32 protein-coding genes, 1 tRNA gene and 3 pseudogenes (1 of these 36 only partly in view) are annotated in these 45,957 nt (G+C 67.5%); 22 read left to right on the top strand and 14 right to left on the bottom strand.

Features of this window, described 5'->3' with window-relative positions; all coding sequences use genetic code 11:
* Window positions 1-282 precede the first annotated feature (282 nt).
* Window positions 283-2,376: a M23 family metallopeptidase gene (locus ASF60_RS12835; protein ID WP_056185210.1), complete on the top strand. Its 2,094-nt coding sequence runs from the start codon at window positions 283-285 to the stop codon at window positions 2,374-2,376.
* Window positions 2,377-2,429: 53 nt separating this feature from the next.
* Here ASF60_RS12835 and gluQRS read toward each other — a convergent pair whose 3' ends face one another.
* From gluQRS to ASF60_RS12820, 3 genes are all read right to left on the bottom strand, one after another.
* Complete coding sequence (gene gluQRS / locus ASF60_RS12830; protein ID WP_056185167.1) at window positions 2,430-3,365, bottom strand: tRNA glutamyl-Q(34) synthetase GluQRS; 936 nt, start codon at window positions 3,363-3,365, stop codon at window positions 2,430-2,432.
* Between the two features lie 104 nt (window positions 3,366-3,469).
* A complete protein-coding gene (locus ASF60_RS12825) occupies window positions 3,470-3,811 on the bottom strand; it encodes a hypothetical protein (protein ID WP_056185164.1) in 342 nt (113 codons plus the stop codon).
* Between the two features lie 152 nt (window positions 3,812-3,963).
* The gene (locus ASF60_RS12820) at window positions 3,964-6,162 is read right to left on the bottom strand and encodes an ATP-binding protein (RefSeq protein WP_244478411.1); all 2,199 of its coding nucleotides are present in this window, start codon (window positions 6,160-6,162) and stop codon (window positions 3,964-3,966) included.
* Between the two features lie 227 nt (window positions 6,163-6,389).
* Here ASF60_RS12820 and trpA point away from each other — a divergent pair, with 227 nt between their 5' ends.
* The 5 genes and pseudogenes from trpA to ASF60_RS24475 form a co-directional block, all read left to right on the top strand.
* On the top strand, window positions 6,390-7,241 hold the full coding sequence (gene trpA / locus ASF60_RS12815) for a tryptophan synthase subunit alpha (protein ID WP_056185203.1): 852 nt from the start codon (window positions 6,390-6,392) through the stop codon (window positions 7,239-7,241).
* A gap of 62 nt (window positions 7,242-7,303) precedes the next feature.
* Window positions 7,304-8,212, top strand: coding sequence for an acetyl-CoA carboxylase, carboxyltransferase subunit beta (accD, locus tag ASF60_RS12810; protein ID WP_056185200.1), 909 nt, complete (start codon window positions 7,304-7,306; stop codon window positions 8,210-8,212).
* Window positions 8,213-8,288: 76 nt separating this feature from the next.
* On the top strand, window positions 8,289-9,614 hold the full coding sequence (locus ASF60_RS12805; protein ID WP_056185161.1) for a bifunctional folylpolyglutamate synthase/dihydrofolate synthase: 1,326 nt from the start codon (window positions 8,289-8,291) through the stop codon (window positions 9,612-9,614).
* Window positions 9,615-9,743: 129 nt separating this feature from the next.
* Window positions 9,744-10,509: pseudogene (locus tag ASF60_RS25325) on the top strand (outer membrane protein); the annotation flags it as partial.
* A 1-nt stretch (window position 10,510) separates the two neighbouring features.
* Window positions 10,511-10,726, top strand: a pseudogene (locus tag ASF60_RS24475) (porin family protein); the annotation flags it as partial.
* Between the two features lie 174 nt (window positions 10,727-10,900).
* On the opposite strand, the gene trxA reads toward ASF60_RS24475, so the two are convergent.
* Complete coding sequence (gene trxA, locus ASF60_RS12795; RefSeq protein WP_056185158.1) at window positions 10,901-11,221, bottom strand: thioredoxin; 321 nt, start codon at window positions 11,219-11,221, stop codon at window positions 10,901-10,903.
* Window positions 11,222-11,614: 393 nt separating this feature from the next.
* Here trxA and ASF60_RS12790 point away from each other — a divergent pair, with 393 nt between their 5' ends.
* Window positions 11,615-12,898: a PQQ-dependent sugar dehydrogenase gene (locus ASF60_RS12790; RefSeq protein ID WP_056185155.1), complete on the top strand. Its 1,284-nt coding sequence runs from the start codon at window positions 11,615-11,617 to the stop codon at window positions 12,896-12,898.
* A 330-nt stretch (window positions 12,899-13,228) separates the two neighbouring features.
* Here ASF60_RS12790 and ASF60_RS12785 read toward each other — a convergent pair whose 3' ends face one another.
* The 4 genes from ASF60_RS12785 to rpmB form a co-directional block, all read right to left on the bottom strand.
* On the bottom strand, window positions 13,229-13,825 hold the full coding sequence (locus ASF60_RS12785; protein ID WP_056185152.1) for a TetR/AcrR family transcriptional regulator: 597 nt from the start codon (window positions 13,823-13,825) through the stop codon (window positions 13,229-13,231).
* 19 nt (window positions 13,826-13,844) lie between these two features.
* Window positions 13,845-14,333 (bottom strand): nuclear transport factor 2 family protein, encoded by a 489-nt coding sequence (locus ASF60_RS12780; RefSeq protein WP_056185149.1) that lies wholly within the window; start codon window positions 14,331-14,333, stop codon window positions 13,845-13,847.
* Between the two features lie 112 nt (window positions 14,334-14,445).
* Window positions 14,446-15,375, bottom strand: coding sequence for an AEC family transporter (locus ASF60_RS12775; RefSeq protein ID WP_056185146.1), 930 nt, complete (start codon window positions 15,373-15,375; stop codon window positions 14,446-14,448).
* A gap of 129 nt (window positions 15,376-15,504) precedes the next feature.
* Window positions 15,505-15,810 (bottom strand): 50S ribosomal protein L28, encoded by a 306-nt coding sequence (rpmB, locus tag ASF60_RS12770; RefSeq protein ID WP_056185141.1) that lies wholly within the window; start codon window positions 15,808-15,810, stop codon window positions 15,505-15,507.
* Between the two features lie 315 nt (window positions 15,811-16,125).
* Between rpmB and ASF60_RS12765 the strand changes: the two genes are divergently transcribed.
* From ASF60_RS12765 to ASF60_RS12725, 9 genes are all read left to right on the top strand, one after another.
* On the top strand, window positions 16,126-17,085 hold the full coding sequence (locus ASF60_RS12765; protein WP_082507936.1) for a DUF3108 domain-containing protein: 960 nt from the start codon (window positions 16,126-16,128) through the stop codon (window positions 17,083-17,085).
* Window positions 17,082-17,444 (top strand): hypothetical protein, encoded by a 363-nt coding sequence (locus ASF60_RS12760; protein ID WP_056185138.1) that lies wholly within the window; start codon window positions 17,082-17,084, stop codon window positions 17,442-17,444. Before ASF60_RS12765 ends, ASF60_RS12760 begins: the two co-directional genes overlap by 4 nt.
* 65 nt (window positions 17,445-17,509) lie before the next feature.
* Window positions 17,510-21,010 carry a helicase-related protein gene (locus tag ASF60_RS12755; protein ID WP_056185135.1) on the top strand — a complete coding sequence of 1,167 codons (3,501 nt, stop codon included), beginning with the start codon at window positions 17,510-17,512 and terminating at the stop codon, window positions 21,008-21,010.
* A gap of 166 nt (window positions 21,011-21,176) precedes the next feature.
* Window positions 21,177-21,467 (top strand): RNA-binding S4 domain-containing protein, encoded by a 291-nt coding sequence (locus tag ASF60_RS12750; protein WP_056185132.1) that lies wholly within the window; start codon window positions 21,177-21,179, stop codon window positions 21,465-21,467.
* Window positions 21,468-21,740: 273 nt separating this feature from the next.
* The gene (gene fdxA / locus ASF60_RS12745; RefSeq protein WP_056185129.1) at window positions 21,741-22,079 is read left to right on the top strand and encodes a ferredoxin FdxA; all 339 of its coding nucleotides are present in this window, start codon (window positions 21,741-21,743) and stop codon (window positions 22,077-22,079) included.
* A gap of 460 nt (window positions 22,080-22,539) precedes the next feature.
* On the top strand, window positions 22,540-23,130 hold the full coding sequence (locus tag ASF60_RS12740; RefSeq protein WP_056185126.1) for a CarD family transcriptional regulator: 591 nt from the start codon (window positions 22,540-22,542) through the stop codon (window positions 23,128-23,130).
* Window positions 23,131-23,436: 306 nt separating this feature from the next.
* Window positions 23,437-24,309, top strand: a complete 873-nt coding sequence (locus ASF60_RS12735) for an RNA polymerase factor sigma-32 (protein ID WP_056185192.1) — start codon at window positions 23,437-23,439, stop codon at window positions 24,307-24,309.
* Window positions 24,310-24,556: 247 nt separating this feature from the next.
* Window positions 24,557-25,285, top strand: a complete 729-nt coding sequence (locus ASF60_RS12730) for a 4'-phosphopantetheinyl transferase family protein (protein WP_082507935.1) — start codon at window positions 24,557-24,559, stop codon at window positions 25,283-25,285.
* Between the two features lie 81 nt (window positions 25,286-25,366).
* A tRNA-Pro gene (locus ASF60_RS12725) sits at window positions 25,367-25,443 on the top strand.
* Between the two features lie 556 nt (window positions 25,444-25,999).
* Here ASF60_RS12725 and katG read toward each other — a convergent pair.
* Window positions 26,000-28,321 (bottom strand): catalase/peroxidase HPI, encoded by a 2,322-nt coding sequence (gene katG / locus ASF60_RS12720; protein ID WP_056185189.1) that lies wholly within the window; start codon window positions 28,319-28,321, stop codon window positions 26,000-26,002.
* Window positions 28,322-29,375: 1,054 nt separating this feature from the next.
* Between katG and ASF60_RS12715 the strand changes: the two genes are divergently transcribed.
* The 3 genes from ASF60_RS12715 (at window position 29,376) to ASF60_RS12705 (ending at window position 31,378) form a co-directional block, all read left to right on the top strand.
* On the top strand, window positions 29,376-29,963 hold the full coding sequence (locus tag ASF60_RS12715) for a PAS domain-containing protein (protein ID WP_056185187.1): 588 nt from the start codon (window positions 29,376-29,378) through the stop codon (window positions 29,961-29,963).
* 954 nt (window positions 29,964-30,917) lie between these two features.
* Window positions 30,918-31,157: a hypothetical protein gene (locus tag ASF60_RS12710; RefSeq protein WP_056185121.1), complete on the top strand. Its 240-nt coding sequence runs from the start codon at window positions 30,918-30,920 to the stop codon at window positions 31,155-31,157.
* Window positions 31,154-31,378, top strand: a complete 225-nt coding sequence (locus ASF60_RS12705; protein WP_056185104.1) for a hypothetical protein — start codon at window positions 31,154-31,156, stop codon at window positions 31,376-31,378. Before ASF60_RS12710 ends, ASF60_RS12705 begins: the two co-directional genes overlap by 4 nt.
* Before the next feature lie 86 nt (window positions 31,379-31,464).
* On the opposite strand, the gene ASF60_RS12700 is transcribed toward ASF60_RS12705, so the two are convergent.
* The 3 genes from ASF60_RS12700 to ASF60_RS24465 form a co-directional block, all read right to left on the bottom strand.
* Entirely contained in the window at window positions 31,465-32,019 is a 555-nt protein-coding gene (locus tag ASF60_RS12700) for a PAS domain-containing protein (RefSeq protein WP_056185102.1), read from the bottom strand.
* Between the two features lie 590 nt (window positions 32,020-32,609).
* Window positions 32,610-32,906 carry a hypothetical protein gene (locus tag ASF60_RS24470; protein ID WP_156376309.1) on the bottom strand — a complete coding sequence of 99 codons (297 nt, stop codon included), beginning with the start codon at window positions 32,904-32,906 and terminating at the stop codon, window positions 32,610-32,612.
* Window positions 32,907-33,041: 135 nt separating this feature from the next.
* Complete coding sequence (locus tag ASF60_RS24465) at window positions 33,042-33,254, bottom strand: hypothetical protein (RefSeq protein WP_156634076.1); 213 nt, start codon at window positions 33,252-33,254, stop codon at window positions 33,042-33,044.
* 20 nt (window positions 33,255-33,274) lie between these two features.
* Here ASF60_RS24465 and ASF60_RS12695 point away from each other — a divergent pair, with 20 nt between their 5' ends.
* Entirely contained in the window at window positions 33,275-36,325 is a 3,051-nt protein-coding gene (locus ASF60_RS12695) for a bifunctional diguanylate cyclase/phosphodiesterase (RefSeq protein WP_082507934.1), read from the top strand.
* Window positions 36,326-36,905: 580 nt separating this feature from the next.
* Window positions 36,906-37,295 carry a helix-turn-helix domain-containing protein gene (locus tag ASF60_RS12690; RefSeq protein WP_056185095.1) on the top strand — a complete coding sequence of 130 codons (390 nt, stop codon included), beginning with the start codon at window positions 36,906-36,908 and terminating at the stop codon, window positions 37,293-37,295.
* Window positions 37,296-37,412: 117 nt separating this feature from the next.
* On the opposite strand, the gene ASF60_RS12685 is transcribed toward ASF60_RS12690, so the two are convergent.
* Complete coding sequence (locus tag ASF60_RS12685) at window positions 37,413-38,768, bottom strand: HlyD family type I secretion periplasmic adaptor subunit (protein ID WP_156634080.1); 1,356 nt, start codon at window positions 38,766-38,768, stop codon at window positions 37,413-37,415.
* A gap of 11 nt (window positions 38,769-38,779) precedes the next feature.
* Window positions 38,780-40,546, bottom strand: a complete 1,767-nt coding sequence (locus ASF60_RS12680) for a type I secretion system permease/ATPase (protein ID WP_056185094.1) — start codon at window positions 40,544-40,546, stop codon at window positions 38,780-38,782.
* A gap of 333 nt (window positions 40,547-40,879) precedes the next feature.
* Between ASF60_RS12680 and ASF60_RS26190 the strand changes: the two are divergent.
* Window positions 40,880-45,957 (top strand): annotated as a pseudogene (locus tag ASF60_RS26190) (Ig-like domain-containing protein) (its annotated part continues 1,302 nt past the right edge of the window); the annotation flags it as partial.

The following is a 45,957-nucleotide window of genomic DNA, read 5'->3' as shown; positions in this document are numbered from 1 at the left end:
CCGCCCAGATCACCAGGCGACAACCCATCAACAGTCAGGAGATGCAAAAGCAAGCCGCCAATCGCCTTGGCCGCTCGCCGATGAATGGGGTATACCCATAGCCCATGAGCCTGTCAACAGCTTTTCGGGAACCATCGGCGGCGCCCGACCCAGGTCCCCGTCCGCAAGCGTGACGCCCGCCCGCAAACGTGCCTCAATCTCGACATGCTGGACCACGACATCGGTCGCGCGCCCGCATCCCGTCCCGGATGATCCGGGCCGCCAGTTTCGAGGACCATGGCGTTGCAGCGAGGCCGTCTGAAGATCGGGCACCCGGACGGTTCGGCGGAGGCGCGCGACGGTGCCGGCCAGCAGACGGGTCCCGGGCGCAACCGCGCCCGCGCGCAGACCGGCAGCCTCCCGGCCCTCGACCTTCTCGGCCCCGACGCACCACGGATCGATCGCCGCGACGTCAACCTGCGCTGGCTCTGCGCCAGTGCGCTCACCGGCCTGACCGGGGCCGGTTTGATCGGCGCCGCCATCCATGTCTCTCTCCAGAGCGACATCTCGTTCGCCGCCATCCCCGAGCGCGCCGCCCCTGCGGTCCGGCCGGCTCTGAGCGACGGCACCGCCAACGTGGCGCGCAAGAGCGACCGGCTGGTGCGCAACCTGATGATCGCCTCGGCCAAGCAGAGCTTCCGTTCGCCGGTGACGGTCCGCCTCGGGGATCGCGAGATCATCAAGGTCCGGCCCTTCCTGCGCGTCTCGACCGCCTTGTCGATGACCACCGGCGTCTTCGCCACCGAGATGCCCCGCTTCGACCCGATGAAGCTCAGCACCGACGAGCCGCTGGAGCGCGCGCCGGAGCCGGGGCTCGGCGACGCACCCGGGGCCGAGGTCTCGGTGATCAAGCGCGATCTCGTGGGGATGGAGGTCGAGGCCGGGGCGCCGGCCCTGTCCGACGACGAGGTCGCGGCGCAGATCGAGGAGGAGCGCCGCCTCTCGGCCGAGGCCGGCCGCCGGACCGCGATCCCGATCGCGCCGCAGATCATGCTGTCGCGGACCCTTCAGCAGGGCCTGGCCGCCAACAGCTTCGACGCCGCCGCGCGCCTTTCCGACGAGAGTTCGCCGTTCAAGTCCATCGACGTCCTCGTGGTGCCCGAGAACGTCACCAGCCTGAGCAAGACCGGGGCCGGCAGCGAGGCGCCCCTGGTGGAGGAGCGCGACCTCGCCCTCAAGCGCGGCGAGACCCTGGAGGCCGTGCTGAAGAGCGCGGCGCGGGCCACCGACGAGCAAGTCCGCGGCATCGTGGCGGCCCTCGGGGGGCGCACCCGCACCGCCGACCTCGCCGAGGGCCAGCAGTTCCGCGTGCAGATCGCGCCCGGGCCGAAGCCCGGCGACCCGCGCCAGGTGACGCGGGTGGTGTTGTACGGAGAGACCGGAATCGAGGGCATCGCCGCCATCAACGACCGGGGCGGTTTCGTCTCGGTGGCGCCGCCGACCGAGGACGCCCCGTCACGGACGGCGCCGGTCGCGGCCGACGCCACCGAGGACGGCGAAGAGGAAGGCGGCACCGGCCCACGCCTGTTCCAGAGCCTGTACGAGACGGCCGCCCGGCACGACCTCCCAAGGGGCGCGGTCGACGACCTGGTGAAGATCTTCGGCTACGACGTCGATTTCCAGCGCCGGATCTCGTCCGGCGACAGCCTCGACGTGTTCTATACCTTCGACGACGAGGGTCCGCAGGGCTCCCTCGAGCGGCCCGAACTGCTCTATGCCGCCCTCAACCTCGCCGGCGAGGCACGCAAGGTCTATCGCTTCCAGTCCCCGGACGACGGCACCATCGACTACCTCGACGAACAGGGCCGCTCGCTCAAGAAGTTCCTCATCCGCAAGCCCATCGCCGACGGCATCATGCGTTCGGGCTTCGGCTATCGGCGCCACCCGGTCCTCGGCTACGCCAAGCTCCATACCGGCGTCGACTGGGCGAACCCGATCGGCACCCCGATCGTGGCGGCCGGCAACGGAACCGTGCTGAAGGCGGATTGGGATTCGGGCTACGGCCGCCGCATCGAATTGCAGCACATCAACGGCTACGTCACGACCTACAACCACATGTCCCGCTTTGCCCGCGGCGTCACCCCCGGCGCCAAGGTGCGGCAGGGCCAAGTCATCGGCTATGTCGGATCCACCGGTCTGTCGACGGGCGCGCACCTCCATTACGAGGTGATCATCAACGGCCACTTCGTCGATCCGATGAAGATCCGCGTGCCCCGGGGGCGTGAGCTCGACGGCCGTATGCTCGCCGAATTCACCCGCCAACGCGAGCAGATCGAGGGCACCATGCAGAAGTCGCGCACGGCCTCCGCGATGGCGCAGCGGGACGCGATGCGCTGAGGCCGGCGCCGCCGGGCCGGCTCGCACGCGAGATCGAAACGCAGGGCTTCGCGTCAGGAAAAGCCGAGGCGGCGGCGGATTTCGGCCGCGCTCTCCCCAGCGGCGCGCAGGTCCGCCAGGGACGGCGAATGCCGGGACTTCGCCAGCTTCTCGCCGGAGGAATCCAGCACCAGAGCATGATGGTGATAGCGCGGCGACGGCACGCCGATCAGCGCCTGGACCAGCACGTGCAGGTCGGTGCTGGCGCGCAGGTCGGCGCCGCGCACGACGTGGGTGATGCCCTGGTCGGCATCGTCCATCACCACGGCGAGGTGATAGCTCGTCGGCACGTCGCGGCGGGCGATCACGGGATCGCCCCAGCGGGCGGGATCGGCGGTCTCGCGATGCTCCGGTCCGACGCGGTATCCAGGGCCCCTCCCCTCCCCCGCCGGCGCACCTTCGCCCGGAACGGTCTCGACCGCGACGTGGGTGATCGTGTGGGGACCGGGGGCGGCCGCCAGCGCACGCGCCATGTCGAGGCGCCAGGTATGCGGTTCGCCGGCCGCCCGCCGCGCCGCGGCCTCCCCGGGCGGCAAGTGGCGGCAGAGTCCCGGATAGAGCGGCGCTCCATCGGGGTCGCGGGGCGCCGGTTGTCCGCTCCGCGCGGTGTCCGCCGCGACTGCGGCCGCGATGGTGCCGCGCGAGCAGAAGCACGGATAGGCGAGGCCCCGAGCGGCGAACCCGTCGACCTGGCGCCGATAGGTTTCGAGATGGGCCGATTGCCGGCGCTCGGGCGGGGAGAAGCGAAGGCCGAGCCAGGCGAGATCGTCGCGAAGCGCCGCGATCAGCTCCGGCCGCGAGCGGACGGGATCGATGTCCTCGATCCGCAGGAGAAGTCGTCCCCCGGCGCTCTCGGCCAGCGCCGCGTTCAGGAGGGCCGAGCGGGCGTGACCGAGATGCAGGCGCCCGTTCGGGCTCGGAGCGAAGCGGAAGACCGGCGGGGCCTTCACGAGGCAGCCTCCCGCATCAGGCAAGATCCCTTCATGGCGGCCGATGCCAGGCCCGGTCGGTTATCGGACGTACCCGGCCGAGAACAGAGCCGACGAAAGCCCCGTCAGCCGCCGACGCGGCGCAGGCAGCTCTGCTCCGCCTTCGGAGTGCAGGCAATCCCCGGCAGCGAGCAGGCGATCCCGTCCTCGGCGCGCTGGCACACGCGGCAGCCGTCGCCCCATTCGGCGCAGGTCGCGTCCTGGCTCGGGTTGGCCACGACGGGGTGAGAAGCGGGGTGATGGACCGGCGCGGCCGTGAGGGCGCCGATCAGCACCGTCACGGCGGTGAGCGCGACGACGCTCCAGGCGACCCGGCGGTCGTGGCTGCGCGTCCCTGCATCCGGGGGCGCAGAATCATGAGAACGAAGATCCGGAGAACGAGAATCCGGGGAAAGGTGATCGGCCATGGCGCGGTGTTCGCGCGCCCCGCCCGGCGTGTCAACGCTCCGACGAGACCGGTGCCTCGGCGCTAAAGGATCGCTCCCGACCGTGACGTGATTGCGCGGCGCGGTCCTCGCTTAACGGTCGATCCGCCAACGATAAGCGAAAACCGTCGCGGTCAGGCAGCCGCCGCGCGGCGCTCCAGTAGGCCCGGCAGGGCGCGCAGGTCGAGGGGCTTGGCCAGGAACCCGTCGAAGCCCGCCGCGCGTGCGATGCGCTCGTCGTCCCGGCCTGCATTGGCGGTGAGGGCCACGAGGTGCAAGGCAGGCGCCCCCCCGGCGGCCTCGATCGCGCGGATCTGCCGGGCCGTCTCCAGGCCGTCGATCCCGGGCATCCGGATGTCCAAGAGGGCCAGATCGAAGGGGGTGTCGGGGGTCGCCTCGCGGATGCGGGCCAACGCTTCCTCCCCGTCATGGGCCAGCACCACCTGCGCGCCCAGGCGCTGGAGGGCTTTGGTCGCCAGCAGGGCGTTGATCGGGTTGTCCTCGGCGAGGAGCACGCGCGGTCCGGCGGTCGGGGGAGAGGATGCGACAGGACCGGATGCGCCAGGATTTGCCGGCACTTCGGGCGCGGTGGCGGGCAGACGCGCTGGAATCGCGGCGCCGGGTTCCTCCGATCCGCGCCGCGTCGCCGCGACGAACTCAGCCTGCGACGAGGCGGGCGCCAGCAGGCGATCGAACAGAGAGCGGGCGCGCACCGGCTTGACCAGATAGCTGTCGAAGCCGGCGGCGGCGGGGGTGCCGAACTCGCGGCGATCGAAGGGCGAGAGCAGGACGAGGCTGCAGCGCACGCCGCAGCGCCGGGCCTCGAGCGCCAGCGTGCGCACCGCCGCGTCGCCGAGGGTGCGATCGGCCAGAACCGCATCGAAGGCGGCGGCCGCGATCGCATCGAGACCGGCATCGAGGTTCGGCACCACGAGGGCGGACGCACCCGAGCGGCTGAGCCGCCGGGCCAGGAATGGCGCCTGGAAGGGCGAGGCCGCGACGATGAGGACCCGGCGCCCGCACAGGCTCGGAGGCCGTTCGCGATCCGCCGCCGCGACGGGGAGCGGCAACGTCACCGAGAAGGTGCTGCCCTGGCCGAGGCGCGAGGTGGCGTCGATGCGCCCGCCCATCCGGTTGACGAGGCGCCGGGTGATGGCGAGACCGAGGCCGGTGCCCTCGTGGCGGCGGCTGGCGCTGCTGTCACCCTGCTCGAATTCCTCGAACAGGATCGGGATGCGCTCGGACGGGATGCCCGGACCGGTATCCGAGATCGCGATGACGAGGTCGCCGGCCTCGCGGCGCAGCTCGACGCCGACTCCACCCGCATTGGTGAACTTGATCGCGTTCCCCGCGAGGTTGATCAGGATCTGGCGGACCCGGTCGGCGTCGCCGACCACCAGGCGCGGGATGTCGTCGGCGATGTCGACGGAGATCTCGATGCCCTTGTCCTGGGCCCGGGGCGCCAGCAGCTCCACCACGGCCTCGGCGATCTCGCCCGGATCGAACGGCTCGGCGGCGAGATCGAGGCGGCCCGCCTCGATCCGCGAGAAATCGAGGATGCCGTCGATGAGGCTGAGCAGAGCCTTTCCGGAGGTCCGGACGGCCTCGACATAGGTGCGCTGTTCCGGGTCGAGGCCGGTGTCGAGGACGAGATCGGCCATGCCCAGGATGCCGTTGAGCGGGGTACGGAACTCGTGGCTGACGGTGGCGAGGAAGCGGGACTTCGCCACGTTGGCGGCCTCGGCCCGGTTCAACGCCTCGTCCAGGGAGCGGGCGGCCTCGACCCGCTCGGTGATATCGGTGCCGGCGCGCAGCCACTGGGGCTCGCCCGAGCCCCCCGGCATCGGCATCTCGATGAAGGAGTACCAGCGCGGCGCGCCGGAGAAGGGGACCAGCCGCATCTCGACGCGGCGGATACCATCCGAGCTTCGCACGCCCTCGTTCGTCTCCAGGACCTCGGCGGTCCGTGTCGTACCGACCAGCGACAGCGGCTCGGCACCGACGAGGCGCCCGAAGCCGCCATTGGCGAAGGTGATCCGCCCCTGCGCGTCGCGCTGCACGATGATCTCGGTGCTGGCCTCGACCAGCGCCCGGTAGCGCTCCTCGCTCTCCGACAGGCGCCAGACCCGGTCCTCGAGCTGCTCGGTCCGGCTGCCGTCGCGGGCGAAGGCAGGGCGTTCGATGGAAACGGTTGGGCCGGGGGCACCCCGGCGCGCGCGGCCCCACCAGCCCGCCGCGAAGCCGAACCCGCCGGATGCGAGACCAAGGCCCACGGTCTGCCAGACCCAGGGCGGCATCGCGAAAATCTGCAGCGGGACATCCTGCAGCGTCATGGGACCGGCCTCCGGCAGGACCGACCCCTGCCGCGAGGGACCATGCCGGAGGAACTTGAAGGCGGGCTTTCGAAAGGCCGTTAAGAAACCGTTGCGGATCGGGATCGAATGCGATGCGATGCGGCGGTGCGCTTCACGGGCCGGTCCTGATGGTGTAGGCGCGGCGGCTTGATCCCGAGCCGCCCCCGCCGCGGCGCCGAGGACCGTTCGACGTGGGTGTCATGACGATGACGAGTTCGGTGAATCCCGGTCAGGCGCGCATCGCCGCGACCTTCGCGCGCTGCCGCGCCGAGAACCGCGCGGCTCTCGTCACCTACGTGATGGCGGGCGATCCCGATGCCGAGACCTCGCTGAAGGTGCTCGAAGCCCTGCCGGCCGCCGGAGCCGACATCGTCGAATTCGGCCTGCCCTTCACCGATCCGATGGCGGACGGCCCCGCGATCCAGGCGGCGGGCCTGCGTGCCCTGAAGGGCGGCCAGGGCGTGGCCCGGACCCTCGACCTCGTGCGGCGCTTCCGCCAGGGCAACACCGAGACGCCGGTGATCCTGATGGGGTATTTCAACCCGATCCACACCTACGGCGTCGAGCGCTTCCTCGACGATGCGCTCGACGCCGGGATCGACGGCCTGATCGTGGTCGACCTTCCGCCGGAGGAGGATGACGAACTCTGTCTGCCGGCGCTGGCCAAGGGGCTGGCCTTCATCCGCCTCGCGACGCCGACCACCGACGAGAAGCGGCTCCCCGCCGTCCTCGCGAACACCGCGGGCTTCGTCTACTACGTGTCGATCACCGGCATCACCGGAACCGCCACGCCGAACTTCGACCGGGTGGCCGCGGCGGTCGACCGAATCCGGCGCCACACCGACCTGCCGATCGTGGTGGGCTTCGGGGTTCGGACCGGAGCCGATGCCACGGCGATCGCTCGTGGGGCCGACGGGGTGGTGGTCGGCTCCGCCCTGGTCGACGCCATGCGGGCCACCCTCGACGCCGAGGGCGCTTCGAACGGCGGCACGGTCGCGGCCGTCAGCGCCCTGGTGCGCGAGTTGGCCGAGGGCGTGCGCTCCGCGCCCCGCGCCTGACGCAATTTCACGAGACCTTCCGGCTCGCTCGCTTCGAGCCCGCACAAGGACACCGTCGCATGATGGTTGAACCGATGAACTGGATCTCGGAGGTCGTTCGCCCCAAGATCAAGACCCTGTTCAAGCGCGAGACCCCGGAGAACCTGTGGGTCAAGTGCCCCGATACGGGCCAGATGGTCTTCCACAAGGAGGTGGAGAGCAATCACTGGGTCATCCCCGGCTCGGAGCATCACCTGAAGATGAGCGCCCAGGCGCGCCTCAAGATGATGTTCGACGAGGGCACCTGGATCGACGTGCCCCTGCCGGAGGTCGCCGCCGATCCGCTCAAGTTCCGCGATGAGAAGCGCTACATCGACCGGCTCAAGGATGCCCGGGCCAAGACCGGCATGACCGACGCCTTCAAGGTCGGCTTCGGCCGCGTCTCGGGCCTGCCGATGACCCTGGCGGTGCAGGACTTCGCCTTCATGGCCGGCTCCCTCGGCATGGCGGCCGGCGAAGCCTTCGTGCGCGGCGCGGAGACCGCCCTGGACAAGCGCACCCCCTACGTCCTGTTCTCCGCCTCGGGCGGCGCCCGCATGCAGGAAGGCATCCTCTCGCTGATGCAGATGCCCCGCACCACCGTGGCGGTGCGCCGGCTCAACGCGGCCAGGCTGCCCTACATCGTGGTGCTCACCAACCCGACCACCGGCGGCGTCACCGCCTCCTACGCGATGCTGGGCGACGTCCATCTGGCCGAGCCCGGCGCGCTGATCTGCTTTGCCGGCCCGCGCGTCATCGAGCAGACCATCCGCGAAAAGCTGCCCGACGGTTTCCAGCGGGCGGAATACCTGCGCGACCACGGCATGGTCGATCAGGTCGTCCACCGCCACGCCCTGAAGGACACGATCGCGACCCTGTGCGGCCTCCTGACCAACCAGGAGCCCGGGTCGCCGCCGGTCCGGGCGGCCGCCCCGGTTGCGGAACCCGCCTGAAGCGGCACACGCCGCGAGTCCGTCGCCACGATTCCTTCTCCGCGATCCCCTCCCCTCCGCCACACGACGTTCGATCATGGATTCCTCCGACGCGCTGATGGCGCGCTTCCTCGCCCTCCACCCGCGCACGATCGACCTGTCGCTCGGGCGGATCGAGCGGCTGCTGGCCCGTCTCGACCACCCGGAGCGCAAGCTGCCGCCGGTGATCCACGTGGCCGGCACCAACGGGAAGGGTTCGACCATCGCCTTCATGCGGGCGATCCTCGAGGCCGCCGGGTTGGCGGCCCATGTCTACACCTCGCCGCATCTGGTGCGCTTCCATGAGCGCATCCGTATCGGCGCCATCGGGGGCGGACACTTCGTCCCCGAGGATCAGCTGGCCGACGCCCTGGCCCGCTGCGAGGCCGCCAACGAGGGCGAGCCGATCACCGTGTTCGAGATCACCACCGCGGCCGCCCTGTTGCTGTTCTCCGAGCATCCGGCCGACGTGCTGTTGCTGGAAGTCGGGCTCGGCGGCCGGGTCGATGCCACCAACGTGATCGATCGGCCGGCGGCGGCCGTGGTGACGCCCATTGGGCGCGACCACGCCGAATATCTCGGCGACACCGTCGAGGCGGTCGCCACCGAGAAGGCCGGCATCTTCAAGAAGGGATGCCCGGCCATCATCGCCGCGCAGGATTACGCCGAGGCCGATTCGGTGCTGTGCCAGCTTGCCGAAGCGGTGGGGGCCACCCCGATCCGCGTCGGCAACCAGGATTTCTCGGTCCATGCCGAGCGCGGGCGCCTCGTCTACCAGGACGACACCGACCTGTTCGACCTGCCGAAGCCGCGCCTGAACGGCCGGCACCAGTTCACCAATGCCGGCACCGCCATCGCGGCTCTGCGGGCCGCCGGCTTCGGCGATATCGGCACCGCCGCGATCGAGGCCGGGCTCAACGCCGTCGAGTGGCCGGGGCGCCTGCAGCGGCTGAACCGCGGGCGCCTGTCGGATCTGGTGCCGCTCGGCGCCGAACTCTGGCTCGACGGCGGCCACAACATCGATGGCGGGCGCATCCTCGCCGCCGCAATGGCGGATCTCGGCGAGCGCTCCGACGTCCCGCTGGTGCTCATCGTCGGCCTGCTCGGGACCAAGGACGCGGAGGGGTTCCTGCGCAACTTCGTCGGTCTGGCCCGCGCCCTGGTGGCGGTCCCGATCGCCGGACAGATGGCGGCCCGGCCGGCGGAAGAGGTCGCCAGCATCGCCACGGATGTGGGCCTGAACGCGGCCGTGGCCTCAAGTGTCGAAGCCGCTCTCGAGAGTCTTTCCGACATCGCCTTCGAGCAACCGCCACGCATTCTGATCTGCGGTTCGCTCTACCTCGTCGGCGCCGTCCTGACTGCGAACGGAACGCCGCCGACCTGAATTCCCTAACCTTTTCCAGTCCCACCGGCGCTCACATCAACTCTGCGGTGTGACCGCGGCGCTACATCTTGGCTGTGGAAACTGAAGTAGGTTCTCCCTCGATCGGGCACTTCGCTGGGGATCAGAATAATGAAAAAGCTTCTTACGTCTTTCGCGGCCTTCACGGCCCTCACCGCAGCCGCTTCGGCCGCTGACCTGCCGCGCCGCGCCGCTCCGCCGGTGTTCGTGCCGGTGCCGGTGTTCACCTGGACCGGCTTCTACGCCGGTTTCAACGCGGGTTACGGCTTCGACGCCTCCGACCGTGGCACCAACGTCTACAACAACGTGTTCCCGAACCTCGTCGCTCCGCTCAACGGCGACGGGCGGCGGTCAGATCGGCTACAACTACCAGTTCACCCCGGGTTCGGGCGTGGTCGTCGGTATCGAAGCTGACGCCCAGTACGTCGACTTCGGCCGTAGCCGGAACAACTTCGTCCTGACCCCCGGCTTCGCTCCGATCGCCGGCGTCACCTTCGTCGATCCGCGCGGCACCGCCAGCCTCGACTACTTCGGCACCGTCCGCGGTCGCCTCGGCTACGCCTTCGACCGCGTCCTGTTCTACGGCACCGGTGGCTTCGCCTACGGCGCCGGCAGCAACGAGCGCAACTTCGGCGGCTTCCGCGGCAACGACGATTTCCGCACCGGCTACGCTGCTGGCGGCGGCATCGAGTACGCGCTCCCGACCGACTCGTTCCTGAACTTCTTCCGTTCGTCGGCCGTCACGCTCAAGGTCGAAGGCCTGTACGTGAACCTCGAGAACAACAACCGCAACGCCGGCGTCTACGCCTACGACACCAACAACGTCCTCTACCGCCAGCCCGGCTTCTCCAACCGCAACAGCGGCACCGAGTTCGCCNACCGACTCGTTCCTGAACTTCTTCCGTTCGTCGGCCGTCACGCTCAAGGTCGAAGGCCTGTACGTGAACCTCGAGAACAACAACCGCAACGCCGGCGTCTACGCCGTCGACACCAACAACGTTCTCTACCGTCAGCCCGGCTTCACCAACCGCAACAGCGGCGCCGAGTTCGCCGTCGTCCGCGCCGGCCTGAACTACAAGTTCGGCTCGTACTAAGCCGACATCTACGGTCTCGAAACGAGGGAGCCCGGCCGCAAGGCCGGGTTTCTTCGTTTGGGCCAGCATCGGCGTTCGGTCATCCGACGCCCCACAAAAAAGCCCGGCCTCGCGGCCGGGCTTTGTCCGTTCAGGCCGTGGGTCGCGGCGCCGGACCGGCCCCGCACGCCGCGCTCAGGCGCTCGCTTGAATCCAGCGGGACAGGTCGCCCTTCGGAGCAGCGCCGACCTTCTGGCTCGCGAGCTGGCCGTCCTTGAAGATCAGCAGCGTCGGGATCGAGCGGATGCCGTACTGGGCGGCAATGCCCGGGTTCTCGTCGACATTGACCTTGGCGATCTTGACCCGGCCCTGGAGATCGGCCGAGATCTCCTCGAGCGCCGGACCGATCTGACGGCACGGGCCGCACCACTCGGCCCAGAAATCCACTACGACCGGCTCCGCGGACTGGAGAACGTCCTGCTCGAAGCTCGCGTCGGTCACTTTCACCGTCGCCATGGGAAACTTCCTTTCCGGTTCCGCTCTTCGCGAAACGTCTCATCCGCCGTCCTCGCGTCGCGACATCGAGCCGCGAGACGGATCGTCGAAGGCCAGAGTTGGCGATGCGGCGGGGAACGGTCAAGGCGTCCCGTGGCCGATGCAGGGCTGCCCTCCCCTGGACTCTGCAGATTGTCCACCTGGTCTCTTCGTCGGGACCCTTCAGATGTCGAGCCCGATGAGGCCGGCCGGACCTGTTCCGCACCCCGCGACGGTGGCCCGAGGGGCCGCGACCCTCGCCAAAGCGTGTCCGTCGCCCCATGTCCCAGGCATCCCGACGGCGGCGGCCCGGCCGCTGCCCGAGGGGGCTCGACCCGGAGCCGGCCAACGTGCCGGCATGGAGGACCATCCGACGTGAAGCGCATCCCGCACAGCCTGCTCGCCACCGCAGCCCTTCTCAGCCTCGGCGCGGCCGTCCACGCGCAGGAGCCGGCGGGCGCCGAGCCCCGGCAGCCCCGGATCGGCGGCGACGCCTTCGCGGCGCCCACCAGTTCCGCCACCGGCAACAGCCCCGCCGAAACCGAGGCGCCGAATGCGCCCTACAAGCCGCTGCTGCCCAACCAGACCCGCGCCCCCAAGCCCGAGGTCGCCACGAAGGTGAAGACGGAGGTCGTCGCCAAGGGCCTCGACAGCCCTTGGGCGATGGAGTTCCTGCCGGACGGACGCATGCTGGTGACCGAGAAGGCCGGCAAGCTGCGCATCGTCGCCAAGGACGGAACCGCCGGGCCGTCGATTCCCGGCGTGCCGAAGGTCGATGCCCGCGGACAGGGCGGCCTGCTCGACGTGGCCTTGAGCCCGAGCTTCGTCGCCGACCGTCTGATCTATCTCAGCTACGCCGAGCCGCGCGACAAGGGCAACGGCACCAGCGTGCTGCGGGCCAAACTGGTCGAGGACAAGGGCGCCGCCCGCCTCGACGAGGTCAAGGTCATCTTCCGGCAGATGCCGAGCTATGACGGCGACAAGCATTTCGGCTCGCGGCTCGTCTTCGCCCCGGACGGCAAGCTCTTCGTCACCGTGGGCGAGCGCTCCGACAAGGTCACCCGCGTCCAGGCCCAGGACCTCACCAGCGGTCTCGGCAAGGTCTTCCGCATCGACACCGATGGCAATGCCGCGAAGGACAATCCCTTCACGGGCGGCGAGAAGGCCAAGCCCGAGATCTGGTCCTACGGCCACCGCAACGTGCAGGCCGCGGCCCTCGATCCGCAGGGGCGGCTCTGGACCGTGGAGCACGGGCCGCGCGGCGGCGACGAACTGAATCGCCCGCGTCCCGGCGTCAATTATGGTTGGCCCGAAGTCACCTACGGCCTCGAGTACAGCGGCGAGAAGATCGGCGAGGGCAAGACCCAGGCGGGCGGCACCGCCCAGCCGGTCTATTACTGGGACCCGGTGATCGGCCCCTCGGGCATGGCGCTCTACAACGGTGACGCCTTCCCGGCCTGGAAGGACGCCTTCCTGATCGGCGGCCTCGTCAGCCAGGGCCTCGTGGCGGTGAAGCTCGACGGCGACAAGGTCGTCAGCGAGGAGCGCATTCCCCTGGAGGACCGCATCCGCGATGTCCGCGTCGGCACCGATGGTGCGGTCTACGCCGTCACCGACGGCCCGGACGGCAAGATCCTGAAGCTGACCCCGGGCAGCTGATCCCGGATGCTCTAAGGCGTTCGTCGGGGGCGCCGGCTCGTCCCTCCCCCTCTGCGGGGGAGGGTGGCCCGCCGATACGACCGGATTCACACATCTGGTCTTGCAGGCAGACCGCGTCCCTCTCCCCCTTTGTGGGGAGAGGTGAGGAGTGGGGGTGGTCGGGTGACCCTCAACCGGCTGAGGGTCACCCGACCACCCCCAGTTCGAACATCCCCACAAGCTCGACGGATCTCGGTCGGGCCCGAGATCCGCTGGGAAGAAAGGCCGCGTCGCGCTGGCACCTGCGAATCGCTTGGCGCACGCGAAATCGCGAAGCCGACCGCCCTGCCCTCAGCCCCTATCCCCGTCCTCGGGGATCAATTGCAGGCGCAATCGATCCAGCGTCCGACCGAATGCCCCCGGGTCGTCGAGGGCGCGAGCGAGGACCAGACCGCCCTGGATGGCCGCGACGGTCTCCTCGGCCAAGCCTTTCGCCGCCGCTTCGGTGAACCCGCTGCGCCGCAGGGCCGCCGCCAGCGAATCGCACCAGACGGCAAAGTAGCGCCGGATGCGGTCGCCGAAGCGGTCGCGGCCCTCGGTCAGCGCGAAGGCGCCGACGAGGCAGGCGCGGCCCCCGGAGCGGAAATACGCCTCGGTCTCGGACAGCATGCGCCGGATCGCCGCCTCGGGATCGGACTCGTCGCGCAGGGGAGCGTAGAGACGCGTCTCGAACCAGGCCTCGATGGCGTCCAGGACAGCCTCCGCCATCTCGGCCTTACCGCCCGGAAAGGCGTGATAGAGGCTGCCCTTGCCGAGTCCGGTGCGGGCGCCGAGCAAGGCCAGGCTGGCCCCTTCGTAGCCGTGCTCGCGAAACACCTCCGCCAGCACCGGGATCGCGGCCTCCCGTGCACGCGCCCGCGACGATGCCCCCGATCCTACTCCCGACATCGACACCGGTACCGGTCTCTTACAGGCCGAGAGCGCTCAACCCGGGATGGTCACCGGGACGCGGGGCGGCGCGGTCCCAGTGGAATTGGCGCTCGGTGTCGCGAATCGAGAGGTCGTTGATGCTGGCATGGCGCTCGCGCATCAGGCCGTTGGCGTCGAAGGCCCAATTCTCGTTGCCGTAGGCGCGGAACCACTGTCCCGCCGCGTCGTGGAACTCGTAGGCGAAGCGGACGGCGATCCGGTCCTCGGTGAAGGCCCAGATCTCCTTGATCAGGCGGTACTCGTGCTCGCGCTCCCATTTGCGGCGCAGGAAATCCACGATCGCCGGCCGGCCGCTGAAGAACTCGGTGCGGTTCCGCCACCGGCTGTCGGCGGTGTAGGCCAGGGCGACCTTTTCCGGGTTGCAGCCATTCCAGCCGTTCTCGGCGGCGCGGACTTTCACGATCGCCGTGTCCCGCGTGAAGGGCGGCAGTGGAGGACGCGATTCGGCAGCAAGGGTCTCGGACATCGGCAAGGCTCCGGCACGGCTGGACCGCGGCTTTCCCGGTCCTGTACCGATCGGTACAAACAGGCGGGACAGCGGTCAAGATCGGCGCGACCCGAGCAGCTCCGCCGCGCCGTCAGGCGTGGCCGAGGAGCGTCAGCCAGGCGATCGTGGTGAAGGTCGCCAGCAGGGTCGACAGCATCACGGCGGCGGCCACCACGCCGGTCTCGGTCTTGTAGCGGGCGGCGAGCAGGTAGGCGTTGATGCCCACCGGCATCGCGGCGAACAGGGTCGCCACCCCGGCATAGGCCGGTGGCATGGTGAAGACGTGGAAGGCCAGGACCCAGACCACGAGGGGATGCAGCACAAGCTTCAGGCTGGTGATCACCAGGGCGCTCGGCATGTCGTGGAGGACCCGGTAGCGGACGAGGCCGGCGCCGAGGGCGATCAGCGCGCAGGTCGAGGCCGTACCCGCCAGCGAATCCACCAGCGCCTTGGCCATGCCGGTGGGTGCCACCCCGATGGCCTTGAGGCCGAGGCCCAGGACGAGCGCGAGGAAGATCGGATTGCGCAGAAGGACCAGGGCGAGGCCCCGCAGGCGCCGCAGGATGGAGGTCTCGCCGTCCGCCTCGATCAGGAAGGTGGCGCAGCCCATCATCAGGGGCAGGTGCACGGCCAGCAGCATGAAGAGCGGGAAGGCCCCCTCCTCGCCATAGGCCTGGAGGATCATCGGCACGCCGATGAACACGGTGTTCGACTGGCTGGCGGCGAAGCCGTGGAGGATCGCCCCGCGGCGCTCGACGCCCTTGCGGCGCAGGCTCAGCGCCGACCCGATTCCCCAGGACAGGGCGGCCCCGCCGAAATAGCTGACCCAGTAGGAGGGCGTGATCTCGCCAGTAAGCCCGGGACGGGTCAGCGTCGCGATGATCAGAGCCGGAACCGCGATCGAGAAGACGTATTCCGACAGGCCGTCACTGACCTTGTCGGACAGGAAGCCGGCGAGTGCCGCGATCCATCCCACCAGGATGAGGCCGAAGATCGGGGCGACGAGCGACAGGACGGTCATCGACGGGAAACCGGTGCTCCAACGCGAACGGCCACCGTACGCGCTGTCGCGTGCGGCGGCCGTTCGATGATCTGGCGGAAGGCGGCGCGGTCGGGAGCGCTCCCCGACCGATTCGACGCCCCGGAGGCCTCAGGCGGCGACGGGGGTCTCGACTTCGGCGAGCTTCTTGTGCAGCTCGCGCTTGAGAAGGCGGGCCGTCTGCGACAGCTCGATCTCGCGGGCCTTGATCAGGAAGGCGTCGAGGCCGCCGCGGTGCTCGACCGAGCGCAGCGCATGGGCCGTGACGCGCAGGCGCACGCGGCGCTTGAGGGCATCCGACTGCAGCGTGACTTGGCACAGGTTCGGCAGGAACCGGCACTTGGTCTTGCGGTTCGAGTGGCTCACGAGGTGGCCGGTCTGCACGGCTTTGCCCGTGAGTTCGCAACGGCGCGACATTGTTCTATTTCCCGTCTCGTTCCGCATGTCCGACAGGCTGGCGGGAAACCCGGCCGCGTCGCGGCAAGCGGCTTCTCGCACGCCAAGCCCGGTGGAGCGGCGTTCTCATTGAAGGCGCGAGCCTATAGGGGAGAGTGCCCCGTGACGTCAAGGCGTGGGCCGATTTTTCGACGCTCCGCCCGGGCCGGGCAAGCCGGCACCGACGCCTCCGCTGCACCCGCCCGAACGATGTGTTAACCATGAGAGCGGACGATGATGGCCAGATGTCCCGGGCGCGTTCGGCCGGGGACCGACAGCGAACCCGAGTTTCCAGCCATGTGCGGCACCCGACAGCGCCCTGCCCCGCTTCCTCGTCTCGGCGCCCGGCTGCTTGACGTCCGACTGCTTGGCGCCCGGCTGGTCGGCGTCAGCGCGCTGGCCCTCGCGGTGGCTCTCCCCGTGGCGCTTGTCGGGCCGCCCGCGCAGGCCCGGCCGAAGGCCGCCGCCGCCTCGACGGTGACGGTGGATTACGACATCGCCCTGGCGGGCCTCACCATCGGCAATGCCCAGGTGGCGGGGGTGTTCGAGGGATCCGGCTACCGGATGGACGTCTCGGCCCGGCTCACCGGCCTCGTCGGCGTGGTGACGGGCGGCATGGGCTCGGCACGCGCCAGCGGCGCCATCGCGTCGGCGCCCCAGCCCAGCAGCTTCGCGATCGCCACCAAGACCTCCAATTCCGGCATCGCCGTGCGCATGGCGCTCGCTCGCGGCACCGTCACCCAGGCGGAGATCACTCCGCCCCTCATCGACATGGGCGACCGGGTGCCGATCACCGCCGCCAACAAGCGCGGCGTGATCGACCCGGCCAGCGCCCTGATGATGCCGGTGCAGGGTCGGGCCGATCCGATGGACCCGGCCAATTGCAACCGGACGCTGCCGATCTTCGACGGGGCCACCCGATTCGACGTGGCGCTGAGCTACGGCGAGACCCGCGCGGTGGCCAAACCCGGCTACAGCGGCCCGGTCCTGGTCTGCAACGCGCGCTACACCCCGATCGCCGGCCACCGGCCGGACCGGCCGGGGGTGAAGTTCATGGAGGACAACCGCGAGATGTCGGTCTGGCTGGCCCCGGTCGAGGGCACCCGCGTGCTGCTGCCGGTGCGAATCGCCGTGCGCACCACGGTCGGCACCAACATCATCGAGGCCACACGCTGGACCCGCACCGGCGGACCGCAGGGCAGCAGCACCGCCGCAGCCGCTTCGAAGTCCGCCACTCAAGCCAGCTTGGCCCAGTGACCGGACGCCACAGCCTCGCCGCGCGATTCGTCGGCGCCGCCCTGGCGCTCGGGGCCTCCGGCGCGAACGCGCAATCGATCCTGTCGACGGGCCCCGATTGCGGCGGAGACGCTTATTCCTCGGCCCAGGTCATCGAGAACCGCCCGCCCCGGCGCGGGCCGCTGACGGCCGTGCCCGATACCCTCTGCGCCGATGTCGCACCGCAGCGGGTACAGCCGCCCGTGGAGATCGGGATCTATCCGAGCCTCGGCCTGCCCGGCCCGGACGGGAATGGCGGGTATGGCCGGGATGGCCGGGATGGCAGCCGACGCTATGGCGACCCATATGAGGGCCAGCCGCCACGACAGCGCCGCCCCTGACGGCGTCGCGGCGGTTTCCCCATCCTTGAGCCTGCCGGCCTCGCCGAAGGGACCGCCCCTTACTCATGATCCGCCCCTCCCTCTCCCCGCAGGCCCGCGCACGCGGCGTCACGGCGGTGCTCGGGCCGACCAATACCGGCAAGACCCATCTCGCCATCGAGCGCATGCTGGCCCATCCGACCGGAATGATCGGCCTGCCCCTGCGCCTGCTGGCGCGGGAGGTCTACCTGCGGGTGGTCGCCAAGGTCGGCGCCGACAAGGTCGCCCTCGTCACCGGCGAGGAGAAGATCAAGCCGGACCGGCCGCGCTACTGGATCTCCACCATCGAGGCGATGCCGCGCGACCTCGACGTCGCCTACGTGGCCATCGACGAGATCCAGCTCGCCGCCGACATGGACCGGGGCCACGTCTTCACCGACCGCCTGCTGCACCAGCGCGGCCGCGAGGAGACGTTGCTGATCGGCTCCTCGACCATGCTGCCCCTGGTGCAGTCGCTGATTCCCGGCGTCCACACGACGACCCGGCCGCGACTGTCGCAGCTCACCTTCGCGGGCGAGAAGAAGCTCGGGCGCCTGCCCCGCCGCTCCGCCATCGTGGCGTTCTCGGCCGAGGAGGTCTACGCTATCGCCGAGCTGATCCGGCGCCAGCGCGGCGGCGCGGCGGTGGTGCTCGGCGCCCTGTCGCCGCGGACCCGCAACGCCCAGGTCGAGCTCTACCAGTCGGGCGACGTCGATTACCTCATCGCCACCGACGCGGTCGGCATGGGCCTCAACCTCGACGTCGACCACGTCGCCTTCGCGGCGAACTGGAAGTACGACGGCACCCGCTTCCGCAAGCTGACGCCCCCCGAGATGGGGCAGATCGCCGGCCGCGCCGGGCGCCACCTCTCGGACGGCACCTTCGGCTCGACCGGGCGCTGCGCCCCGTTCGAGCCCGAGATGATCGAGGCCCTGGAGAATCACGATTTCGAGCCCCTGCGGGTCCTGCAATGGCGCAACCCGGACCTCGACTTCGGGTCCCTGAAGCGCCTTCAGGAGAGCCTGGACGAGCATCCCCGCGAAAAGGGGCTCACCCGCGCGCCGATGGGCGAGGACCAGTCGGCCCTCGAGATCCTGGCCCGCGAGGACGACATCCGCGACCTCGCTAACAGTCCCGCCAACGTACGCCGCCTGTGGGACGTCTGCGGCGTTCCCGATTACCGCAAGGTCCATCCCCAGACCCACGCGGACCTCGTCGCCCAGCTCTACCGCTTCCTGATGCGCGGCATGGCAGGGCGCATTCCCAACGACTGGTTCGCCAAGCACGTCGCCATGATCGACCGCACTGACGGCGACATCGACGCCCTGTCCCAACGCATCGCGCAGGGGCGAACCTGGACCTTCGTGGCGAACCGTCCGGATTGGCTCATTGATCCGGTGCATTGGCAGGGCGAGACGCGTCGGGTAGAGGACAGGCTGTCTGACGCCCTGCACGAGCGCCTTGCGAGCCGTTTCGTCGATCGGCGCACCAGCGTCCTGATGCGGCGCCTGAGAGAGAATACGATGTTGGAAGCTGAGATCACCGCCGGCGGGGACGTTACCGTCGAGGGCCAGCATGTCGGCCATCTGCATGGCTTCCAGTTCGTTCCGGATCCCGGTGCGGAAGGACATGAGGCCAAGACCCTGCGCAGCGCAGCCGAGAAGGCGCTCGGCGGCGAGATCGAGGCCCGCGCCGAGCGGTTCTCGTCGGCTGCCGATGCCTCCCTCGTGCTGAGCCACGACGGCGTCATCCGCTGGACCGGCGACCCGGTCGCCAAGCTGACGCCCGGCGACAAGCTGTTCGAGCCGCATGTGCGCCTGCTCGCCGACGAGCAGTTGACCGGCCCCGCGCGCGACAAGGTCGAGGCCCGGCTGGTCGCCTGGCTCAAGGCCACCGTGGTCCGGCTCCTCGGTCCCCTGATGGAGATCGAGACGGCGGCCGATCTCACGGGCCTCGCCAAGGGCATCGGCTTCCAGGTGGTGGAATCCCTCGGCGTGCTCGAGCGCGCCAAGGTGATGCACGAGATGCGCACCCTGGATCAGGACGGCCGCGGCGCTCTGCGCCGCCACGGCGTCCGCTTCGGCGCCTATCACATCTTCCTGCCGGCCCTGTTGAAGCCGGCGCCCCGCACCCTCGCGGCCCAGCTCTGGGCCCTGAAGAATGGCGGCCTCGATCAGCGCGGCCTCGACGAGATCGCCCACCTCGCGAGCTCCGGCCGCACCTCGATCAAGGTCGACCCCGAGATCGCCAAGGGCCTCTACCGCGCCGCCGGCTTCCGCGTCTGCGGCGAGCGCGCCGTGCGCGTCGACATCCTGGAGCGCCTCGCCGATCTCATCCGCCCGGCGATCGCCTACCGGCCCGGCACCACGCCGGGCGACGCCCCGGTGGGGACGGCCGACGGCGACGCCTTCGTGGCGACCGTGGGCATGACCTCCCTGGTCGGCTGCTCGGGCGAGGACTTCGCCTCGATCCTGAAATCCCTCGGCTACGCCCCCGAGACCCGTCCGGGCCCGGCCATCACCGTGCCGCTGCTTCCGGCGGCCTCGACCCAGCCGGTGAAGCCGACGGTCGCGGAGGCCGGCGACACGGCGAAAGACGAGACGGCCACGGACGAGACGGTGACGGACGAGAACGCCCCGGCCGAGGCCGCGGGCGAAGCGGCGCCCGAGGGCGAGGCCAGCGCCGAGACCTCACCGGATTCCGAGGCGTCTGCCGGCACCGAAGCATCTTCCATCACAGACGCGTCTCCGAACGAAGACCATGACGCGCCGTCTGAAATTCTGCCCGGCTCGACCGAGGATTCCGGCGCCGCCACCGCGCCGGACGCCACCGAGGCACCGCATGAGGCAGCCTCGTCCGACGACACGGCGCAGGACGCGGCTTCGGTCGAGGACACCCGCGCCGCAGACGACGCGACGCAGGATCAACCCGATCCGGCCCCGCAGCCGGTCGCCGATGCGGCCAGCGTGGCGGAGAGCGCCGAGCATCCGGCGGAGGACGCAACCTCCGAGACCGAGACCGAAGTGGCCCCGGCCGAGTCGGCAGCGGTCACGGCCGAGACTGAGATCGAAACCTCGCCCGACGCGGACGCCACGGCGGCGGATGCGGCCGGAGAGGTGGCGACCGTCGAGGTCTGGCGCCTCCAGCGCCACCAACGCAACGCCAATCCGCGCCAGAACCGCCCGCGCGGCCCGGGCCGCGACGGCGGCGCTCCGAACCGCGCCGCCGGCGACGCCCGCCCGGACAACCGTCGCCCCGGTGGCGGCGGCGAGGGACGCGACCGTCCGCGCGCCGGCGCCCCCGGCGAGCGTCCGGAGGGCAATCGCCGGGGCCCCGGCGGCGAGGGTCGCCCGGACGGTCGGCCGCAGCGGCGCGAACGCTTCGAGCCCGGCCGGGTCCGGCCCGAGCGCCGCGACGAGCCGCGGGCCGCTCCCCGCGACGAGCCGCGTCCGCAGCGGCGCGAGCGCGCCCCGGACCCGGATTCGCCCTTCGCCAAGCTCGCGGCCCTCAAAGCCCAGCTCGAGGCCGGGCCGGATCGCAAGCGCTGAGTGAAACACGCTCGGCAGGCTCGGGTCGGCGCGCCGGCGCGACCCTGCCGAGATCCCTCGTAACGCCACGGGTTTTGGAACGCAGGTTTTTGACAAGCAGGCCTTTGGAACGCCCGCCCTCGCCGCAAAACCGCAGCCTCCTGTCGCGAACCCTGCCCGGACTCGGATGAAGCCGGGACGTCAGCGGCTCGACAAATGGCTGTGGTTCGCGCGGTTCGCCCGGACCCGAACCCTGGCCGCGCGCCTCGTGACCGATGGCTACGTCCGGGTGAACGGGCAGCGGGCCGCCTCCGCGGCCACGGCGGTGGGCCTCGGCGACGTCGTCACGGTCGCGGCCGCCCACGCCACGGTGATCGCCCGCATCCGTGACCTCGGTGAGCGTCGCGGACCGGCACCCGAGGCGCAGCAGCTCTACGAAGTGGTCGGCGACATTGTGGTCGGCGACATGCCGGATTGAGGGGCGGACCGACGGCGATCGGTCGAAAGGTTCCAGGGAGCGTGGCGGCGGAGCGACACCGCAGCGCGGTTGCGGCACCGAGGCGCCACTGCGCTTGTCAGCCCTCCGGACAGGGTCTAGAGCCAGCGCGACTCCTCGTGCCCGCGCGATCCGGCAACTCCGTCACCCTGCAGCCCCATCTCGCCCTGCAGCAAGACATCCGTGCATCGATCTGCGCGAGCGACCATGCGCCGGCATCGGGACATGCCCGCCGGATCAAGGACTGAAGGCCCCATGACCTACGTCGTCACCGACAACTGCATCAAGTGCAAGTACATGGACTGCGTCGAGGTATGTCCGGTGGACTGCTTCTACGAGGGCGAGAACATGCTCGTCATCCACCCCGACGAGTGCATCGATTGCGGCGTGTGCGAGCCGGAATGCCCCGCCGAGGCGATCAAGCCGGACACCGAGCCGAGCCTGGAGACCTGGCTGAAGGTCAACGCCGACTACGCGCGCAGCTGGCCGAACATCACCCAGAAGAAGGACGCTCCGGCCGACGCCAAGACCTGGGACGGCGTTGCCGGAAAGTTCGAGGCGCATTTCTCGGCCAAGCCCGGCACCGGCGACTGATCGCCGCGATCGTCTCGCCAATGCCCGCGTGACAGCGGGCCGGGCCGGCAACGGGCCGATCGATAAGGCGGCGCACGGACGCCGCCAGGAGGCTGTGGAGCGTGTGCGTCCCGCCTCCAACGACGCTGCGTCTCGCCGGCAATCCTTTGATTCGGCGGTCGGTTTGTGTTATTGACAAGGCCTGCCGTCGTTCGTGCTCGACGTGCTGCCTCCGGCCATCACCTGATGGGTCTCACATTCCAATGTGGATTGGGGTCGCATGCGATCGGTCTCCGAAAGCCCTCCCGCTTTCGGTGGACGATTTCTCGTTGCGCGCGCATCGGCTTGCCCGGGAACCGGCTGGTTGTGCATCGTCGATGCCGATCCACCGGACAAGGGGCTTAAGCCGGGTGACCCACCCCGGATTACAGGGTTCGGCGCGGCGTTCAAGGCCGCGCAATGTTCTGGAGGCGCTTCTCGCATGACCACAGCCAAGAAGACGACGGCAGGCCGCCAAGGCTTCAAGACCGGCGAAGCGGTCGTGTACCCAGCCCACGGTGTCGGTCGCATCACCGCCATCGAGGAGCAGGAGATCGCCGGCTACAAGCTCGAGCTGTTCGTCGTGTCGTTCGAGAAGGACAAGATGGTCCTGCGCGTTCCGACCGCCAAGGCCAACAGTGTCGGTATGCGCAAGCTCGCCGAACCGGAACTCGTCAAGAAGGCCCTCGACCTCCTCACCGGCCGCGCCCGGGTCAAGCGGACGATGTGGTCGCGGCGGGCGCAGGAATACGAGGCCAAGATCAACTCGGGCGACCTCCTGTCGGTCACCGAAGTGGTCCGCGACCTCTATCGCTCCGAGGCCCAGCCCGAGCAGTCCTACAGCGAGCGCCAGCTCTACGAGTCGGCCCTCGACCGGGTCGTGCGTGAGATCTCGTCGGTGAACCGCATCACCGAGACCGAGGCGCTGAAGCTCATCGAGCAGAGCCTCGCCAAGTCCCCGCGCCGCGCCAAGGGCGAAGCCGAGGCGGAAGGCGAGGCCGAGAGCGACGACCTTCAGGAAGAGGCGGCCTGATCGTCCAAGTTTTCGCCTGACGATGGCCTCGCGCCATCGGGGTTCCTCAATGACGATTTCGAGCCCGGCGCGCCAGTGCCGGGCTTTTTTCATGGTCGCTTCCGTTACTCCCAGCCTTTGATCGTCCCTAGCGGCCCCGAAGCTCCCGCCGGGTCGCTCACGACCGCGTGTTCGAAGGGGACCGGCCGGGAACCAACCCACCCACCTCTTGTTGTCGCGTTACCACGCGAAGGCTCAGGTTCCGATTGGGATCGGTTCCGGTGCCTTGTGGTCGGAAACACACGTTTCATCGAGGCGGAGGCGGGGATGGCGGATATCGCAGGGATCCGGCGGCAGTTCATACGCACGGCGATGGAGGCGCCCTTCCTTGCACGCGATGAGGAACGTGGGCTTGCCGTTCGCTGGAAGGATGAACGCGACGAGCGCGCGCTGCATGGGCTCATCGCCGCGCATATGCGTCTGGTGATCGCGATCGCCGGCCGTTTCCGCCATTACGGTCTGCCGATGGCCGATCTGGTTCAGGAAGGCCATGTGGGCCTGATGGAAGCAGCGGCCCGGTTCGAGCCCGAGCGCGAGGTGCGGTTCTCCACCTATGCGACCTGGTGGATTCGCGCGTCGATCCAGGACTATATCCTGCGCAACTGGTCGATCGTCCGGGGCGGCACCAGCTCCGCTCAGAAGGCCCTGTTCTTCAATCTGCGCCGCCTCCGGGCGCGCCTGATGCAATCGACCGAGGAGCATGTCGGCGACGAGATCCACCGCCGCATCGCCACCGCCATCGGCGTCTCGCGCGAGGACGTCGCCCTCATGGACGCCCGCCTCTCCGGTCCGGACATGTCGCTCAACGCCCCCGTGGGCGAAGAGAGCGAGGCATCCTCGGAGCGCATGGACTTCCTGGTCGATGGCGCTGCTCTGCCCGACGAGACGGTGTCGGCGACCGTCGACGGAGAGCGCCGCCTGATCTGGCTCAATGAAGCGCTGACCGTCCTGTCGGAGCGTGAGCTGCGCATTCTCAAGGAGCGCCGCCTCGCCGAGGACCAGGCCACGCTCGAAGCCCTCGGGCATCGCCTCGGCATCTCGAAGGAGCGCGTGCGACAAATCGAGAACCGTGCCCTGGAGAAGCTGCGCCGTGCGCTGGCCGAGCGCTTCCCGCAATCGGGCGGCAACGTCTACGCGTAGCGATCGCGGCGCCTGAAGCTTCTGTCCCGGCGCCTGGGCCTATCGACTGAACCCATCGCAAAAACGATATCCCGCGTCCCGGTCCCTCTCAGGGGCGGGGCCACGCGGCGTGGGCGCTCGTCAGAAGCGGCTGGGCAGCGGGCGTCGCTTGGTTCACGATGGGGACATGCCCCGAGGCCCCCAGCATCGACCTTCCCCCGCCGCGATCGGTGTGCCGCCTGCCCCGGCATCCGATTGGGTCGAGGCGATGCCCGGCCCCTGTTCCGGCCCCACGGTGTGGCGGGTGGATCTCCACCTCGACCCGGACAATGCCGAACCGGGCACCGGCCTGCTGTCCCCTGAGGAGCAGGCGCGGGCCGATCGCTTTCGCCGCGCCGAGGACCGCCAGCGCTACCGCCAGAGCCACGCGGCCCTGCGCTTGGTCCTGGGCCACACCCTCGATGCGCCGCCACTGGACCTTCGCTTTGCCACCAGCGCCACCGGCAAGCCTCACCTGATCCGGACCGGACGGCCCGCGCTGCATTTCAACCTGTCGCATTCGGGTCGGCATGCCCTCATCGGAATCGCATCCGAGTCGGAGATCGGCGTCGATGTCGAGGCGATCCGACCCATCGGCGATCCCCTGGCCATCGCCCGCCCCCACTTTCACCCCGACGAAATCACCGACCTGACCCGCCTGCCCGCGCCGGACCGGGACGCCGCCTTCTTCCGCTGCTGGACCCGCAAGGAGGCTGTGGTGAAGGCCCTCGGCACGGGTCTCTCGCTGCCCCTCGACCACTTCAGCGTCAGCGTTCCCCCGGCCGCCGGCGCGGTCCGGTGGATGCGATCCGGCCCTGCCGGCTGGTCGCTGTGCGACCTTCCCTTGGGACCGGACGCCGTTGGGACGGTCGCGATCCCCCTGCCGAACCAAGGCGTCCGCCGGCTCCGCCTGCCGACCGACTGGGCGGCGCGGACCGGACTCGCCACCATCGGATGATTTCCCGCAAGGAAGCGCTTGCGGGTCTGCAAGGGGCTCGCTATACGTCCGCTCGTCGCCGGCCCAAGCCGTCGGCACTGTCGGAGTGTAGCGCAGTCTGGTAGCGCACCACGTTCGGGACGTGGGGGTCGCAGGTTCAAATCCTGCCACTCCGACCAGCTTTCCAATGGGAGGCGGTCTTCCCGGCTCAGAGAGCATCGGCCGATTAATAAATCGGCGCTAAAACTTCTCATCTGGTGTTTGCAAAGTCTGCCCGTTCCTGAACCGAACGTGCTCCTGAACCTTCCTGCGAACTGCACCACCCGCCTCGTGGCGGTGCTGACAGCCAGGATGCGGAAGCTTCAGGTCATCTCTGGCGTGAGCCTGGCTTGGGGGAGCCTCGACGTCCTCCTCCCCTTATCGAGATTGTCTCGAAGACAGATCGCCTTGCCCTTCCTATGACGGTCAGAATCGACGAACGCCCGGGTCTTGGGTTTCGCCGCCGATCAAGGCAGATGCGAATGGGGCATCTCTGGAGAAATCGAAATATGGATAATCTATAATTCTTCCAATCATTCGATGATTTAACACGATATTCAGGATGAAATCTTCGAACCCACTCTTACGAACGTAAGCGGCTGAGACAACACACCGATTTCACAGACGCTTGATCTTAAAACGCCCCCGTCTCACCGGATGGGGAAACGGGGGCGCGACTTGCTGCGCTCGTCGTGATCAGGCCGCCATGGCCCCGTCACGCCGGTGGCCCTTCACGTCGTACCGGTCGAGCATCATCACCTTGTCCCAGACCCGTACGAAGTCCGTGACGAACCGTTGGTGGCCGTCGCTGCCGGCATAGGCGTCGGCGATGTTGCGCAGCTGCGCGTTCGAGCCGAAGATGAGGTCCGCACGGGTCGCTTCGAACTTGGCCTGCCCGCTCGCGCGGTCCTTCAGGGTGAAGGTGGTGCCGGCTGCGTCGGTCTTCTCCCAGACCAGGTTCGTGTCGGTCAGGGTGTGGAAGAAGTCCGTCGTCAGCACGCCGACACGGTCGGTGAAGATGCCCCGATTCGCGCCATCGTGGTTGGCGTTCAGAGCCCGCAAACCGCCGGTCAGCACCACCCATTCCGGCGCGGTCAGCGTCAGCAGGTTGGCCTTGTCGAGGAACATCTCCTCCGGCGACAGGCGCGGTGCCATCGCCCCGAACCCGTCATCGACGTAGTTGCGGAAGCCATCGACGACTGGCTTCAGCCACTCGAACATCTCGATGTCGGTGAGCGCCTGCGTGGTGTCGACACGGCCCGGCGTGAACGGCACGCGCGTCTCAATCCCCGCATCCACAGCGGCCTTCTCCACGGCGGCACAGCCGGCGAGCACGATCAGGTCGGAGAGCGAAATCCGCTTGCCGTCGCCACGCGCGTCGTTGAATGCGGCCATGACGCCGCGAAGCGCCTCGACGACGGGCGCGGCCCGGCGGTTGACGGCCCAGTCCTTCTGCGGGGCAAGGGCGAGACGGCCACCGTTGGCGCCGCCCCGCTTGTCGCTGTCGCGGTAGGTCGAGGCGGCCGAGAAGGCCGTGAAGGCGAGGTCCGAGACCGACAGGCCCGTGGCCAGGATCGTCTGCTTCAGCGTGGCGATCTCGGACTCGCCCACGGAGGCATAGGTCGCATCGGGGATCGGGTCCTGCCAAAGCAGACCGTCCTCGATCGTTACCTCCGGGCCGAGATAGCGGTGCTTGGGGCCCATGTCGCGGTGGGTGAGCTTGTACCACGCCTTGGAGAAGGCCTGCGTGAAGGCGTCGAAGTCGTTGAGGAACTTCTCGCAGACCTTCCGGTACTCCGGGTCGACCTTGAGGGCGATGTCGGAGGTCATCATCATCAGGGGATGCGACTGCCCCGCGACATGTGCATCGGGCGTCCGCGGCGCGTTCGGGTCCTTGGGCGTCCATTGCAGGGCGCCGGCCGGGCTCTTGGTCTGCTCCCAGTCGAACTTGAAGAGGTTCTCCAGGTAGGCGTTGTCCCATTGCGTCGGATCGGGGGTCCAGCTGCCCTCGATGCCGTTGGTCATCGTGTCCTTGCCGGCCCCGGTGCCGTTCGGGTTGTGCCAGCCGAGCCCCATCGCCTCCATCGGCGCCATCTCGGGCGGCGGCCCGATCTCCTTGGCGGGGGTCATGCCGTGGCTCTTGCCGAAGGCGTGGCCACCGGCGATCAGCGCCACGGTCTCCTCGTCGTTCATGGCCATCCGGGTGAAGGTCACCCGGATGTCGTTGGCCGAGCCCTGCGGATCGCCGTTCGCGTAAGGCCCCTCGGGATTCACGTAGATCAGCGCCTGGTGGGAGGCGGCGAGCGGGTTCTCCAGGTCGTAGTCCGGATCGCCGTTCTTGCCGCGCCAGCGCTTGTCCCGGTTGACCATCTCGTCGAAGCTCGAGACGGAACCCATCTCGACGACCTCCGGCCCCCAATAGGTGGCGTCGTCCGCCTCCCAGGCGTCCAGGCGCCCACCGGCGAAACCGTAGGTCGGCAAGCCCATGATCTCCAGGGCGCAATTGCCGGTGAGCACCATCAGGTCGGCCCAGGACAGGGCGTTGCCGTACTTGTGCTTGATCGGCTGCAGCAGGCGGCGCGACTTGTCGGTGTTGCCGTTGTCCCACCAGCTCGAGATCGGCGCGAAGCGCTGCATCCCGGTGCCGGCCCCGCCGCGCCCGTCGGCGATGCGGTAGGTGCCGGCCGAATGCCAGGCCATTCGAACCATCTGCGGGCCGTAATTGCCGTAATCGGAGGGCCACCATGCCACTGACGAGGTGAGGAACTGCTTGATGTCGTTCTTGAGCGCGTCGAGGTCGATCGTCCGGAAGGCGGCAGCGTAGTCGAAATCCGGCCCGAGAGGATCGGCCGCCAGCCCGTTCTGGTGCAAGAGCTCGACCCTGAGCCGATGCGGATACCAGTTCTCCAAGGCCGGACGGCTGCCGAAGGCCCCGCCGACGCGGTCGCCTCCAAACGGGCATTGGCCCGCCATCGGGTAGGAGTCGGTGTCGGTCTTGTCGATCGTTGTCGTGTTCATCAGCATCCCCCTTGGCGCAGGACCGGCGTCGCCGGACGGATCGGACCGCCGGACTGTCGCCGACGGCCGCTGGAGGCGTGGCTCTCGTCGCGAGACGGACGCGCTTCAATGATCCTGCATCGCGAGCGACATCAGCCGCGAGCCTCGAAAATCAAGGTGTCGTGCCGCGCATGGCGGTCGAAGGCCCCCGACGCGCCTAGGGAAAAACCATCTCACATTAGCGAGAGCCGATCGTGCGCGATTTAAATCTCCGCCGACGCTCAGCCGAGCACTGCGCGAAACGGATGACCCGACCCAATTGTCCGACCGGTCCGCGTTCGACCAGATGCCCGACATCGGCGAGGACGAGTGCGCCGTTTGGCTCCGGCCGGTCCGCAGAGCCGGGCCGACGTCGATGCTCTGCCCGAAGGCTGCTTCATCATCCGAAAATCCGGGGGGGAATCCCTGCGCGGATTGCCAGCGTCACCGGAACGGTCGGGATCGCTTGTTCCGGGCAGCTCGGGCCATCATGACTTTGTCACCGGGCCTGCAACAGCCGAACCATCAGCCGCTTCGCGAACAGCTTGCAGGCATCGACGGCGCTGCTCTGGGTCTTTGATCCGAGAGTAGGCTTCGAGCAGTTCGAGGCACTCATGGCTGAGGCCGATCTCGAAGGCTCCGGAAGGAGGACAACCATTTGGCGCACCGGAAGCCGGCACAGGTGCCGTGCTGAACGCTTCCGGCGAAAGCCCGAGTTGCTCTGCGATCCGCTGCTGAAGCAGTTGGCTGCGGCTGGGCCGTATCGCGCTTGGCTCCTCGCTCGCGTCAGGGAAGCCGGACGACGCGCCTTCTATACGGTTCGGCTTACGGACCACGTCCCGTCCCCAATGATAGGCTCCAGAATGTCGAACTGCGGGCCTCTCAGTTTAGACCGTATGTAGAAAGCGTGGCCATATCGTGGCCACAGGGCGCAGACGATTTATCGCATGTTAACCGGGCTGAAAAAGGTTTCACGTTGTGGTGAACGACGAAATCATGTGCATTGGAGGCAGTGGTGCGGCAAGCCGGGGCAGATATGGCCAAAGCTTCGCAGATACAATTGCAGGCTGCGATTGATGCGTCGGATGTAATCGGACGTTGGGATTGGGATATTCCCAACGATCGTCTGTACGCAGACGCAACGGTTGCTCTGCTCTTCAGCGTCGAACCTGCTGCGGCGCGCGTCGGTGTGCCACTGAACCTATTCCTGAAGGCGATTCATCCTGATGACCGGGCGGAAGCCGCGGGAGTCATCGCGAGAAGCGCAAAGGTGGGGCGCTCCTATGTGCAGGAGTATCGCGTTCGCTCGGCCGACGGCGCCATGAGGTGGGTTCTGGCTCGCGGTCTCATCGAGCTGGATGAGACAGGCCGGCCCCGGCGAGGAACCGGCATCCTGATCGACATCACGCAAAACCGGGCGGATGAAGCCGCGTGTTCGGCTGGGATGTCCGATGGCTCAGATCATCCTTTGGAGGAGGCCGCCGAGCTTTGCCTCGCAGCGCAAAGTGCCATCCAGAAACTCTCGGAGCCTCTTCTGCAGAACATGATCGACATGCTCCTGCTGGAGCTCGGACGTCGCCTCTCGAAGCCAGCCCATGACCGGCTCCGTACCCTCATGAATTGACGGCCCCGGCGATCAACGCCGTCGTCGCCGACACAGATCTCCGCACGGGGGTTCCGATGCCCTCGGGGGTGTTCGCCTCCGCTTCGCCCTCCGTGCTGCCTTCTGGCCGAAGCAGGACGATTTCCGGTGTGCTTCGGTCGCCCTGCCCGATGCCGGAGGGAGATCAGGAAGCGTCTTGTTTTGAACGGCTTCGAAACACCATGCCAGGGGCAAGGACGCTTTCGGCATCACCGGCTTGAGACGCTGACAAGAGGGGCTGGGGACTCGTTCCAGCATTTCCGTGCCGATACGGGTTCGCCGTTACGCCTCTTCGCCGTCTTCTGGTGCTCACAGGCGACGATGCGCTCCCGGTAAGCCAAGCGCCTCTCACGGTCAGCGTCCTGACGCGATGACGAGACGCGTGTGGTGTGTGCAGCCATCGGCAGGTCGCATGTTGCTGCGCTGATGAGCCGAAAATCGCAGGCGTACACTTGCCAGGGAGACAGCTTCTTGGTGAGCGCTCCAACGGCAACGCTTAGGGAAGCCCCTCCGGCTGCCAGGACGATGACAGAGAGGATGATTTTTCCTGCCTTTGTCATTCGTTCTGATACATCAAAAGTGACCGCTGCCGTAAGTGGCCTCCGGCAAGGATCTGGGGCTCCTCGAAGAGTCGTCTTCGTGTTTCTCGAACGAAGGTGAACCGCGGTTTTCCCCTGCCGCTCCCACGCGGCCTTCGATTCGATCCATGAACCTCCGGCTTCTGGCGCTGCACGGATGCCGCCGGGGCCTCGCCGACGACGTTCCGGCGGACAGCGCCGGCATCCCTCCCTGTCTCGAGGGTCAAGGCGGCGATGTGAGCCGCGCTGATGGCGGCCTTGATGCCGAGGTGAGCGACCTCGGGCGCGTTAGGGGTTGGAAGCCACCCGCCGGTTGCGCTAAACGCGCCGCTCCGCTCAACGCGGAACGGGAGGCGGAATGAGCGATACCGGCCAGCGCAATGCCGACTTCCTGGCTCTCTGCATCGAGAATGCCGAGCTGCGCCAGATGCTTGCCGAGGTTCAGGACCAGTGTGTCGAACTCGCGGTCGATGCCGGTGAGCTTCACGCGGAGATCGAAACCTTGCGATCCTGCCTTTCTCAGGTCACCGAACAGCGCGATGCCTGGAAGACCGAAGCCGAGCGCTTCCTTCCCCCCGCACGGAGAGCAGCCCAGTGACCAAGAAGCGACCCGGGCGTCCGGACTTCGATGCGTTGACCGAGGCCCAACTCATCGCCGGGCGTATGACTGGGCGGCGTGTTTATCTCAAGCCCGCCAACCAGCAGACCGTGAGCGACCTCCTGAATGAAATCGACCATGTGGCCGAGGCTGCGACGGGGGAGCGGAGTTTCCTGCACCTCAAGCCTCTTGCAGCCCCTGGTCCCTCCACCAAGCACTAAGCTCGCAACTGCCCCCTGATACGCGCCAGTCTCCTGCCGCACGTTCGGATCTGGACCGGCCGAGGAGGAACGTCCGTCTCACCCGATCAGGTGTGACGCTGCGCGAGCGCTCGCCCGATCCCGAGGAGCAGCGTTTCGGTGATACGGCGCAAATTCGTATATCCGCCTGCGGCAAGGGCCGAATGCGTTTCGAGGCAGCGATCTGCTGCATGCGCAAGGGGATCCTCGCCGACCTGAGCCAGGGACCCCGCTGAGACGAAGCGGGTATTGTGGCTGTCGGTTGTGTCGATATAGGCCCCCAAACCCTTCATCGCCCCTGAGGTGTCGGGTGCGAGCGTGCCGCGATTCAGAACCCAGCGCACATCGCCCGTCGCTGTCACGACCCGGAACTCGGCCGAGAAAACTCCGCCCATCTGGCGTACACGACGAATGCGCGCGAACAGCCATGCTTTATCGTCGGGGTGCGTCGCTCCGAGTGCGACTTCCAGTGGAATTGGTCGGCCGGCCAGTCCAATATTGCCAGCAAGGAGTGCAGCCGCACCCGCATCGAGAATCGATTTCCCGGCAACGACATCGGTATTCCAGACGCCAACGAGCCCGGCGGCCCTCAAAGCAGGAGCCGCCTCAGCGATCGACTGCATCCGATCCTCCCGCAATGGATTGTTGCTGGAAAGGGTGGACACATGTCAGAAAAAATCTACGCCTTAATAGGATTCTCTTATTCACGAATTTGTGAATACGACGAAGTACCGCACTAAATTATCCGACCGGCGCGGATTAAATCTCACCGCCTCGTTTGTATGCCATTTCGCAAGCCTTTGACTTGCCCGATATTTCGGACCGAGAGGCACAAACTACTGCATTGCGGTCGCCACGAGCAACCGGAAGACCAGATCCGGCAAGTCGCGGGTGCCATCGGCCGAAGGAGACACGCAGCCGGATGGGTTGCCGGTCGTTGGCCGGACCCCGTTCACGATCTGCGACGCATCGCGCGGAAAGACTTCCGTGACGATGGCACGCGGTCTTGAGCTTGCCCCTCGAGGTCGCCCAGGACCCGTTCTGCCATCCGGCCGCCCACAGCAGCACGGTGAACCGACTGATTCTCTCGATCGGCCCAATTCAAAGCATGCCGGTCAGGCCATCGATACTACCGGCGATCAAGGGCATTTTCGTCGAGCTTTGACCGGCCCCGTCGTCGAAGACCACAGTTTCGACAGCCGCAAGAACGGTATCAGGTGGCTCGCCGGTCGTGACGATTGAACATCACATCGCAATCGTCACAGTCATACCAGACATCGATCGACTCATCGGTTCGCGAGACTGACGCGCATAGGACCGCCTTATCGAAAGACAAGGAACAAAGAACGAAATTCATCGGAATCATTTCCGCGTTTATCAGGATCAATCTTGCGCCAAGATCGGTAGCATCCTGTATGACGCAGCCTTTGTAACTATGTTCATCGACGACAATAAATCCAAAGGCATCTTCACTATCGGGTTCGATGTGATCCCACGCTTTTGCAGTCATCCGGTTCCCTCGCATCGTTTGGGTGGGATCGGGTTCTCGATTGCCTATGTCGCTCCCAAACTGTTATTTGAAGGCGAACAGATCAACTAAAATGCGAACCGCACCGGACTTCAGGCGGTGCGGCGGGGACCGCCATCAATCTGCTGTTCCGGGGAGCATCCGCACTTGTCTCACGTCAAAATCCTCGGGCTTGGCGCCGGTCGCATCCCCCAAGGCAGCGTTGATTCCCAAATTAGAATAAATCGCCTGATGGTTGAATTTCAAGGGCGAAGAGGCATGGATCGTTAACCGGTCTGGCTTGATCCTGGGAATGTCATCTCCTGCCAGAAACCGCACACGGGCGGTCAAGCTGTCCAATAAGGCACTGAATGTATCCGTTATTGGAGAATGAGTCCGAACGGCTTGCAGTCCTGCGCGATCTCAAGGTGCTCGATACGCCTGACGAAACACATTTCGATGCCGTGTGTCGCACGGCACAGGCTTTATTCTCGGCCCCGATCGCCTTCGTCTCGCTGGTGGATAAGAATCGTCAGTGGTTCAAGGCTCGGTGCGGGATCGACGTCAAGGAGACGCCGCGGAACATCGCATTCTGCAACTATGCGATCCTTTCGGATGATGCCCTCATTATCGAGGATGCACTGGCCGATCCTCGATTCGCGGAAAACCCTCTGGTCACGGGTCCGCTCGGCATCCGGTTCTATGCCGGAGCGCCCCTCATTCTGCATCAGGGAATTCGCGTCGGAACCCTGTGTCTCATGGATTCCCAGCGGCGGTCCTTTTCCCCCGAGCAGGTCAGGCAGTTTCAGGATCTTGCGAACATCGTGGTTGCCCATCTGCGCCTGCACGAGGCCCGGAACCAGATCGGACGGGATCTGGAGGCGCTGCAATCGGCACAAGCCAAGCTGCGGGAAGCAGCGGATTACCAGCTTCTCGTCGAGCAGGTCGGGGGCATCGGGTATTGGCAGTACAATCTGAAATCCGGAAAGGCGACGTGGTCGCCCAGCATGGGCAGGCTCGTGGGACAGGATGTGTCCGACGGCGAGCTGACTCTCGATGACCTCCTTCATGTCCTGCATCCCGACGAACACCGCGACATGTTTGCGGCCTTCGATCCCAGGAATGCTGGGGGCAACGGGATGGTCCTTCGACCCTTCGACCGGCAGCGCCGCCTCGTCAGGGCGGACGGCACGGTCCGGACCGTCATCTCGCGCGGATTGCCGCAACACGATGAAACCGGTGCGGTCGTCGCTCTCCTCGGCGTCTGTGTCGACATCACCGATCTCGTGCGATCCGAGGAGCAGTTGCGCGGAGTCAGCACGCTTCTTCGTGTGACGCTGGAGAACATGGACCAGGGCATCCTGATGGTCGGTGCGGACAATCGCGTCCTTGTGCACAACCAGAAGGCCCGGGATCTGCTCGGCGTTTCGGAGGGGCTGCTCCACGAGGGGGCCCGGTTCGATCTCCTGCAGCAGCATCAGATTGACCGCGGCGAGTTCCGCAAGGTCGATGGCGAACTCCGACACCTGCTGGAGAGCGCCGCCCTGGGAACCGCGGCCGTCACCTATGAGCGGGAACGCCCGAACGGCACCTCGATCGAGGTGCGATCGGTGCCCTTGCCGACAGGCGGACTGGTTCGGACCTTCACCGACATCACGGAGCGAAGGCGGCGCGAGGCGGCCCTTCGCCTCGCCGAGGCCGAGTACCAGACGCTCTTCCAGAACGCCGTGGTCGGCGTCTATCGTGCGAATCTCGATGGCACGCTCGTTCGGGCGAACCAGGCTCTCGCGAAACTTCACGGATACGGTGACTCGGCGTGCGCGACGGCGCCCGGCACCGGCTTCACCCATGACTGGTACGTCGACGGCGACCGGACGCACGCGTTCATGCGCCTTCTGCTGACGCATGGCAGGGTCGATGACTTTGTCTCCGAGGTCACGGGTCACGCGACCGGCCGACCGATTTGGGTCTCCGAAACCGCGTGGCTGGTCCGCGATGCCGAAGGATGCCCATCCTGCTTCGAGGGTACGGTCGTGGATGCGACGGAGCGAAAGCGCGCCGAAGCACAGATCGAGCACATGGCCCGGCATGATGCCCTGACGGGCCTGCCCAACCGTCGGCAGTTCCAGGAACGGCTGACCCAAGAACTCGTCCATGCGCAGCGGCAAGGGACCGCGGTCGCCGTTCTCTGCTGCGACCTCGATCGCTTCAAGACGGTCAACGACACCTTCGGGCATCCGGCCGGCGACGCCCTGTTGTGTACCCTGGCCGACCGCATGCGGCGCTCACTTCAGCCGGGCGACATCGTGGCGCGTCTCGGAGGCGATGAGTTTGCGATCATCCTGCTGGGTCGAAGCCATCCGCACGGCGTGGGAGCGGCCGCGCAGCGTCTCATCGAGATCGTGGGCGAGCCCGTGGATATCGACGGGCACCTGACGAATGTGGGTGTCAGCATCGGTGTCGCCATCGGATTGGACGACGGGGATCGTGCCGACCTCCTGTTCAAGAACGCGGACATTGCGCTGTACCGGGCCAAGGAGGCGGGTCGTCACACGTGCCGCTTCTACGAGGCAGGGATGGATATGGCGGTTGCGTCCCGTAATCTGCTTGAGATCGACTTGAAGGACACCGTCCGCAACGGCGGTTTCGCGCTGCACTACCAGCCGATCATTGACCTTGCGAGTGATACGCTCCGCGGTTTCGAGGCTTTGCTGCGCTGGCCGCACGCGGCAAAGGGGATGATCTCGCCGGCCGATTTCATTCCGCTCGCCGAGGAGACCGGCCTGATCGTCGAACTCGGAGCCTGGGCGCTGCGCGATGCCTGTCAGGAAGCAGCATCGTGGCCCTCCGATCTTCGCGTCGGCGTCAACGTCTCTGCGGTTCAGATCCAGCACATCGACTTCCACCAGCACGTCCTCGACGCCCTGGTCCGGTCCGGTCTCGCGCCGGAGCGCCTCGAGCTGGAGATCACCGAAAGCGTGCTTGTGAAAGACGCCGAGAGGGTCATCGCCTGCCTGCATCGGCTCCGCAGGATCGGTGTCCGACTGGCGATCGACGATTTCGGGACCGGCTACTCCTCGCTCAGCTACCTCTGTCAGTTCCCGTTCGACAAGATCAAGATTGATCGCTCGTTCATCCAGGATGCCTGCGCGTCGACGTCCGGAGCCATCGTCCGTGCCGTGGTGGGCCTGGGCAGGCACCTCGGCGCAACCATCACCGCCGAAGGTGTCGAGACGCAGGCGCAGCTGGACTGGGTCCGACGGGAAGGCTGCTCCGAAGTCCAGGGCTTCATCTTCGGCAAACCGATGCCGCCGAGTGTCATCAAGGGCATGATGCGGCCGGTCGGAGTCGGACACGACCAGCAGCCTGAGAGGACGCACTGCCCTGTATCCTGCGAGCGGCGATCTCTGCTCGATGCCTGATCGGGCGGATCGGCCCGAAACCGGCGCTCGTCCCTGCTGGCCACGGCGCGACTTTCATCGTCACGGTGTTCACACATGACCGCACCGGTCTGCTCGTAGCCTCAACGCGCATCGCGACCCCGTCGCATCGCCGGCGATGTCTCGACGCTGTTCGTGTGGCGGTGCCGTCCTGAGCGGGCCGCATGCAATGCCCACCTCGGCCGACTGTCCTGGTCAGCAACCGGCGGGAGAGTCATGAATCGAGGATTCGCGCGATCCACGACACGGCGTTGTGATATTGCCCCAAGCTTGTGTTCATGATTCATTGATAAGCAGACGATGGCACACAGGTGGCGCGCGATCCCCGCCACGTCCTTGGTGGAATCTGTCCGCCGGCGCCGCACCCTGGCCGTTCGAACGAGAACGGTCAGGTCGCAGCGCCGGTGGGCGCTCGTACTCATGTCCAGGACTTCGATATTGCGCGGGCTTGTCGCGCGCACGAGATGACGATCCGTGTCATGAGCGCAGTCAAACGGCACGACGTGACTTTGTCGTGCTGGCGCCCCTCTCGGTGATCCAGACTTCTTTCGAGTAACACACGATGTCAGACGCAGATAAAGATGGCAGCGCAGACACGATCGGCAATCGCATCAAGTCACTGCGCCGCTCGGTCGGGCTCAGCCAGGCCAATCTCGGCGAGAGCCTGGGTGTAACGTTCCAGCAAATCCAGAAATACGAGAGTGGACGCAGCAGGATCGCAGCAGACAAGCTTCAGCGAATCGCGCAAGCCCTGAACGTAGACGTGAACTACTTCTACGATACGCGCAGCGGAGAGGCCTTGCCTGACAAGGAGGCCCGTCGAGGCCAAGCCTCACCGACGCCTGAGGGGATTCTGTTCAACGAGCATTTCGACAAGATCAAGGACCCGCGCGCCCGGTACCTGCTCTCCGAGCTTGCCCGCGTGATATGCGAGATCGAGGCGGGAAAATAACCGGACCGATGATCGGCATGGCCGTCCAAGGCGGCTCGTGGGCGCGACCGGGCAGCCGGTGATGTCCCGTTCGCGCCTGGAGGACGAAGCCTTCGGGCCTGCATCGCGACGGGTCGTTCAGCGCTCCCGCCAGGCCTTCGCGATCTGGTCCGTCAGAGGTTTGACGAGGTAGGATAGGACGGAACGTTCTCCGGTCTGGATGAAGCTCTCAACCGGCATGCCGGGTACGAGCCGTGCCTTGCCCAGGCGATCCCGTTCCGTGTCGGGCACACGAATCCGGGCCGTGTAGTAGCTCATGCCGGTCTTCGTGTCCTGGCTGACATCCGCGGAGATGCGGCTGACCATTCCACCAATCTCCGGCGTCACGCGCTGATTGAAGGCGGCGAAGCGCAGCACGGCTTTCTGGTCGAGGTGGATGCTGTCGATATCTTGGGGCTGGATGCGCATCTCGACGGCGAGCGTGTCCGCATCGGGCACGATCAGCATCGCGGGCTCGCCCGGGACGACCAGGCCACCCACCGTGTGAACGGTCATCTGGTGCACAACGCCGTCCTGAGGCGCACGCAGATTCGTGCGCTTCAACTGGTCGAGGGCGGCGACGCGTTTCTCCGACAACTCGGACCAGCGGCCGCGGATATCGGCAAGTTCCTTGCCCGTCTCGCTCCGCATGTCCTGATCGATCTGAAGGATCTGCAGCTCGGTCTCCGTAATCTTGCCGTTCGCCTGCGCTTGGGCGGCGACCAGTTGCCCGCGCTCGCCGCCCAAGCGAGCCGCATCGCGCTCCAGAGCCGTCACCCGCGAAACCGCCACGAGATTCCGCGCCCACAGCTCGCGCACACCGACGAGTTCGTCTCCGATGAGGGCGATCTCGCGGGCCTTGGCGGCGGCTTGCTCGGCGAGACCGGTGATTTCCTGGCGGATCTGCAGGATACGTTGTTGTAGCTGGGCCTTCTGGCCTTCCCGGCCGGATCGGCGCGTTTCGAAGAGGCGGCGCTCTCCATCGATCAATTGCGCGACGGCTGGCTCCTCGCGCCTGCGCCGTGTCAGCGCGTCGGGAAAATCGATCGTCGTCAGGCCATCGCGCTCCGCCTCGTTGCGGGCACGCCGGGCCGTCAATTCGTCCATGGCCTTCAGGATGATGTCGAGGTTGGCGCGGATCTGGGTCTCGTCCAGCGTGATCAGGACATCCCCGAGGGAGACCCGCATGCCGTCTCGGACATGAATCTCGCTCACAACACCGCCTGTCGGGTGCTGGACCTTCTTGACGTCGCTCTCGACGACGAGCTGCCCCGGGCTCACCACGGCCCCGTGGATCTCGGTCAGTGTCGCCCATCCGCCGATGCCGAAGACGAGGACGGCGATGATGCCGGAGACCACGGTCAAGTGCCGGCCGATCGACTGGTCGGCCTCGGAGGGCCGGAGACCGGCGCCGCGCGTCGGCAGCGACCCAGCCGTCACGCCGTTCAGAGTCATGCTGCTCGAGGTCATGCGGAAGCCTTCAGGTTCGTCTCGGCCGGATTCGCGGTTGCGGTGATGGTGCGCTTCGGAGCGCGCACGTTGGGAAAAGCCGTCGGGCGAAGATTCGTCTTCAGCACCTCGTTCTTGCGGCCGAAGGCCCGTGCCCGCCCCTCTTCCATGACCAGCACGAGATCGACGGCGGCCAGGACACTGGGATGATGAGCGACGACGACGACGATGCCGCCGCGCATGCGCACGCCGAGGAGCGCCTGCGTGAGTGCCGCTTCGCCGGCCTCGTCGAGGTTGGCGTTCGGTTCGTCGAGAACGACCAGGAAAGGATCGCCGTAGAGTGCGCGCGCGAGGCCGATCCGCTGGCGCTGCCCTGCCGAGAGGCCCGCCCCGCCGGGGCCGATGCGGGTCTCGTATCCCTCGGGCAGCCGAAGGATCAGCTCGTGCACGCCGGCGCTCCGGCTGGCCGCAACGACGGCTTCGGCATTCGGGTCCGGCGCCAGCCGCGCGATGTTCGACGCGATGGTGCCGGCGAAGAGCTCGACGTCCTGAGGGAGGTAGCCGACGTGACGGCCGAGACTGCCGCCGGACCGCTGATCGAGGGTGGCGCCGTCGAGACGGATCGCCCCACGCATCGGCGTCCAGACGCCGACGAGCGCCCGCGCCAGGGTGGATTTGCCGGATGCACTCGGGCCGATGATGCCGACGCCCTCGCCCGCCTTGAGGCCGAAGCTGACGTCGGTGACGATCGCACGCGTTCCGCCCGGCGGCAGGATCGATGCGTTCTCGACCGTCAGGGACCTGACGGGAGCCGGCAGAGCGAGGGCCGGTTTGTCCGGGGTGAAGCGCGCGAGCATGTCATGCAGGCGCACCCAGCCTTGCCGGGCCGCAACAAAGCCCTTCCAGTTGGCGATCGCGATCTCGGCCGGTGCCAGCGCCCGCGAAACGAGGATGGATGAGGCGATGATGATGCCGCCCGTGGCCTGCCCCTGAATGACCAGGTAGGCCCCGAGCGCCAGCACCGCGGATTGCAGCACCATGCGGAAGATCTTCGAGGTGGTCCCGAGACCCGCCGCGATGTCGGCGACGCGCCGCTGACGCCGCATGTACGCGTTATTCTCCGCGTTCCAGATCTGCGCGAACTCCTTCTGCATGCCCATGGCCCGAAGCACCTCCGCGTTCTGGCGCCCGGCCTCGGAGAGGGCGTTACGGCTCGCCCCATGCTGGGTGGCTTCACGCTGGGGCCGGCGGGTCAGGATTTCGGTCAGCAGGGTCAGCGCCGCCAGGACGAGAGCGCCGGCCAAGCCCGCGATACCGATCAGCGGATGGAACAGGAAGCAGATCCCAAGGTAGATCGGCATCCAAGGCAGATCGAAGATCGCCGTCGGTCCGAGGCTCGAAAAGAAATTCCGGATCTGATCGAGGTCCCGCAACGGCAGGAGTCCGTCTCCGCCGGCCGGTGCCTCGAGAGGATGGCGCACCACCATGTCGAAGACCCGCCCGGACAAAGCCTCGTCCAGCGAGCTGCCGATCCGGGCCAGGACCCGCGCCCGGATGGTCTCGATGAGCCCCTGGAACAGAAACAGTGTCAGCGTCAGCAGGCCGAGCCCGACGAGCGTCGGGATCGAGCGGGCCGGGATGACCCGGTCGTAGACCTCGAGCATGAAGAACGATCCCGTCAGGTACAGGATGTTGATGATGCCGCTCATGACGCCGACGCCGAAGAACGCGCGCCGGCAGCGGAGAAGGGCCGTTCTCAGCTCCGCATTCTGATGAAGTCGCATCGGAGTTCGCCTGTTTGCTCTAAGCTGATCAGCCGTAAGGCGAAGCTTTTCGCCTTTGACGCTAAGTTCGAACCACGCGCCGGGTGTCGTTCGGGCTGGTTGCGCGCCTCATATCACCTAAGACGATCTTCAGGCTCTTAAAAATATCCTAAATTTTCTTGTCAGAACCGCGGAAACTTCCCGAAATCCGATTGAATTTCTGCCGTTATCGGGATCATTAGGCAATCATTAAGCTTGCAAAGCGAGAACCGCTGCTGCCGGTCGTTTTCGCACCCGGGCTCTGCCGACCCATACTTGCGTGAGAATTGTTCGTATGTAGGTTGATATTTGCGAATGGCCGACGGGAACGACACCGCGTCCTCGTCAGGCATGTCCAGTCTGAAGTGTAACCAGCCGTTGGATGTGGATCCGCGGGCGCACCTAGAGAGAACAGCTATGGCAAGCACCCAAACGTTTGAAGCATCCTCCGGCAGATCAGGCAGCTCGCTGACGATCGATGGATTTGTTTATGCTCAGCGGAATGCCTCTGGAGCCACAACGGGAACACTTGCCGTCAACCGCGAACTTCTTGAGCCGGATGCGAGCCTGAAAACCGGCTCAATCTCGGGTTATCTGTCGATCTCGCGCCAAACCGGGACATTATTCGATTTAAATGCTTTGTCGATCAGAGCAGATTTGAGTGTTTTATCCGGTGTTGTCTTCGTCGGATACAGAAACGGCGTCGAGGTTGTTTCGGCTGCCTCCGGGGACCTGGTCAGTCTCGGCCTGCTCCTGGGGGAGACTCGGTATCAGTTCAGCTCCGCATGGCAAAACCTGACTGAAGTCAGGGTGTTCAGAGGGAGCGTTCTAGATGTTTCACTTGGACAGCTCGGTTTTGGAATCGACGATGTTGCCTTGACGATCGATACGGTTGCGCCCGGTACGCCAACCATCACAACCGCAGCTGGGCTCACCAACGACGCCACCCCGACCATCGTAGGCACGGCCGAGGCGGGTTCGACCGTCACCATCTCGATCAACGGCACGGTGCTGGACTCGGTCGTCGCTGGACCGAACGGCGTGTTCAGCTTCACTCCGGCCGCCAACCTGGCTCAGGGTGCCAACAGCTTCACCGCGACCGCACGCGATCTCGCCGGCAACGTCTCGGCATCATCCACCGCCGTCATTCTCACCATCGACAGCGTTGCCCCCGGCGTACCGGTGATCACCACCGCCGCCGGCCTCACCACCGACGCCACCCCGACCATCACGGGCACGGCCGAGGCCGGTGCCACCGTCACCATCTCGGACAACGGCGTCGTGCTCGGCACCGCCGTGACCGGACCGGACGGCGTGTTCAGCTTCACCCCGGGCGCCGACCTGGGTCAGGGTAGCAACGTCCTGACCGTGACCGCCCGCGATCTCGCCGGCAACATCTCGGCGCCCTCTGCCGCTGTCGCTCTCACCATCGACAGCGTCGCCCCCGGCGCCCCGGTCATCACAACGGCAGCAGGGCTCACCACGGACGCCACCCCGACCATCACGGGCACGGCCGAGGCCGGCGCCACCGTCACCATCTCGGACAACGGCATCGTGCTCGGCACCGCCGTGGCGGGACCGAACGGCGTGTTCAGCTTCACCCCGGGCGCCGACCTTGTTCAGGGTGCCAACAGCTTCACCGTCACCGCGCGCGATCTCGCCGGCAACGTCTCGGCAGCCTCCGCCGCCGTCGCTCTCATCATCGACAGCGTCGCCCCCGGCGCACCGGTGATCACAACGCCAGCAGGGATCACCAACGACGCCACCCCGACCATCACGGGCACGGCCGAGGCCGGTTCGACGGTGACCATCTCGGATAACGGCACCGTGCTCGGCACCGCCGTGGCCGGACCGAACGGCGTGTTCAGCTTCACCCCGGGCGCCAACCTGGGTCAGGGTAGCAACGTCCTGACCGTGACCGCCCGCGATCTCGCCGGCAACATCTCGGCGCCCTCTGCCGCTGTCGCTCTCACCATCGATAGTGTCGCCCCCGGCGCCCCGGTGATCACCACCGCCGCCGGCCTCACCAACGACGCCACCCCGACCATCACGGGTACGGCCGAAGCCGGCGCCACCGTCACCATCTCGGACAACGGCATCGTGCTCGGCACCGCCGTGGCCGGACCGAACGGCGTGTTCAGCTTCACCCCGGGCGCCGACCTTGTTCAGGGTCCCAACAGCTTCACCGTCACCGCACGCGATCTTGCCGGCAACGTTTCGGCGCCCTCCGCCGCCGTGGCTCTCACCATCGACAGCGTCGCCCCCAGCGCACCGGTGATCACCACCGCCGCCGGCCTCACCAACGACGCCACCCCAACCATCACGGGTACGGCCGAGGTCGGCGCCACCGTCACCATCTCGAACAACGGAACCGTTCTGGGCACCGCCGTGGCCGGACCCAACGGCGTGTTCAGCTTCACCCCGGCGGCCGATCTGGTCCAGGGTGCCAACAGCATCACCGTCACGGCACGCGATCTCGCCGGCAGCATCTCGGCGCCCTCGGCTGCCGTGGCTCTGACCATCGACAGCCTCGCCCCCGGTGCGCCGGTGATCACCACCGCGGCCGGCCTCACCAACGATGCCACCCCGACCATCACCGGCACGGCCGAGGCCGGTTCGACGGTGACCATCTCGAACAACGGCACCGTGATCGGCACCGCCGTGGCCGGCCTCAACGGCGTCTTCAGCTTCGCCCCGGCGGCCGATCTGGTCCAGGGCCCCAACCTTCTGACCGTGACCGCACGCGATCTTGCCGGCAACGTTTCGGCGCCCTCCGCCGCCGTGGCTCTCACCATCGACAGCCTCGCCCCCGGTGCGCCGGTGATCACCACCGCAGCCGGCCTCACCAACGATGCCACTCCGACCATCACGGGCACGGCCGAGGCCGGTGCCACCGTCACCATCTCGGATAACGGCATCGTGCTGGGCACCGCCGTGGCCGGACCCAACGGCCTCTTCAGCTTCACCCCGGCGGCCGATCTGGTCCAGGGTCCCAACCTTCTGACCGTGACCGCGCGCGATCTTGCCGGCAACGTCTCGACACCCTCTGCCGCCGTGACTCTGACCGTCGACAGCCTCGCCCCCGGCGCGCCAACCATCACCACAGCGCCCGGTCTCACCCCCGACGCCACTCCGACCATCACAGGAACGGCCGAGGCGGGCGCCACCGTCACCATCTCGGATAACGGCATCGTGCTCGGCACGGCCGTGGCCGACACGAACGGCGTGTTCAGCTTCACCCCGGCGGCCGATCTGGTCCAGGGTAGCAATGTTCTGACCGTGACCGCGCGGGATCTCGCCGGCAACGTCTCGGTGCCTTCTGCCGCCGTGGCTCTCACCATCGACAGCCTCGCCCCCGGTGCGCCGGTGATCACCATCGCGCCCGGCCTCACCAACGACGCCACCCCGACCATCACCGGCACGGCCGAGGCCGGCGCCACCGTCACCATCTCGAACAACGGGACCGTGCTCGGCACGGCCGTGGCCGGAACGAACGGCATCTTCAGCTTCACCCCGGCCGCAGACCTGGCCCAGGGTGTCAACACCGTCACCGTCACCGCCCGCGATCTCGCCGGCAACGTCTCGGCAGCCTCCGCCGCCGTCGCTCTCACCATCGACAGCCTCACTCCCGGCGTACCGGTGATCACCACAGCGGCCGGTCTCACCCCCGACGCCACCCCGACCATCACGGGCACGGCCGAGGCAGGTTCCACCGTCACCCTCTCGGACAACGGCACCGTGCTGGGCACCGCCGTGGCTGACACGAACGGGCTCTTCAGCTTCACCCCGGCCGCAGACCTGGCCCAGGGTGTCAACACCGTCACCGTCACCGCGCGCGATCTCGCCGGCAACGTCTCGGCGCCCTCTGCTGCCGTGGCTCTGACCATCGACAGCGTTGCGCCCGGTGCGCCGACCATCACCGCCTTTGCAGGCACCATCGCCGACGCCACCCCGACCATCACGGGCACGGCCGAGGCAGGGGCGACTGTCACGGTCCGTAGCGACGCACTCGTGCTGGGTACCGTCATCGCCGCCGCCGATGGCAGCTTCAGCCTGACTCCGACGGTGCCTCTGCCGAACGGACCTGCCAACCTCACCGCCACGGCGCAGGATGGCGCCGGCAATCTGTCGGCTCCCTCGGTCGTGACGCCGGTCGTCATCGACACGAGGGTGCCCGGCGCCCCACTCGTCAACTACGTGGCGCCGACCAACGACGACACGCCCGTCATCACCGGTACGGCCCTGGCTGGCGACCTGATTACGATCACCAGCAACGGGAGCGCGGTCGGCGTCGGCACCGCTGGTCCCGGCGGTCTCTTCAGCGTGACTCTCACGGTTCCGCTGGCGGACGGCACCAATGCGCTGGAGGTCACGGCAACGCCCCTCGGCGGCTCCGCCTCGCCGGCCGCACCCGTGACGGTGCTGGTCGACACGGTGGCTCCTCTCGCTCCGCGCATCACAGCGTTTGCAGGCCCCACGAACGACACGACCCCAACCATCACGGGCACGGCCGAGGCCGGTGCCACCGTCACCATCTTGGACAACGGCATCCTGATCGGCACGGCCGTCGCTGGCATGAACGGGGGCTTCAGCTTCACACCCAACATCCCACTCACGGCAGGCAGCAATGTCCTGACCGCCACCGCGCAGGATCTCGTCGGCAACGTGTCGCCAACCTCTGTCGCCGTGGCTCTCACCATCGACAGTGTTGCGCCTGATGCGCCAACCCTCACCACAGCGCCCGGCCTGACCAACGACGCCACCCCGACCATCACGGGCACGGCCGAGGTCGGTTCGACGGTGACCATCTCGGATAACGGCATCGTGCTGGGCACCGCCCTGGCCAACACGAACGGCGCGTTCAGCTTCACCCCGGCCACCGATCTGGCTCAGGGTGCCAACAGCTTCACCGTCACCGCACGGGATCTCGCCGGCAACGTCTCGGCAGCCTCTGCTGCCGTGGCGCTCACCATCGACAGCCTCGCCCCCGACGCACCGGTCATCACAACCGTCGCCGGCCTCACCAACGACGCCACCCCGACCATCACGGGCACGGCCGAGGCCGGTTCGACCGTGACCATCTCGGACAACGGCATCGTTCTGGGCACCACCGTCGCCGACGCGAACGGCGTCTTCAGCTTCACGCCCGCCACCGATCTGGCTCAGGGTGCCAACAGCGTCACCGTCACGGCTCAGGATCTCGCCGGCAACGTCTCGGCGCCCTCTGCCGTGGCTCTCACCATCGACAGCGTCGCTCCCGGCGCACCGGTGATCACCACCCCGGCCGGCCTCATCAACGACGCCACTCCGACCATCACGGGCACGGCCGAGGCCGGCTCGACGGTGACCATCTCGGACAATGGCATTTTGCTGGGGACGGCGCTGGCCGGCGC

Source organism: Methylobacterium sp. Leaf113, from assembly GCF_001423325.1.
Lineage (GTDB): Bacteria > Pseudomonadota > Alphaproteobacteria > Rhizobiales > Beijerinckiaceae > Methylobacterium.
This window is presented reverse-complemented; position numbering and strand designations above follow the sequence as displayed.

Coding starts and splice junctions, on each gene's coding strand:
- ASF60_RS12825 (WP_056185164.1), bottom strand. CDS start 3,811: ATGGCCGATCACCTTTCCCCGGATTCTCGTTCTCCGGATCTTCGTTCT.
- ASF60_RS12820 (WP_244478411.1), bottom strand. CDS start 6,162: ATGACGCTGCAGGATGTCCCGCTGCAGATTTTCGCGATGCCGCCCTGG.
- trpA (WP_056185203.1), top strand. CDS start 6,390: ATGACGAGTTCGGTGAATCCCGGTCAGGCGCGCATCGCCGCGACCTTC.
- accD (WP_056185200.1), top strand. CDS start 7,304: ATGGTTGAACCGATGAACTGGATCTCGGAGGTCGTTCGCCCCAAGATC.
- ASF60_RS12805 (WP_056185161.1), top strand. CDS start 8,289: ATGGATTCCTCCGACGCGCTGATGGCGCGCTTCCTCGCCCTCCACCCG.
- trxA (WP_056185158.1), bottom strand. CDS start 11,221: ATGGCGACGGTGAAAGTGACCGACGCGAGCTTCGAGCAGGACGTTCTC.
- ASF60_RS12785 (WP_056185152.1), bottom strand. CDS start 13,825: ATGTCGGGAGTAGGATCGGGGGCATCGTCGCGGGCGCGTGCACGGGAG.
- ASF60_RS12780 (WP_056185149.1), bottom strand. CDS start 14,333: ATGTCCGAGACCCTTGCTGCCGAATCGCGTCCTCCACTGCCGCCCTTC.
- ASF60_RS12775 (WP_056185146.1), bottom strand. CDS start 15,375: ATGACCGTCCTGTCGCTCGTCGCCCCGATCTTCGGCCTCATCCTGGTG.
- rpmB (WP_056185141.1), bottom strand. CDS start 15,810: ATGTCGCGCCGTTGCGAACTCACGGGCAAAGCCGTGCAGACCGGCCAC.
- ASF60_RS12765 (WP_082507936.1), top strand. CDS start 16,126: ATGTGCGGCACCCGACAGCGCCCTGCCCCGCTTCCTCGTCTCGGCGCC.
- ASF60_RS12755 (WP_056185135.1), top strand. CDS start 17,510: ATGATCCGCCCCTCCCTCTCCCCGCAGGCCCGCGCACGCGGCGTCACG.
- ASF60_RS12750 (WP_056185132.1), top strand. CDS start 21,177: ATGAAGCCGGGACGTCAGCGGCTCGACAAATGGCTGTGGTTCGCGCGG.
- fdxA (WP_056185129.1), top strand. CDS start 21,741: ATGACCTACGTCGTCACCGACAACTGCATCAAGTGCAAGTACATGGAC.
- ASF60_RS12740 (WP_056185126.1), top strand. CDS start 22,540: ATGACCACAGCCAAGAAGACGACGGCAGGCCGCCAAGGCTTCAAGACC.
- ASF60_RS12735 (WP_056185192.1), top strand. CDS start 23,437: ATGGCGGATATCGCAGGGATCCGGCGGCAGTTCATACGCACGGCGATG.
- ASF60_RS12730 (WP_082507935.1), top strand. CDS start 24,557: ATGCCCGGCCCCTGTTCCGGCCCCACGGTGTGGCGGGTGGATCTCCAC.
- katG (WP_056185189.1), bottom strand. CDS start 28,321: ATGAACACGACAACGATCGACAAGACCGACACCGACTCCTACCCGATG.
- ASF60_RS12715 (WP_056185187.1), top strand. CDS start 29,376: ATGGCCAAAGCTTCGCAGATACAATTGCAGGCTGCGATTGATGCGTCG.
- ASF60_RS12710 (WP_056185121.1), top strand. CDS start 30,918: ATGAGCGATACCGGCCAGCGCAATGCCGACTTCCTGGCTCTCTGCATC.
- ASF60_RS12700 (WP_056185102.1), bottom strand. CDS start 32,019: ATGCAGTCGATCGCTGAGGCGGCTCCTGCTTTGAGGGCCGCCGGGCTC.
- ASF60_RS24470 (WP_156376309.1), bottom strand. CDS start 32,906: ATGACTGCAAAAGCGTGGGATCACATCGAACCCGATAGTGAAGATGCC.
- ASF60_RS12695 (WP_082507934.1), top strand. CDS start 33,275: ATGTATCCGTTATTGGAGAATGAGTCCGAACGGCTTGCAGTCCTGCGC.
- ASF60_RS12690 (WP_056185095.1), top strand. CDS start 36,906: ATGTCAGACGCAGATAAAGATGGCAGCGCAGACACGATCGGCAATCGC.
- ASF60_RS12685 (WP_156634080.1), bottom strand. CDS start 38,768: ATGACTCTGAACGGCGTGACGGCTGGGTCGCTGCCGACGCGCGGCGCC.
- ASF60_RS12680 (WP_056185094.1), bottom strand. CDS start 40,546: ATGCGACTTCATCAGAATGCGGAGCTGAGAACGGCCCTTCTCCGCTGC.